Origin of the sequence: Enterobacter sp. 241F3, assembly GCF_034106785.1 — a bacterium.
In the GTDB taxonomy this organism is placed as follows: domain Bacteria; phylum Pseudomonadota; class Gammaproteobacteria; order Enterobacterales; family Enterobacteriaceae; genus Enterobacter; species Enterobacter vonholyi.
Genome location: NZ_JAWNDD010000008.1, coordinates 1 through 57671 on the forward strand (window position 1 = coordinate 1; position 57671 = coordinate 57671).

49 protein-coding genes (1 of these 49 running past the window's edge) are annotated in these 57671 nt (G+C 56.5%); 36 read left to right on the top strand and 13 right to left on the bottom strand.

Annotated features, from left to right (window positions below; all coding sequences use genetic code 11):
• Positions 1 to 282 precede the first annotated feature (282 nt).
• The 4 genes from metA (at position 283) to aceK (ending at position 6208) form a co-directional block, all read left to right on the top strand.
• A complete protein-coding gene (gene metA / locus UR504_RS18100) occupies positions 283 to 1212 on the top strand; it encodes a homoserine O-acetyltransferase MetA (RefSeq protein WP_320739994.1) in 930 nt (309 codons plus the stop codon).
• A gap of 270 nt (positions 1213 to 1482) precedes the next feature.
• Positions 1483 to 3084: a malate synthase A gene (aceB, locus tag UR504_RS18105; RefSeq protein ID WP_115876957.1), complete on the top strand. Its 1602-nt coding sequence runs from the start codon at positions 1483 to 1485 to the stop codon at positions 3082 to 3084.
• A 31-nt stretch (positions 3085 to 3115) separates the two neighbouring features.
• Positions 3116 to 4420, top strand: a complete 1305-nt coding sequence (gene aceA / locus UR504_RS18110; protein WP_024906665.1) for an isocitrate lyase — start codon at positions 3116 to 3118, stop codon at positions 4418 to 4420.
• 51 nt (positions 4421 to 4471) lie between these two features.
• The gene (gene aceK, locus UR504_RS18115) at positions 4472 to 6208 is read left to right on the top strand and encodes a bifunctional isocitrate dehydrogenase kinase/phosphatase (RefSeq protein WP_302238033.1); all 1737 of its coding nucleotides are present in this window, start codon (positions 4472 to 4474) and stop codon (positions 6206 to 6208) included.
• Between the two features lie 37 nt (positions 6209 to 6245).
• Here the strand turns inward: aceK and iclR are convergent, their stop codons facing one another.
• Positions 6246 to 7073 (bottom strand): glyoxylate bypass operon transcriptional repressor IclR, encoded by an 828-nt coding sequence (iclR, locus tag UR504_RS18120; RefSeq protein ID WP_127729219.1) that lies wholly within the window; start codon positions 7071 to 7073, stop codon positions 6246 to 6248.
• 193 nt (positions 7074 to 7266) lie between these two features.
• On the opposite strand from iclR, the gene metH reads away from it, so the two are divergent.
• The 4 genes from metH to rluF all read left to right on the top strand — a co-directional run bounded on the left by metH (position 7267) and on the right by rluF (position 13991).
• Positions 7267 to 10950 (top strand): methionine synthase, encoded by a 3684-nt coding sequence (metH, locus tag UR504_RS18125; protein ID WP_302238029.1) that lies wholly within the window; start codon positions 7267 to 7269, stop codon positions 10948 to 10950.
• Between the two features lie 116 nt (positions 10951 to 11066).
• On the top strand, positions 11067 to 12698 hold the full coding sequence (locus tag UR504_RS18130) for a Na/Pi cotransporter family protein (protein ID WP_111965810.1): 1632 nt from the start codon (positions 11067 to 11069) through the stop codon (positions 12696 to 12698).
• A gap of 49 nt (positions 12699 to 12747) precedes the next feature.
• On the top strand, positions 12748 to 12951 hold the full coding sequence (locus UR504_RS18135) for a type II toxin-antitoxin system CcdA family antitoxin (protein ID WP_127729223.1): 204 nt from the start codon (positions 12748 to 12750) through the stop codon (positions 12949 to 12951).
• 167 nt (positions 12952 to 13118) lie between these two features.
• Positions 13119 to 13991 carry a 23S rRNA pseudouridine(2604) synthase RluF gene (rluF, locus tag UR504_RS18145; protein ID WP_133293565.1) on the top strand — a complete coding sequence of 291 codons (873 nt, stop codon included), beginning with the start codon at positions 13119 to 13121 and terminating at the stop codon, positions 13989 to 13991.
• Here rluF and UR504_RS18150 read toward each other — a convergent pair whose 3' ends face one another.
• The 3 genes from UR504_RS18150 to rtcR all read right to left on the bottom strand — a co-directional run bounded on the left by UR504_RS18150 (position 13992) and on the right by rtcR (position 16939).
• Positions 13992 to 14264 carry a DUF3811 domain-containing protein gene (locus tag UR504_RS18150; protein WP_023309994.1) on the bottom strand — a complete coding sequence of 91 codons (273 nt, stop codon included), beginning with the start codon at positions 14262 to 14264 and terminating at the stop codon, positions 13992 to 13994.
• Positions 14265 to 14314: 50 nt separating this feature from the next.
• On the bottom strand, positions 14315 to 15259 hold the full coding sequence (panS, locus tag UR504_RS18155; protein WP_302238022.1) for a ketopantoate/pantoate/pantothenate transporter PanS: 945 nt from the start codon (positions 15257 to 15259) through the stop codon (positions 14315 to 14317).
• 105 nt (positions 15260 to 15364) lie between these two features.
• Complete coding sequence (gene rtcR, locus UR504_RS18160; protein ID WP_143344517.1) at positions 15365 to 16939, bottom strand: RNA repair transcriptional activator RtcR; 1575 nt, start codon at positions 16937 to 16939, stop codon at positions 15365 to 15367.
• Between the two features lie 440 nt (positions 16940 to 17379).
• On the opposite strand from rtcR, the gene UR504_RS18165 reads away from it, so the two are divergent.
• Genes UR504_RS18165 through UR504_RS18175 form a run of 3 tightly spaced genes read left to right on the top strand, consistent with a single transcriptional unit; the run spans position 17380 to position 20531 of the window.
• Positions 17380 to 18507: a slipin family protein gene (locus UR504_RS18165; RefSeq protein ID WP_023618733.1), complete on the top strand. Its 1128-nt coding sequence runs from the start codon at positions 17380 to 17382 to the stop codon at positions 18505 to 18507.
• 4 nt (positions 18508 to 18511) lie between these two features.
• Complete coding sequence (locus UR504_RS18170; protein WP_047073138.1) at positions 18512 to 19738, top strand: RtcB family protein; 1227 nt, start codon at positions 18512 to 18514, stop codon at positions 19736 to 19738.
• Between the two features lie 4 nt (positions 19739 to 19742).
• Positions 19743 to 20531, top strand: a complete 789-nt coding sequence (locus UR504_RS18175; protein ID WP_302238014.1) for a nucleotidyltransferase domain-containing protein — start codon at positions 19743 to 19745, stop codon at positions 20529 to 20531.
• A 41-nt stretch (positions 20532 to 20572) separates the two neighbouring features.
• Here the strand turns inward: UR504_RS18175 and lysC are convergent, their stop codons facing one another.
• Positions 20573 to 21922 carry a lysine-sensitive aspartokinase 3 gene (gene lysC, locus UR504_RS18180; protein ID WP_111965816.1) on the bottom strand — a complete coding sequence of 450 codons (1350 nt, stop codon included), beginning with the start codon at positions 21920 to 21922 and terminating at the stop codon, positions 20573 to 20575.
• A gap of 374 nt (positions 21923 to 22296) precedes the next feature.
• Here lysC and pgi point away from each other — a divergent pair, with 374 nt between their 5' ends.
• The 6 genes from pgi (at position 22297) to psiE (ending at position 28692) form a co-directional block, all read left to right on the top strand.
• Positions 22297 to 23946, top strand: a complete 1650-nt coding sequence (gene pgi / locus UR504_RS18185; RefSeq protein WP_302238011.1) for a glucose-6-phosphate isomerase — start codon at positions 22297 to 22299, stop codon at positions 23944 to 23946.
• Between the two features lie 367 nt (positions 23947 to 24313).
• The gene (gene yjbE, locus UR504_RS18190; protein ID WP_008503423.1) at positions 24314 to 24556 is read left to right on the top strand and encodes an exopolysaccharide production protein YjbE; all 243 of its coding nucleotides are present in this window, start codon (positions 24314 to 24316) and stop codon (positions 24554 to 24556) included.
• Positions 24557 to 24619: 63 nt separating this feature from the next.
• Positions 24620 to 25258: a YjbF family lipoprotein gene (locus tag UR504_RS18195; protein WP_115876948.1), complete on the top strand. Its 639-nt coding sequence runs from the start codon at positions 24620 to 24622 to the stop codon at positions 25256 to 25258.
• Positions 25255 to 25992, top strand: a complete 738-nt coding sequence (locus UR504_RS18200) for a capsule biosynthesis GfcC D2 domain-containing protein (protein ID WP_302238008.1) — start codon at positions 25255 to 25257, stop codon at positions 25990 to 25992. The genes UR504_RS18195 and UR504_RS18200 overlap by 4 nt, the downstream gene beginning before the upstream one ends.
• Positions 25992 to 28088, top strand: a complete 2097-nt coding sequence (locus UR504_RS18205) for a YjbH domain-containing protein (RefSeq protein ID WP_302238006.1) — start codon at positions 25992 to 25994, stop codon at positions 28086 to 28088. The genes UR504_RS18200 and UR504_RS18205 overlap by 1 nt, the downstream gene beginning before the upstream one ends.
• Before the next feature lie 193 nt (positions 28089 to 28281).
• Positions 28282 to 28692 carry a phosphate-starvation-inducible protein PsiE gene (psiE, locus tag UR504_RS18210; RefSeq protein ID WP_000202963.1) on the top strand — a complete coding sequence of 137 codons (411 nt, stop codon included), beginning with the start codon at positions 28282 to 28284 and terminating at the stop codon, positions 28690 to 28692.
• A gap of 97 nt (positions 28693 to 28789) precedes the next feature.
• Here psiE and malG read toward each other — a convergent pair whose 3' ends face one another.
• From malG to malE, 3 genes are all read right to left on the bottom strand, one after another.
• Positions 28790 to 29680 (bottom strand): maltose ABC transporter permease MalG, encoded by an 891-nt coding sequence (malG, locus tag UR504_RS18215; protein WP_023310002.1) that lies wholly within the window; start codon positions 29678 to 29680, stop codon positions 28790 to 28792.
• A gap of 14 nt (positions 29681 to 29694) precedes the next feature.
• Positions 29695 to 31239, bottom strand: a complete 1545-nt coding sequence (gene malF / locus UR504_RS18220) for a maltose ABC transporter permease MalF (RefSeq protein WP_136195996.1) — start codon at positions 31237 to 31239, stop codon at positions 29695 to 29697.
• 125 nt (positions 31240 to 31364) lie between these two features.
• Positions 31365 to 32555: a maltose/maltodextrin ABC transporter substrate-binding protein MalE gene (gene malE / locus UR504_RS18225; protein WP_045909150.1), complete on the bottom strand. Its 1191-nt coding sequence runs from the start codon at positions 32553 to 32555 to the stop codon at positions 31365 to 31367.
• Positions 32556 to 32925: 370 nt separating this feature from the next.
• Here malE and malK point away from each other — a divergent pair, with 370 nt between their 5' ends.
• The 5 genes from malK (at position 32926) to ubiA (ending at position 38063) form a co-directional block, all read left to right on the top strand.
• Positions 32926 to 34035, top strand: coding sequence for a maltose/maltodextrin ABC transporter ATP-binding protein MalK (malK, locus tag UR504_RS18230; protein ID WP_023310005.1), 1110 nt, complete (start codon positions 32926 to 32928; stop codon positions 34033 to 34035).
• Between the two features lie 71 nt (positions 34036 to 34106).
• Positions 34107 to 35432: a maltoporin gene (locus UR504_RS18235; RefSeq protein ID WP_047173657.1), complete on the top strand. Its 1326-nt coding sequence runs from the start codon at positions 34107 to 34109 to the stop codon at positions 35430 to 35432.
• A 111-nt stretch (positions 35433 to 35543) separates the two neighbouring features.
• Positions 35544 to 36503, top strand: coding sequence for a maltose operon protein MalM (malM, locus tag UR504_RS18240; protein WP_133295391.1), 960 nt, complete (start codon positions 35544 to 35546; stop codon positions 36501 to 36503).
• 180 nt (positions 36504 to 36683) lie between these two features.
• Positions 36684 to 37181: a chorismate lyase gene (gene ubiC / locus UR504_RS18245; protein WP_021242729.1), complete on the top strand. Its 498-nt coding sequence runs from the start codon at positions 36684 to 36686 to the stop codon at positions 37179 to 37181.
• A 12-nt stretch (positions 37182 to 37193) separates the two neighbouring features.
• Positions 37194 to 38063 carry a 4-hydroxybenzoate octaprenyltransferase gene (gene ubiA / locus UR504_RS18250; RefSeq protein WP_111965826.1) on the top strand — a complete coding sequence of 290 codons (870 nt, stop codon included), beginning with the start codon at positions 37194 to 37196 and terminating at the stop codon, positions 38061 to 38063.
• An 88-nt stretch (positions 38064 to 38151) separates the two neighbouring features.
• Here ubiA and zntA read toward each other — a convergent pair whose 3' ends face one another.
• Positions 38152 to 40323 (bottom strand): Zn(II)/Cd(II)/Pb(II) translocating P-type ATPase ZntA, encoded by a 2172-nt coding sequence (zntA, locus tag UR504_RS18255; RefSeq protein WP_302237998.1) that lies wholly within the window; start codon positions 40321 to 40323, stop codon positions 38152 to 38154.
• A gap of 76 nt (positions 40324 to 40399) precedes the next feature.
• Positions 40400 to 41026 carry a lysoplasmalogenase gene (locus UR504_RS18260; RefSeq protein WP_024906687.1) on the bottom strand — a complete coding sequence of 209 codons (627 nt, stop codon included), beginning with the start codon at positions 41024 to 41026 and terminating at the stop codon, positions 40400 to 40402.
• A gap of 129 nt (positions 41027 to 41155) precedes the next feature.
• On the opposite strand from UR504_RS18260, the gene UR504_RS18265 reads away from it, so the two are divergent.
• Positions 41156 to 41512, top strand: coding sequence for a DUF2500 domain-containing protein (locus UR504_RS18265; protein ID WP_115876941.1), 357 nt, complete (start codon positions 41156 to 41158; stop codon positions 41510 to 41512).
• Between the two features lie 60 nt (positions 41513 to 41572).
• On the opposite strand, the gene UR504_RS18270 is transcribed toward UR504_RS18265, so the two are convergent.
• Positions 41573 to 41854 (bottom strand): DUF1145 family protein, encoded by a 282-nt coding sequence (locus tag UR504_RS18270; protein ID WP_010436509.1) that lies wholly within the window; start codon positions 41852 to 41854, stop codon positions 41573 to 41575.
• Positions 41838 to 42440, bottom strand: coding sequence for a 16S rRNA (guanine(966)-N(2))-methyltransferase (gene rsmD, locus UR504_RS18275; protein WP_023310014.1), 603 nt, complete (start codon positions 42438 to 42440; stop codon positions 41838 to 41840). Before rsmD ends, UR504_RS18270 begins: the two co-directional genes overlap by 17 nt.
• A gap of 127 nt (positions 42441 to 42567) precedes the next feature.
• On the opposite strand from rsmD, the gene ftsY reads away from it, so the two are divergent.
• From ftsY to livJ, 6 genes are all read left to right on the top strand, one after another.
• On the top strand, positions 42568 to 44028 hold the full coding sequence (ftsY, locus tag UR504_RS18280) for a signal recognition particle-docking protein FtsY (protein WP_115876939.1): 1461 nt from the start codon (positions 42568 to 42570) through the stop codon (positions 44026 to 44028).
• A gap of 2 nt (positions 44029 to 44030) precedes the next feature.
• Positions 44031 to 44696, top strand: coding sequence for a cell division ATP-binding protein FtsE (gene ftsE / locus UR504_RS18285; protein ID WP_045402529.1), 666 nt, complete (start codon positions 44031 to 44033; stop codon positions 44694 to 44696).
• A complete protein-coding gene (gene ftsX / locus UR504_RS18290) occupies positions 44689 to 45744 on the top strand; it encodes a permease-like cell division protein FtsX (protein ID WP_111965831.1) in 1056 nt (351 codons plus the stop codon). The genes ftsE and ftsX overlap by 8 nt, the downstream gene beginning before the upstream one ends.
• 251 nt (positions 45745 to 45995) lie before the next feature.
• Positions 45996 to 46853, top strand: a complete 858-nt coding sequence (rpoH, locus tag UR504_RS18295) for an RNA polymerase sigma factor RpoH (RefSeq protein ID WP_028015143.1) — start codon at positions 45996 to 45998, stop codon at positions 46851 to 46853.
• Between the two features lie 136 nt (positions 46854 to 46989).
• A complete protein-coding gene (locus UR504_RS18300) occupies positions 46990 to 48255 on the top strand; it encodes a 4-aminobutyrate--2-oxoglutarate transaminase (RefSeq protein ID WP_302237989.1) in 1266 nt (421 codons plus the stop codon).
• A 197-nt stretch (positions 48256 to 48452) separates the two neighbouring features.
• Positions 48453 to 49553: a branched chain amino acid ABC transporter substrate-binding protein LivJ gene (gene livJ, locus UR504_RS18305; protein ID WP_143344528.1), complete on the top strand. Its 1101-nt coding sequence runs from the start codon at positions 48453 to 48455 to the stop codon at positions 49551 to 49553.
• 109 nt (positions 49554 to 49662) lie between these two features.
• Here livJ and panM read toward each other — a convergent pair whose 3' ends face one another.
• Positions 49663 to 50052: an aspartate 1-decarboxylase autocleavage activator PanM gene (gene panM, locus UR504_RS18310; RefSeq protein WP_024906695.1), complete on the bottom strand. Its 390-nt coding sequence runs from the start codon at positions 50050 to 50052 to the stop codon at positions 49663 to 49665.
• 424 nt (positions 50053 to 50476) lie between these two features.
• On the opposite strand from panM, the gene livK reads away from it, so the two are divergent.
• The 7 genes from livK to ugpA all read left to right on the top strand — a co-directional run.
• On the top strand, positions 50477 to 51586 hold the full coding sequence (gene livK / locus UR504_RS18315; RefSeq protein ID WP_047653117.1) for a high-affinity branched-chain amino acid ABC transporter substrate-binding protein LivK: 1110 nt from the start codon (positions 50477 to 50479) through the stop codon (positions 51584 to 51586).
• A gap of 46 nt (positions 51587 to 51632) precedes the next feature.
• Positions 51633 to 52559, top strand: coding sequence for a high-affinity branched-chain amino acid ABC transporter permease LivH (gene livH, locus UR504_RS18320; protein ID WP_013099131.1), 927 nt, complete (start codon positions 51633 to 51635; stop codon positions 52557 to 52559).
• Positions 52556 to 53833 carry a branched chain amino acid ABC transporter permease LivM gene (gene livM / locus UR504_RS18325; protein WP_048226437.1) on the top strand — a complete coding sequence of 426 codons (1278 nt, stop codon included), beginning with the start codon at positions 52556 to 52558 and terminating at the stop codon, positions 53831 to 53833. Before livH ends, livM begins: the two co-directional genes overlap by 4 nt.
• A complete protein-coding gene (gene livG / locus UR504_RS18330; protein WP_024906698.1) occupies positions 53830 to 54597 on the top strand; it encodes a high-affinity branched-chain amino acid ABC transporter ATP-binding protein LivG in 768 nt (255 codons plus the stop codon). The genes livM and livG overlap by 4 nt, the downstream gene beginning before the upstream one ends.
• 1 nt (position 54598) lies before the next feature.
• Positions 54599 to 55312: a high-affinity branched-chain amino acid ABC transporter ATP-binding protein LivF gene (gene livF, locus UR504_RS18335; protein ID WP_008500102.1), complete on the top strand. Its 714-nt coding sequence runs from the start codon at positions 54599 to 54601 to the stop codon at positions 55310 to 55312.
• A 245-nt stretch (positions 55313 to 55557) separates the two neighbouring features.
• Positions 55558 to 56874, top strand: coding sequence for a sn-glycerol-3-phosphate ABC transporter substrate-binding protein UgpB (gene ugpB / locus UR504_RS18340; RefSeq protein WP_023310025.1), 1317 nt, complete (start codon positions 55558 to 55560; stop codon positions 56872 to 56874).
• Between the two features lie 127 nt (positions 56875 to 57001).
• Positions 57002 to 57671: the 5' portion of a sn-glycerol-3-phosphate ABC transporter permease UgpA gene (gene ugpA / locus UR504_RS18345; protein WP_133293578.1), read on the top strand. The gene runs 218 nt beyond the window's last position; 670 of the gene's 888 nt are visible here — the first part of the coding sequence; the start codon lies at positions 57002 to 57004; its stop codon lies beyond the right edge, outside the window.

Sequence of the window (57671 nt, forward strand, 5' to 3'; positions counted from 1 at the left end):
CCGTAGCGCCGATGGTAGTGTGGGGTCTCCCCATGTGAGAGTAGGGAACTGCCAGGCATCAAAATAGAAGAACCCCGTACCGAAAGGTGCGGGGTTTTTTGCTTTTGTTTTTCACCCTCTCCCTGCGGGAGAGAGACGGGGCGAGGGGCATCAAACCGTACCATTCTCTCCTTGAAACTTTCTCACCTTCCGCTTGCAGACTCGACATTCAAACCGTTTCTGGGTATCGTTAGCTATCTGGATGTCTAAACGTTTATACGTATGCTGTGAGGATATAAAGCTATGCCGATTCGGGTGCAGGACGAGCTACCAGCCGTCAATTTCTTGCGTGAAGAAAATGTCTTTGTCATGACGACTTCACGTGCGACAGGTCAGGAAATTCGCCCGCTGAAGGTGCTTATTCTCAATCTGATGCCAAAAAAGATCGAAACAGAGAACCAGTTCCTGCGTCTTCTGTCGAACTCCCCGCTGCAGGTCGATATTCAGCTGCTGCGAATCGATGCCCGTGAGTCACGTAACACGCCTTCCGAGCATCTGAACAACTTCTACTGTAACTTCGATGACATTCAGGGTGAAAATTTCGACGGACTGATTGTGACCGGCGCGCCGCTGGGCCTGGTGGAATTTAACGATGTCGCTTACTGGCCGCAGATCAAACAGGTTCTGGAGTGGGCAAAAGATCACGTCACGTCCACGCTGTTTGTCTGTTGGGCGGTACAAGCCGCACTGAATATTCTTTATGGCATCCCCAAGCAAACCCGCACTGAAAAGCTCTCCGGCGTATACGAACACCACATTCTCCAACCACATGCGTTGCTGACGCGTGGTTTCGATGATTCTTTCCTGGCCCCGCATTCTCGCTACGCCGATTTCCCGGCCCAGCTGATTCGTGATTACACCGATCTGGAGATCCTGGCCGAAACGGAAGATGGGGACGCTTACCTGTTTGCCAGTAAAGATAAGCGCATTGCCTTTGTGACCGGACATCCTGAATACGATCCGCACACCCTTGCGTCAGAGTATTTCCGTGATGTCGAAGCGGGTCTTAACCCGGATGTCCCGTACAACTATTTCCCGAAAGACGATCCACAAAACAAACCGAGAGCGACCTGGCGCAGCCACGGGAATTTGCTTTTTACTAACTGGCTCAACTATTACGTCTACCAGATCACACCATACGATCTGCGTCACATGAATCCAACGCTGGAGTAATCGTCTGCACTAAACGATCCTAAAGCGTTTCAGCTATTCAAATCAGGCACCTTCGGGTGCCTTTTTTATTTCCGAAATATAACTCACCATTCTGTAAAACTTTAATCTTAATAAAATCAATAAATTAATTGCTATTTATAATTAAAATGGAAATTGTTTTTGATTTTAGAAAAAATGGAGATAGTCTTAATTCTGCTGAGCGAAAACTACCCAACGATCTTTCGTTCGCATCGGGAGCGTGATTTTGGATCTTTGATGAGGAGCAGAGTAATGACTCAACAGGCAACGACGGTCGATGAACTGGCCTTTACCCAGCCGTATGGTGAGCAAGAACAGCAGGTATTGACGGCAGAAGCGGTAGAATTTCTGACTGAACTGGTGACCCGCTTTACGCCGCAGCGTAATAAGCTGCTGGCGGCACGCATTCATCAGCAGCAGGAAATTGATAACGGCAAGTTGCCTGGTTTTATTTCGGAAACCGCTTCCATTCGCCGTGGCGAGTGGAAAATCCGCGGCATCCCTGAAGATTTACAGGATCGTCGCGTTGAGATCACCGGTCCGGTAGAGCGAAAAATGGTGATCAACGCCATGAACGCGAACGTTAAGGTCTTCATGGCCGATTTTGAAGATTCCCTGGCGCCGGACTGGCGTAAGGTCATCGAGGGGCAGATCAACCTGCGCGACGCCGTGAACGGCACCATCAGCTATACCAACGAAGCCGGTAAAATTTACCAGCTCAAACCGAACCCGGCGGTGCTGATCTGTCGCGTACGCGGCCTGCACCTGCCTGAAAAACATGTCACCTGGCGTGGGGAAGCCATTCCGGGCAGCCTGTTTGATTTCGCGCTTTATTTCTTCCACAACTACAAAGCCCTGCTGGCGAAGGGCAGCGGCCCGTATTTCTATCTGCCTAAAACGCAGGCCTGGCAGGAAGCAGCCTGGTGGAGCGAGGTCTTCAGCTACGCGGAAGATCGTTTCAACCTGCCGCGCGGCACCATCAAAGCCACGCTGCTGATTGAAACGCTGCCTGCCGTATTCCAGATGAATGAAATTCTGCACGCCCTGCGTGACCACATTGTCGGTCTGAACTGCGGACGCTGGGACTATATTTTCAGCTACATCAAAACCCTGAAAAACTATCCCGATCGCGTACTGCCGGATCGCCAGGTCGTGACCATGGATAAACCGTTCCTGAGCGCCTACTCGCGTCTGCTGATCAAAACCTGCCACAAGCGCGGCGCCTTTGCGATGGGCGGCATGGCGGCTTTTATCCCGAGCAAAGACGCAGAGCGCAACAATCAGGTGCTCAACAAGGTGAAAGCCGATAAAGAGCTTGAAGCCCGTAACGGTCACGACGGCACGTGGATTGCGCATCCCGGCCTGGCCGATACGGCAATGGAGGTCTTCAACCGCGTCCTCGGTGACAACAAAAACCAGCTGTTTGTCACGCGTGAAGACGATGCCCCAACGGCTGAAGAACAGCTGCTGGCCCCGTGCGCGGGCGAACGGACGGAAGAGGGGATGCGGGCCAATATTCGCGTTGCGGTGCAGTACATCGAAGCGTGGATCTCCGGCAACGGCTGCGTACCGATCTACGGCCTGATGGAAGATGCCGCGACGGCGGAGATCTCACGTACCTCTATCTGGCAGTGGATCCACCATCAAAAAACGCTCAGCAACGGCAAGCCGGTGACCAAATCACTGTTCCGCCAGATGCTGGCCGAAGAGATGCGGGTGATCCAGGACGAGCTGGGCGAACACCGCTTCAGCAGCGGACGCTTTGACGACGCCGCGCGCCTGATGGAGCAAATCACGACATCAGATGACTTAATCGACTTCCTGACCCTGCCGGGCTACCGCTTCCTGGCGTAATCCACCACATAACAATATGGAGCATCTGCACATGAAAACCCGTACCCAACAAATCGAAGAATTGAAGAAAGAGTGGACACAACCTCGCTGGGAAGGCATCCGCCGTCCTTACAGCGCTGAGGAAGTGGTGAAATTACGCGGCTCGGTCAATCCGGAATGCACGCTGGCGCAAAATGGCGCGGCGAAAATGTGGAAGCTGCTGCACGGTGGTTCCAAAAAAGGCTACATCAACAGCCTCGGTGCGCTGACCGGCGGTCAGGCTCTGCAGCAGGCGAAGGCGGGTATTGAGGCTATTTACCTCTCCGGCTGGCAGGTCGCGGCGGACGCCAACCTGGCCTCCAGCATGTATCCGGATCAGTCGCTCTATCCGGCTAACTCCGTGCCGTCGGTCGTGGATCGGATCAACAACACCTTCCGCCGTGCGGATCAGATCCAGTGGGCTGCCGGTATCGAACCTGGCGATCCGCGCTTTATTGATTACTTCCTGCCGATCGTTGCGGATGCGGAAGCGGGCTTCGGCGGCGTGCTGAACGCCTTCGAGCTGATGAAATCGATGATTGAGGCCGGTGCAGCGGCCGTTCACTTCGAAGACCAGCTGGCGTCAGTGAAGAAGTGCGGACATATGGGCGGTAAAGTGCTGGTTCCTACACAGGAAGCGGTTCAGAAGCTGGTTGCCGCACGTCTGGCTGCTGACGTGCTCGGCGTGCCGACGCTGGTCATTGCCCGTACCGATGCGGACGCGGCTGACCTGATCACCTCTGACTGCGATCCGTACGACAGCGAGTTCATCACCGGCGAGCGCACCAGTGAAGGTTTCTATCGTACCCACGCAGGTATCGAGCAGGCTATCAGCCGTGGTCTGGCGTACGCGCCTTACGCGGATCTGGTCTGGTGTGAAACGTCCACGCCGGATCTGGCGCTGGCAAAACGCTTCGCTGATGCTATTCATGCGAAGTACCCGGGCAAACTGCTGGCCTACAACTGCTCGCCGTCCTTCAACTGGCAGAAAAAGCTGGATGACAAAACCATCGCCAGCTTCCAGCAGCAGCTGTCCGACATGGGCTACAAATACCAGTTCATTACTCTGGCAGGCATCCACAGCATGTGGTTCAACATGTTCGACCTGGCGCACGCCTATGCGCAGGGTGAGGGCATGAAGCACTACGTTGAGAAGGTGCAGCAGCCGGAATTTGCGGCGGGCAAAGATGGTTATACCTTCGTCTCTCACCAGCAGGAAGTGGGAACCGGCTACTTTGATAATGTGACCACGATTATTCAGGGCGGCACCTCCTCCGTCACCGCCTTGACGGGTTCAACGGAAGAAGCACAGTTCTAATCTTTTCCCCCTCTCCCCCCTGGGGAGAGGGTTGGTGGTGAGGGGGAATATATGTCGCGTGGCCTGGAATTACTGATTGCCCAAACTATTTTGCAGGGCTTCGATGCCCAGTATGGTCGTTTTCTTGAAGTGACCTCCGGCGCGCAGCAGCGCTTCGAACATGCAGACTGGCATGCGGTTCAGCAGGCCATGAAGCAGCGTATCCATCTCTACGATCACCACGTGGGTCTGGTGGTGGAGCAGCTGCGCTGTATTACCGACGGTAAAAGTCCGGACGCGGAATTTTTACTGCGCGTGAAGGAGCACTACACCCATCTGTTACCCGACTACCCGCGCTTCGAGATTGCGGAGAGCTTTTTCAACTCCGTCTATTGCCGGTTATTTGACCACCGCTCATTATCTCCTGAGCGGTTATTTATCTTCAGCTCCCAGCCCGAGCGGCGCTTTCGTACCATTCCGCGTCCGCTGGCGAAAGATTTCTTTCCCGATCGCGGATGGGAAAAGCTCCTGCACCGCGTGCTAACGGATTTGCCGCTGCGCCTGCCCTGGGAGAATAAAACCCGAGATATTGGTTATATCCACGCGCATCTCAACGAAACCTTCAGCGCGGAGTTGCTCAGCCACAGCCATTTGCAGGTTGCCAACGAGCTTTTCTACCGCAATAAAGCCGCCTGGCTGGTGGGTAAACTGGTTACCCCTACGGCCATCGTGCCGTTTCTGTTACCGATCCACCGTACTGACGACGGGGAACTGTTTGTCGATACCTGCCTGACAACCGGCGCCGAGGCCAGCATCGTGTTTGGCTTCGCACGCTCCTATTTTATGGTGTACGCTCCGCTGCCCGCCGCGCTGGTGGAGTGGCTGCGCGAGATCCTGCCGGGCAAAACCACCGCCGAGCTGTATATGGCTATTGGCTGCCAGAAGCACGCTAAAACGGAAAGCTACCGGGAATACCTGCGTTATGTCACCACGGCCGATGAGCAGTTTATCGAAGCGCCCGGCATTCGCGGCATGGTGATGCTGGTGTTTACGCTTCCGGGTTTCGACCGGGTATTTAAGGTGATCAAAGACAGATTCGCGCCGCAGAAAGAGATGACCGCCGCGCACGTCCGCGCCTGCTACCAGCTGGTTAAGGAACACGATCGTGTCGGTCGCATGGCGGATACCCAGGAATTCGAAAACTTTGTGCTGGATAAGCAGCAGATCGACCCGGCGCTCATGGCGCTGTTAATGCAGGAAGCTCCCGCGAAAATCACCGATCTGGGTGATAAAATCGTGATTAGCCATCTCTATATTGAACGCCGCATGGTGCCGCTGAATATCTGGCTGGAGCAGTCCGAAGGTCAGGCTTTAAGAGATGCGATTGAAGAGTACGGCAACGCGATTCGCCAGCTTGCCGCCGCCAATATCTTCCCGGGCGATATGCTGTTCAAAAACTTCGGCGTTACCCGTCACGGGCGGGTGGTGTTCTACGATTACGACGAAATTTGCTACATGACTGAAGTGAATTTCCGCGATATCCCACCGCCCCGCTACCCGGAAGATGAGCTTTCCAGCGAGCCGTGGTACAGCGTCTCGCCGGGCGATGTTTTTCCCGAAGAGTTTCGCCACTGGCTGTGCGCCGACCCGCGCATCGGGCCGCTATTCGAAGAGATGCATGCCGATCTGTTTCGCGCCAGCTACTGGCGCGGACTGCAAACGCGGATCAAAAATGGGCATGTCGAAGATGTGTATGCATACCGCCGCAAGCAGCGGTTTTGCATCAGGTTTTCAGAGGGCATCATGTAGGCCGGGTATGGCGAAGCCGCCACCCGACAATGCATGCTTAACGAATCCCACCGTACGCCAGCGTCACCTCTTTCGCCGCCTTAATCACCAGCGCACCCAGTTCGGTCACGCGGTCATCGGTCATGCGCGAAATCGGTCCGGAGATGGAGATGGCGGCAAACGGCTCGCGGTGCTCGTCAAAAATACAAGCTGCGATACAGCGCAGGCCCAGAGCATGTTCTTCATCATCAAACGAATAGCCGCGCTTGCGGGTCAGAGCAAGATCTTCTTTTAAATGCACGGGCGAGACCAGGGTGGCGTGGGTATAGGCGTGTAGCCCTTTACGGTGCAGCAGGCCCGTCACCTGCTCTTCGCTCAGCTGCGAGAGAAATGCCTTTCCCGCGCCGGAGGCGTGCATCGGCAGCTTGCCGCCAATCGGCGCGGACATGCGCATCAGCTGCGTGCACTGCACCTGGTCGATGATAATCGCCTGATGGTCGCTCTGGTCCAGCACCGCCAGGTTTACGGTCTCGCCGGAGTCCTCCATCAGCTTGCGCAGAATCGGGTGAACAATCGCCAGCAGGTTGCGGCTCTGCAGGAAGCTGCTGCCAACGATAAATGCATGCGCGCCCACCGCCCAGTGCCCCAGCTCGCCCACCTGGCGGACAAAGCCCAGCTGCTGCATGGTGGTCAGAAGACGGTGCGTCGTGGAGTTCGGCAGGCCAGCCTGCTGGGCAAGCTCCGTCAGGGCCACGCTGCTGTGCGACTCGGCTATCCACTCCAGCAGCTTCAAACCGCGCGTGAGCGATTGAACCTGTCCGCCCTGTTGTGCGGTGGTGGCAGCAGCAGGTTTTCTGCCGCGTTTAGCGGGAACGGTCGCGACCATGACGATCTCCTTTTTCTGTATCGTGGAAATCATTTTCGTTTTATTTGGTGAATTTGCAACCGTTATCCTGACTGATCGGAGGAGTGATGGTGAACATGTCTCATGTTACCGCTGAGCGACTTTTCCGCCCTGCGAGATTGTGCCAGTATGGAACGCAGCCTTTTGGCCTTGTTGAGCGTTGTCGGGAGCAAGTGTGAGCAGCAAAGTAGAGCAACTGCGTGCGCAGTTAAATGAACGAATTCTGGTGCTGGACGGCGGCATGGGCACCATGATCCAGGGGTATCGTCTGAGTGAAGATGATTTCCGCGGCGAACGCTTTGCCGACTGGCCCTGCGACCTGAAAGGGAACAACGACCTGCTGGTGCTCAGCAAGCCGTCCGTGATTAAAGATATCCACAACGCCTACTTCGAAGCGGGTGCGGATATCGTTGAAACCAACACCTTTAACTCGACAACCATCGCCATGGCGGATTACCAGATGGAATCCCTGTCGGCGGAAATCAACTTTGAAGCCGCGAAGCTGGCGCGCGCCTGCGCCGACGAGTGGACGGCCCGCACGCCGGATAAACCGCGCTACGTTGCCGGGGTGCTTGGCCCAACCAACCGCACCGCGTCGATTTCACCGGACGTCAACGACCCGGCGTTTCGTAATATCACCTTTGACCAGCTGGTTGCTGCCTACCGTGAATCGACCAAAGCGCTGGTGGAAGGCGGTTCCGATCTGATCCTGATTGAAACGGTATTCGACACCCTCAACGCCAAGGCCGCGATTTACGCGGTGAAAGAGGAGTTCGAGGCGCTGGGCGTTGACCTGCCGATCATGATTTCCGGCACCATCACCGATGCCTCCGGCCGTACCCTGTCCGGCCAGACCACCGAAGCGTTTTATAACTCCCTGCGCCACGCCGACGCGCTCTCCTTCGGCCTGAACTGCGCGCTGGGTCCAGATGAACTGCGCCAGTACGTGCAGGAGCTGTCGCGCATCGCGGAATGCTACGTCACCGCGCACCCGAACGCCGGTCTGCCGAACGCCTTCGGCGAATACGATCTTGATGCCGATACCATGGCGGCGCAAATCCGCGAGTGGGCCGAGTCTGGATTTCTGAACATCGTCGGCGGCTGCTGCGGCACCACGCCTGAACATATCGCTGCTATGAGCAACGCCGTCGCCGGGCTGCCGCCACGCAGGCTGCCCGAGCTTCCGGTTGCCTGTCGTCTCTCCGGCCTTGAGCCGTTGACCATCGGCGAAGACAGCCTGTTTGTGAACGTGGGCGAGCGTACGAACGTTACCGGTTCCGCCAAGTTCAAACGTCTGATCAAAGAGGAGAAGTACAGCGAAGCGCTGGATGTTGCCCGTCAGCAGGTGGAAAGCGGCGCGCAGATTATCGATATCAACATGGATGAGGGGATGCTCGACGCCGAAGCGGCGATGGTGCGTTTCCTCAACCTGATTGCCGGTGAGCCGGACATCGCCCGCGTGCCGATCATGATCGACTCCTCCAAATGGGACGTGATCGAGAAGGGGCTGAAGTGCATTCAGGGTAAAGGCATCGTCAACTCCATCTCCATGAAAGAGGGCGTTGATACCTTTATTCATCACGCGAAGAGGGTGCGCCGCTACGGTGCCGCCGTGGTGGTGATGGCCTTTGACGAAGTGGGCCAGGCCGATACCCGCGCGCGTAAAATTGAGATTTGCCGCCGCGCGTACAAAATACTGACCGAAGAGGTGGGCTTCCCGCCGGAAGACATCATCTTTGACCCGAACATCTTCGCCGTGGCGACCGGTATCGAAGAGCACAATAACTACGCCCAGGACTTTATCGGCGCGTGCGAGGACATTAAGCGCGAGCTGCCGCATGCGCTGATCTCCGGCGGCGTGTCGAACGTGTCGTTCTCGTTCCGCGGTAACGACCCGGTGCGCGAAGCGATCCACGCCGTGTTCCTCTACTACGCCATCCGCAACGGGATGGACATGGGGATCGTCAACGCCGGCCAGCTGGCGATTTACGACGACCTGCCCGCAGAGCTGCGCGACGCGGTAGAAGACGTGATCCTTAACCGTCGCGACGACGCCACCGAGCGCATGCTGGACCTGGCGGAAAAATACCGCGGCAGCAAATCGGATGAATCTGCCAACGTTCAGCAGGCCGAGTGGCGCGCCTGGGACGTGAAAAAGCGTCTGGAATATTCGCTGGTAAAAGGCATCACCGAGTTTATCGAGCAGGATACCGAAGAGGCGCGTCAGCAGTCAGCCCGCCCGATCGAGGTGATCGAAGGGCCGCTGATGGACGGCATGAACGTGGTAGGCGATCTGTTCGGTGAGGGCAAAATGTTCCTGCCGCAGGTGGTGAAATCCGCCCGCGTGATGAAGCAGGCCGTGGCGTACCTGGAGCCGTTTATCGAGGCCAGCAAAGAGAAAGGCTCCAGCAACGGCAAAATGGTCATTGCCACCGTCAAGGGCGACGTGCACGACATCGGCAAGAATATCGTCGGTGTGGTGCTGCAGTGCAATAACTACGAGATTATCGACCTTGGCGTCATGGTCCCGGCGGATAAAATCCTCAAGACCGCGCGCGAAGTGAACGCCGATCTGATTGGCCTCTCCGGGCTGATCACCCCGTCGCTGGACGAAATGGTTAACGTGGCGAAGGAGATGGAGCGCCAGGGCTTCACCATTCCTCTGCTGATTGGCGGCGCGACCACCTCCAAAGCGCACACGGCGGTCAAAATCGAGCAGAACTACAGCGGGCCGACGGTCTACGTTCAGAACGCCTCGCGCACGGTAGGCGTGGTCTCCGCGCTGCTCTCTGACACCCAGCGCAACGAGTTTGTTGAGCGCACCCGCAAAGAGTACGAAACCGTTCGCATCCAGCACGGGCGCAAGAAACCGCGCACCCCGCCAGTTTCACTCCAGGCGGCGCGCGATAACGATCTGGCGTTTGACTGGTCGAGCTATACGCCGCCGGTCGCGCATCGACTGGGCGTTCAGGAGGTCAGCGCCAGCATAGAAACGCTGCGCAACTACATCGACTGGACGCCGTTCTTTATGACCTGGTCGCTGGCGGGCAAATATCCGCGCATCCTGGAAGATGAGGTCGTAGGTGAAGAAGCGAAACGCCTGTTTAAAGATGCCAACGATATGCTCGACACGCTGAGTGCTGAGAAAACCCTCAATCCGCGCGGCGTGGTGGGGCTATTCCCGGCCAACCGCGTGGGAGACGACATCGAAATTTATCGCGATGAAACCCGCACCCACGTGCTGGCGGTCAGCCGCCATCTGCGTCAGCAAACCGAGAAAGTGGGCTTTGCCAACTACTGCCTGGCCGATTTTGTCGCGCCGAAGCTGAGCGGAAAAGCCGACTATATCGGCGCCTTTGCGGTAACCGGCGGTCTGGAAGAAGATGCGCTGGCGGACGCGTACGAAGCGCAGCACGACGATTACAATAAAATCATGGTGAAAGCGATAGCCGATCGCCTGGCGGAAGCCTTCGCCGAGTACCTGCACGAGCGCGTGCGCAAGGTGCACTGGGGCTACGCGGCGAATGAAAACCTCAGCAACGAGGAACTGATCCGCGAAAACTACCAGGGTATTCGTCCGGCACCGGGATATCCGGCCTGTCCGGAACACACCGAAAAGGGCACTATCTGGCAACTGCTGGACGTCGAAGCCCATACCGGAATGAAGCTCACCGAGTCGTTCGCCATGTGGCCGGGTGCGTCCGTCTCCGGCTGGTACTTCAGCCACCCGGACAGCAAGTACTTTGCCGTGGCGCAGCTGCAGCGCGATCAGATTGAAGATTACGCCCTGCGCAAAGGCATGAGCGTATCAGAAGTCGAGCGCTGGCTGGCACCGAATTTAGGCTACGACGCAGACTAACGTCACTTTTCCTTACAACAAACAGGGCACCTCAAGGGTGCCTTGTCTCTTTCTTACGCTTAAACCCTTATACTGAACCTATGGAAAACGAATAACGATAAGGAGGAAAACCTTTCGTGCTGACCTTGTTACACCTGCTTTCTGCAGTCGCACTGCTCGTATGGGGCACCCATATCGTTCGTACCGGCGTGATGCGCGTCTTTGGCGCGCGCTTGCGTACCGTTCTCAGCAGCAGCGTTGAGAAGAAGCCGCTCGCCTTCTGCGCGGGTATTGGCGTAACGGCACTGGTGCAGAGCAGTAACGCCACAACCCTGCTTGTCACCTCCTTTGTGGCGCAGGATCTGGTGGCGCTGGCTCCGGCGCTGGTCATTGTGCTGGGGGCCGACGTGGGGACCGCGCTGATGGCGCGTATCCTGACCTTCGATCTCTCCTGGCTGTCGCCGCTGCTGATTTTTGTCGGCGTCATCTTCTTCCTCGGCCGCAAACAGACGCGCGCCGGCCAGCTTGGACGCGTGGGCATTGGCCTGGGGCTGATTCTGCTGGCGCTGGAGCTGATTGTGCAGGCGGTCACCCCTATTACCGAGGCCAACGGCGTTCAGGTCATCTTCGCTTCCCTGACCGGGGACATCATGCTCGACGCGCTGATTGGCGCGGTGTTTGCCATCGTCAGCTACTCCAGCCTGGCCGCCGTGCTGCTGACGGCCACGCTTACTGCCGCCGGGGCGATCTCCTTCCCGGTGGCGCTGTGTCTGGTGATAGGTGCCAACCTCGGCTCTGGCCTGCTGGCGATGCTCAATAACAGCGCGGCCAACGCTGCCGCCCGCCGCGTGGCGCTCGGTAGCCTGCTGTTTAAGCTGGTGGGCAGCCTGATTATCCTGCCCTTTATCCATCCGCTGGCGAACCTGATGGACAACCTCCCGCTGCCGAAGGCGGAGCTGGTGATCTACTTCCACGTGTTCTACAACCTGGTGCGCTGCCTGGCGATGGTGCCTTTTGCCGGGCCGATGGCCCGCTTCTGCGAACGTCTCATTCAGGACGAACCGGAGCTGGATGCGCGCCTGAAGCCGAAGCACCTGGATACGTCCGCGCTGGATACCCCGGCACTGGCGCTGGCGAATGCCGCGCGCGAGACGCTGCGCATGGGCGACGCGATGGAAACCATGCTCGAAGGCCTGCAAAAGGTGATGCACGGCGAGCCGCGAGAGGAGAAAGAGCTGCGCAGACTGGCGGACGATATCAACGTGCTCTATACCGCCATTAAGCTTTACCTGGCGCGCATGCCGCAGGACGAACTGGCGGAAGAGGAGTCCCGCCGCTGGGCGGAAATCATTGAGATGTCGCTTAACCTTGAGCAGGCCTCCGATATTGTTGAGCGCATGGGCAGCGAGATAGCCGATAAATCGCTGGCCGCACGCCGGGCGTTCTCCGTTGAAGGCTTAAAAGAGCTTGAAGCGCTGCACGAACAGCTGGTCAGCAACCTCAAGCTGGCGATGCTGGTCTTCTTTTCCAGCGACGTGCCGAGCGCGCGCCGCCTGCGCCGCAACAAGCATCGTTTCCGTATCCTGAACCGCCGCTATTCGCACGCCCACGTTGAGCGTCTTCACCAGCAGAACGTGCAGAGCATCGAAACCAGCTCGCTTCATCTGGGGCTGCTGGGGGATATGAAGCGTCTCAACTCGTTGTTCTGCGCGGTGGCCTACAGCGTGATGGAACAGCCGGATGAAGATGACGAGCGGGATGAGTATTAATCTCTGAAAGCGCCTCGCAAAACTTTTTTGCGAGGCGTGACACCTTATCATGCGCCATTTACACACTACACTTCGCCAATTCATGCGCATTCCGATGGGGGGCTCATGCGCACTACTCATGGCTGCACTGCAGGAGCAGTTTCGTGCGCATCAGCGCGCAGAGTGGTTAGCAGAAAATAAAGTTTCTATCGAGGCCATTAACCAGTGGGTTGATGAAAACGGCTCCTTTAGTGACTTTCAGAGGTCATTCTGATGGATCAATAGGCAGGCATATCGCCAAAAGAGTTAGGCGAGCGTGTCGCCGATCTTACGCAAAACAGTGCTTCATTGCGGGATGCACTCGATTTTTTGATCAACGGTTACTAACACTTTTTTGTCAGCCGCAAGGTAAGGTATATTTCGCCCTTCACAGGAGAAACTATGCTGCCAACTCAATCAACCCGATTAAACAAATACATCAGCGAGAGCGGAATCTGCTCACGTCGCGAGGCTGACCGTTACATTGAACAAGGTAACGTGTTTCTTAACGGCAAACGCGCCACCATCGGCGATCAGGTGGTCCCTGGCGATGTGGTTAAAGTGAATGGTCAGGTCATCGAACCGCGTGATGCTGAAGACCTGGTGTTTATCGCGTTGAACAAACCGGTTGGGATTGTCAGCACCACGGAAGACGGCGAGCGGGACAACATCGTTGATTTCGTGAACCACAGCAGCCGTATCTTCCCGATCGGCCGTCTGGATAAAGACTCTCAGGGGCTGATTTTCCTCACCAACCACGGCGATCTGGTCAACAAAATTCTGCGTGCCGGTAACGACCACGAGAAAGAGTATATCGTGACGGTGAATAAGCCGATCACGGACGACTTTATTCGCGGCATGGGCGCCGGTGTGCCGATCCTCGGTACCGTTACGAAAAAGTGTAAGGTGAAAAAAGAAGCGCCGTTCGCGTTCCGTATTACCCTGGTGCAGGGCTTAAACCGCCAGATCCGCCGCATGTGCGAGTATTTCGGTTATGAAGTGACGAAGCTTGAGCGCACGCGCATCATGAACGTTAGCCTGTCCGGCATCCCGCTGGGTGAGTGGCGCGACTTAACGGACGACGAGCTGATCGAGCTGTTCAAGCTTATCGAGAACTCCTCGTCCGAAGCGAAGCCGAAGGCCAAAGCAAAACCGAAAGCTCAGGCGATTAAGCGCCCGGTCGTGAAGGCGCCGCAGGCGGAAGAGAAAGGGCGAGGCAAGCCGGGCAACGGAAAACGCTTTACCCAGCCGGGGCGTAAAAAGAAAGGGCGCTGATTAGCGCCTTCCACGGGTTGATGTGGTGGCGGACCAGGAAAAGGTCGCTTCTGCATCAGGTTTATAAGCCTGCTCTTTTTTCAGCTTGCGGGCCTTTTTCGCCGCGGCGTCACGTTGCGCCATCAGCTTATCGATGTACTCTTTTTTCACCTGATTGGTTTCGGCGTTCGTCAGCGTGCGGCCATGTGCGATACGAGCGCGGTCGAGAAGCGTTTTCAGCTCGCGCTGCTCGGCTTCCGTCATGTCTTTCTGGGTCAAACGTGGTGTAGCCATTGCTGAAGCCTCCTGATGTGGAGGCTTCAGTGTAAAGCAAGCAGCGTAAATTAACCCTGCTTCACCGCATCTTTTTTCGTTTGTTCATCAATCGGTTTGCCGGACCAGTAGCCCGCCAGCAGAGAGCCGGAGAGATTGTGCCAGACGGAGAACAGCGCACCCGGCAGGGCCGCCAGCGGCGAGAAGTAGATTTTACCGAGCGCCGCCGCCAGGCCGGAGTTCTGCATCCCTACCTCGATTGCCAGCGTGCGGCAGGTCGATTCGTCGAAGCCAAACAGTTTCCCGCCCCAGTAGCCGCCCAGCAGGCCGATGGTGTTATGCAGCACAACCGCGACGATCACCACAAAGCCTACGGAAGCAATGTGCGAGGCGGAGCCCGCCACCACGGCGCTGATGATGGCCAGAATGCAGATCATCGAAAACGCGGGCAGATACGGCTCAACGGCCTTCACCACGCGAGGGAACAGGTGGTGAATGACCAGCCCAAGCGCAATCGGGATCACCACGATTTGCAGAATGCTCAGCAGCATCCCCATCACGTCCACCTGAATATGCGCATCCACGTACAGGCGGGTTAACAGCGGCGTGGCAATCACGCCCACCAGCGTGGAGACGGACGAGATAGTGACGGAGAGCGCCACGTCGCCTTTCGCCAGATAGATCATGACGTTGGACGCCGTGCCGCTGGCCACGCTGCCCACCAGCACCATTCCGGCGGAGAGGTCGGGCGGCATCTTAAAGACCATCGCCAGCAGCCACGCTGCAAGCGGCATCACCAGGTAGTGGAGGAATATTCCTGCCGCGACGGGCGCAGGGCGAGACAGCACGCGCTTAAAATCGTCTACTTTCAGATGCACACCCATACCGAACATGATCAGCATCAGCAGCGTGGTGACCCACGGACCAATACCGGTGAACGTGGTGGGAGTGTAATACGCGAGTAGGGAGAGCAGCAGCGCCCATAACGGGAACAGCCGCGTAATAGCGGATAACATAATGATTTCCTTGCGATGAATGTTGCGTGTGTTTGTTATAAAAAGCCGGGATCGAGCCCGGCTATAGTTATTGTTTATCGCGTAAGGAAGTAATATTCAAATGAATTATGACCGGATGCTTTCCCAGCTCAGACTAAAGCGAGCCAGATATTTGCGCAGTCGGTCGGCGTCGTTAGGATTGGCTTTTTTGAGCCGTGAAACGGCAAACAGCTCACGTCCGGCTTCAGACAACGATGCGCTGCGGCGACATACCTCCAGCACCGTTTCCAGTTGCCGCTGGTCAAAGAGGTCAATCTCCATGTCAGTTGCAGGCTGCGTCACGTCAGTTTGCCAGTCGGTCTGAAGACGTGAGATCTCCTCCAGCACCAGATCCTGAGTAATACGCCCTCGTTCCGCCAGCGTCGCCATGCGTGCGACGCTGGCGCTCAGTTCGCGAAAGTTGCCCCGCCACAGCGCTCTGCTGGAACAGGCAAAGGCCAGATAGCCTTCGCGTGCCTCTTTATCGAAGCGGATTTGCGTCTGGCTTGCGCGAGAGAAACGTTGAAGTTCGTAGTCAACATTCGGCGTGATGTCTTCTTTCCGTTGGGCAAGGCCGGGTAATGCAAAGCTCCACATATTAATACGGGCATAGAGATCTTCACGAAAACGTCCTTCTGCCACCCACTGGCGCATATCACGGTGGGTTCCGGCGATAAGTTGAAAATCGCTGTGAACTTCTTTATCGGAGCCAAACGGGAAAAAAGTTTTCTCTTCAATGGCTTTGAGCAGCATCGCCTGTTCATCCAGGCCTAGTTCGGCAATCTCGTCGAGGAAAAGGACACCGCCATCGGCTTCACGCAGCAGGCCGCTGCGCGCCGACAGTGCGCCGGTAAAGGCCCCTTTCACATGGCCGAACAGCGTGGACATGGCGTTATCACCGCGCAGGGTCGCGCAGTTGACGGAAACCAGTTTGCCGGAAACCTGATGGCGTGACTGCTTAAGCTGATAAATGCGGTTCGCGAGGAACGACTTGCCCGCGCCGGTGGGGCCGGTCAGCAGGATCGGGGCTGTTGAACGTAGCGCCACGCGTTCAATCTTGTCGATCAGACTGTTAAAGGTGGCATTTCGCGTCTCAATACCCGCTTTCAGAAATGAGATTGACTGCTGCTGCTCGCGCTGAAAACGGTTGGTAAGGGTCGTGTAGCGGCTTAAATCCAGGTCGATAATTGAGTAAGTTCCGGCTGCAGTCTCCTCAGCAGAGGCTTCTTTTCTGGCAGGGCCAGTCTGCAAAAGGCTGGCGGGAAGATAGCGGGCTTCCGTCAGCAGGAACCAGCAGATCTGCGCCACATGCGTGCCGGTGGTGATGTGGACGAAATACTCTTCGCGATCGGTATCAAAAGTGTACTGGGTGGCGAAATCGAGAAACGCGGCATAAACCTCTTCGAAATCCCACGGGTCTTCAATGATTACCGTGCTGGGACGCACCTCGGTGTGGGGGGAAACCAGCACAATATCTTCCGCCAGTTGCTGAGCCATGCCGAGATCTCGCGGTTGATGTAGCAGCTCCAGCCTGTCGACCGGGAAATCCGGCTGTTGGCACAGCCCGACGGTCGGTCGCCATTTGCGAAAGCGATTAGCCCGCTTTCCCCGTTTATCCATCACGGTGCCAAGCACCCCGATCACCACCTTCCGCTTCTTCATGTTTATCCAGAAAGATAATTGTCGATATAGCAGGATAAGAAATGTTGAGCCGAACGGCAATGCATGAAAAGCGCGATAAATAAAAATCATTAATTATCAATAAAATAAAAAATAAAACAGCGATTTTTGTTTTTGGCACGCTTCTGGCAATACAGATAACGTCACGACGTTGAGCACACTGGGGGTTAAGGCCCCGTCGGCGCACCAGGAACGGCAAGGCTGTTTTCCGGGGGCGTTCCGTCAACCAATGACAGATAGAAGGGTTCGATTCCCGATTCATTCTCCCAATGAAAACTGGTTGTAAACATCAAAGTAAAAACGGGTATTGCGCAGTCAGCAATCCCAATGAAGGTCGCCGGTAATGGCGCCGGATCGCAGGCGAAAAGGCATTCCCCTGTGATTTCGTGCCTGCACCCGCGCCTGACTTTAAGGAATATAAAATGGCTAAAAAAATCACGATAAAAAAAGGTCAGTTAGGACTGGTAGCAAAAGCTGGCGATTATTACCGGGTACTGGAGGCGGGTGAACACCGTCTGGGTTGGTTCAATACTGACGACGTGCTGGTGGTGAGCCAGGATGGCAGCGAGGTGCCGGGTGCGCTGGCGGATTATCTGCGCCGCTTTCAGCCTGACTGGGTGGTACGTTACTGCCTGGCGGTTGACCTTACTGCAGATGAAATCGGGGTGTTATCGAACAACGGCGTATTGCAGGAAATTGTGCCGCCTTCGACTCGTCGTCTGTACTGGCAGCAGGATGCGGCGTTGACCCTGCAAAGAATCGATACCCGCGACGTGCGGGTGCCAGTGGACGTGATGAATGCTGCTCTGCAACCGCGTCGTAATGGCGCGCTAAAGGGGCGCGACGCGATGCTGGTCGTACAGGTACCTGCCTGGCACGTCGGGGTGGTGAAAATCGACGGAGAAATTCAGGCACTGTTACCGCCGGGACTGACGGCTTACTGGAAAATTAACCATCTGGTTGAGGCAGAGGTAGTGGATACGCGCCTTCAGGTGGTGGAAGTGAGCGGGCAGGAGATCCTGACGAAGGACAAAGTTAACCTGCGCCTGAACCTGGCGGCTAACTGGCGCTACAGCGACGTGCTGCAGGCCTGCGGACAGCTTACGAAACCGCTGGAACATTTGTACCGCGAACTCCAGTTCGCACTGCGTGAGGCGGTCGGCACCCGCACGCTCGATGAGTTACTGGAAGATAAGCAGATCATTGATGAGGTGGTCAGCAAACAGGTGCAAGGCCGCCTGTCATCCTTTGGAATGGAAATTGCGTCGCTTGGGGTAAAAGATATTGTTTTACCTGGTGATATGAAAACAATTTTATCCCGTCTGGTAGAGGCCGAAAAATCGGCCCAGGCGAATGTTATTCGCCGACGTGAAGAAACGGCGGCGACACGATCGCTGTTAAACACCGCAAAGGTGATGGAGAACAACCCGGTGGCGCTGCGTTTAAAAGAGCTGGAAACCCTGGAAAGGGTCGCGGAGCGTATCGACAAAATTTCAGTATTTGGTGGCCTGGACCAGGTATTACACGGCCTTGTTAACCTGAAAGGATAACGCAATGCAACAGAATGATTTTGAATTACTGACGGCGTCAAACGGCGCCCCGATCAAAATGTGGACTCACGGCGTTCCCGTGGAGCCAGAGGCACAGGCGCAGTTACTGAATACTGCAAAGATGCCGTTTATTTTCAAACACCTTGCGGTGATGCCCGACGTTCATCTCGGTAAAGGCTCAACCATCGGCAGCGTGATTCCGACCAAAGGGGCAATTATTCCTGCGGCGGTTGGCGTGGATATTGGCTGCGGGATGATTGCCGTTCGCACGTCGCTGGTGGCCGGTGATTTGCCGGATAATCTCAGCGGTTTACGTAGCGCCATTGAACAGGCAGTACCGCATGGGAGAACCAATACGCGTTCTCGACGGGATAAAGGCGCGTGGGAAACGCCACCGAAAGAAGTGGACGATCGCTGGTTGGTGTTGGCCCCACGTTTTAAACAACTCACGGATAAATACCCGCAGTTGCGGAAAACCAACAACTACCAGCATCTGGGCACGCTGGGTACCGGAAACCACTTTATTGAAATTTGCCTCGATGAGCAGCAGCGCGTCTGGGTGATGTTGCACAGCGGCTCGCGCGGCGTAGGAAACGCCATCGGTAATGTGTTTATCGCCCTGGCACAGCAGGATATGCAGCATCACCTGGGACATCTGCCGGATAAAAATCTGGCCTATTTTCAGGAGGGGAGTCGTCACTATGAGGACTACATTGAGGCGGTGGAGTGGGCGCAGGATTTTGCCCGCCACAATCGGGAAGTGATGATGTCGCGCGTGCTGGCGGCGCTCTCTCGCGAAGTGACAAAGCCCTTTATTACGCAGCAGGAGGCGGTTAACTGCCATCACAACTATGTGCAGAAAGAGCATCACTTTGGGGAAGAGGTACTGATCACGCGCAAAGGTGCGGTGTCGGCGCAGAAAGGGCAGATGGGGATTATTCCGGGCTCAATGGGCGCAAAGAGCTTCATCGTGCGTGGCCTCGGCAACGAGCAAAGCTTCTGTTCCTGCAGCCACGGCGCCGGGCGAGTGATGAGCCGAACGGCGGCAAAAAAACGCTATACCCTTAGCGACCATATTCAGGCGACCTCTCACGTAGAGTGTCGCAAAGACAATGAGGTGATCGATGAAACGCCGATGGCCTATAAAGACATTGACGCCGTGATGGCCGCGCAATCGTCGCTGGTGGAGATCGTTCACACCCTGCGTCAGGTAGTGTGTGTAAAAGGATAAAAAAATGAGCAACAACGATGTTGATAGCGCGATGCGCGCACGTGTCTGCGCGCAACTTCGCGATATAGAGCAGCGCTATAACGTGCGCGTGCTCTACGCCTGTGAATCGGGCAGCCGGGGATGGGGATTTGCCTCACCGGATAGCGATTATGATGTGCGGTTTTTGTACGTTCACCACCCAGAATGGTATCTGCGCGTCGAATCCCAGCGGGATGTGATCGAGCTGCCGATAGATGATGAACTGGACGTTTGTGGCTGGGAATGGCGCAAGGCACTGGGCCTGCTGAAGGGGGCAAACCCGACGCTTATCGAGTGGCTGGATTCCCCTGTTGTTTATCAGGAGGATGAGACGGTAGTGGCCGAGTTGCGTGCGCTGATACCTGCGTGGTTTTCGCCATTGCGCGCCCGCTGGCATTATTACTCAATGGCCCGAAAAAACTTCCGTGGATATTTACAGGGGGAAACGGTTCGGCTGAAAAAGTACTTTTATGTTCTGCGACCTTTGCTGGCGGCGCGGTGGGTAGAAGCGGGGAAAGGCGTTCCACCGATGCGTTTTGCCGAACTGCTTGCCGGGAGCGAACTGTGTGCGCCGTTACGTGCGGAAATCGATGCATTGCTGGAAATAAAACAGCGCGTAGGTGAAGCGGAATATGATCCTAAACGGCCCTTACTCCACGCTTTTTTGCAAAGTGAGCTGGTGAGAGGAGAAGTGCCGCCGGTACTACCCGACAGCAGAGAAGGAAATTTAAAAGATCTGGATTCGCTGCTGATGAGAACAGTAATGAAAAGCTAAAGAATGGCCCGGTAGTGAAAACGCCCGGGCCACTCTTGCGCTTATTCAAACAAATTCTGATGAAGTTTCTGCACGACCTGCTCGGCCTGATCGGCTGGCACCAGGAAGCAGAGGTTATAGCTGGACGCACCGTAGCAAATCATGCGGATGTTGAACGGGTCGAGCACGCCAAATACCTCTTTGCCCACGCCGCAGGCGCGCGACAGCTTGTTGCCGATGATGGCAACCAGCGCCAGGTCTTCTTCCACTTCCACGCGGCACAGCTCAGACAGCTCAATCAGCAGCGACTGCGTCAGCAGGGTGTCACCCGTTGAGGTTGAACCGGTGGTGTCCAGCGTTAGCGCAATGCTCACTTCCGAGGTGGTGATCAGATCCACGGAGATGTTGTGGCGTGCCAGAATGCCAAACACTTCCGCCAGGAAACCGCGGGAGTGCAGCATATTGTGACTGTGGAGCGTCACCAGCGTCTGGCGACGGCGCAGGGCCAGGGCGCGGAACAGCGGTGGGTTTTCCGTTTTCTTGCAGACCAGCGTCCCGCCCGCTTTTGGATCTTTACTGGAGCCGACGAAGACCGGGATATCGCTGCGTACGGCAGGCAGCAGCGTGGCCGGGTGAAGCACTTTCGCGCCGAAGGTGGCCATTTCCGCCGCTTCTTCAAAGGCGATCACATCAATACGTTTCGCCGCGGAAACGACGCGCGGGTCGGTGGTGTAAATGCCCGGAACGTCAGTCCAGATATCCACGCGCGTGGCATGCAGGGCCTCGCCCAGTAGCGCTGCGGTGTAGTCGCTGCCGCCACGGCCAAGCGTGGTGGTGCGGCCCTTCGCTTCGCTGCCGATAAAGCCCTGTGTGACCACGATGCCGTCTGCCAGACGCGGGGCCAGCTGCTGATTGGTCAGTTCCGCCAGCGCCTCAACGTCCGGCTCGGCGCGGCCAAAGCGGTCGCTGGTACGCATGATTTTGCGCACGTCAAACCACTGCGCCTGAACGTTACGCTCGCGCATGATTTCAACAAACAGCAGGGTGGACATCAGCTCACCGTGGCTGACCAGCTCGTCGGTCAGGGCGGTGGAGGTTGCCAGAGAAGCCGCTTCTGCCAGGGTAGTGATATTTTCCAGCAAACGTTCCACTTCCTCGCGGATGACGTTAGGGTTCTGCAGACGTTCAAGAATGTCGAACTGAATTTTGCGCAGTGCATCCAGCTTCACGAAACGTTCTGTCGCTTCCAGTCCTTCAGACAGAGAAACCAGCAGGTTCGTCACGCCGGCGGAGGCAGACAGCACCACCAGGCGGGTATTCGGATCGGCCAGCACCACATCGGCGCTGCGGTTCATGGCATCGTAATCGGCCACACTGGTGCCGCCAAATTTGGCGACCACAAAACTCGTCATAACAACCTCGTGTCAGGGAATGAATAAGCGACCTTGGCACAAGAGTGAAACGAAAACAGGTGCAGGCGCAAAATACGGCCCTATAAATAAAATGCGGGGGAGGTCCTGTCAATGCTGGGATTATGCGGATTTTTTATGGGGGGGTACCCCTGAGAAACAGGACTTATAACAGGGCCAGATTTTATGCTCCGTTTTAGGGCGTTTTGACCGACATTTATCCGCTCCGGGAGGGCGCTTCAGCAACTATACTTTTCGGGTCTTTTCACCTGTGTTTGATGCAGGCCAGGGCAATGGCATAAAAACCATCACAATTTTTATTTGCAGGCGCTACAATCGACCGCAGTCACAATTCTCAAATCAGAAGAGTATTGCTAATGAAAAACATCAACCCAACGCAGACCGCTGCCTGGCAGGCACTCCAGAAACATTATGATGAAATGAAAGACGTCACCATCGCGGATCTTTTCGCGAAAGATGCCGATCGTTTCAACAAGTTCTCCGCGACCTTCGACGACCTGATGCTGGTGGATTTTTCTAAAAACCGCATTACCGAAGAGACGCTGGCAAAACTGCAGGATCTGGCGAAAGAGACTGAGCTTGCAGACGCCATCAAATCCATGTTCTCCGGCGAGAAGATCAACCGCACCGAAGATCGTGCCGTGCTGCACGTGGCCCTGCGTAACCGTAGCAATACGCCAATCATCGTTGACGGCAAAGACGTCATGCCGGAAGTGAACGCGGTGCTGGAAAAGATGAAAGCGTTCTCCGAAGCGATTATCTCCGGTAGCTGGAAAGGCTACACCGGCAAACCGATCACCGACGTGGTTAACATCGGTATCGGCGGTTCTGACCTCGGCCCGTTCATGGTGACCGAAGCGCTGCGTCCGTATAAAAACCACCTCAACATGCACTTTGTGTCTAACGTCGATGGTACCCACATCGCCGAAGTGCTGAAGAACGTGAACCCGGAAACCACCCTGTTCCTGGTTGCGTCTAAAACCTTTACCACTCAGGAAACCATGACCAACGCCCACAGCGCGCGCGACTGGTTCCTGAAAACCGCTGGCGACAACAAGCACGTGGCGAAACACTTCGCGGCGCTTTCTACCAACGGTAAAGCCGTCAGCGAGTTCGGTATCGACACCGCGAACATGTTCGAGTTCTGGGACTGGGTTGGCGGCCGCTACTCCCTGTGGTCTGCGATTGGCCTGTCCATCATCCTGTCCGTGGGCTTCGACAACTTCGTTGAGCTGCTCTCCGGCGCGCACGCGATGGACAAACACTTCTCCACCACCGCGCCTGAGAAAAACCTGCCGGTACTGCTGGCGCTGATCGGGATCTGGTACAACAACTTCTTCGGCGCTGAAACCGAAGCGATCCTGCCGTACGACCAGTACATGCACCGCTTTGCGGCGTACTTCCAGCAGGGCAACATGGAATCCAACGGTAAATACGTTGACCGTAACGGCAACGCGGCGGACTACCAGACTGGTCCAATTATCTGGGGCGAGCCGGGCACTAACGGTCAGCATGCTTTCTACCAGCTCATTCACCAGGGCACCAAAATGGTACCGTGCGATTTCATCGCTCCGGCTATCACCCATAACCCGCTGTCCGACCACCATCCGAAGCTGCTGTCCAACTTCTTCGCCCAGACCGAAGCGCTGGCGTTCGGTAAATCCCGCGAGGTGGTTGAGCAGGAATACCGTGACCAGGGTAAAGATCCTGCTACGCTGGAACACGTGGTACCGTTCAAAGTGTTTGAAGGCAACCGTCCAACCAACTCCATCCTGCTGCGCGAAATCACGCCGTTCAGCCTGGGCGCGCTGATTGCCCTGTACGAGCACAAAATCTTCACGCAGGGCGCGATCCTGAACATCTTCACCTTTGACCAGTGGGGCGTTGAGCTGGGCAAACAGCTGGCAAACCGTATTCTGCCAGAGCTGGGTGACGATAAAGCGATTACCAGCCATGACAGCTCGACAAATGGTTTGATCAACCGTTATAAAGCATGGCGTGCGTAATTAAAACGACATGAAAACGTGCCGGCTTAATGCCGGCATTTTTTTATCGGATAATTCCTGATGTCTGTTAGTTAACTCAAATTCTGGATCTGAGTTTAATCCGAAAAAGACGCTTAACCCGTTAATTGCTGCGGTTTATTTTAAGAAAATACGCAGAAATCAGATAATGTAAATATATTATAAGTATTTGTTTTGTATTTCTTTTGTATTTTTTGGATTTGTCCTTCATTTCCATTTTAACCATTATTCCGAAAACCCGCTCCCTATTTCCCCTTACGGCAAACCCACGGCATGAGTTGTGTATACTCGATTCCGCCTGAAATTCTTTTCGGGCAAATCTCCATTCATTCATTGAAGGGAAATTGTTATGAAGAAAGTACTGTATGGCATTTTTGCCATATCTGCGCTTGCGGCGACATCTGTTTATGCAGCTCCGGTTCAGGTCGGGGAAGCGGCGGGGTCGGCTGCGACGTCTGCGTCTGCGGGAAGTTCTACCGCAGCCAGCGCCAGCACCGTAAGTTCAGCCGTGGGTGTCGCGCTGGCGGCAACCGGTGGCGGTGATGGCTCCAACACCGGAACCACGACCACCACGACAACCAGCACCCAGTAATAGCGGGTGTTTTAATCATAACCACACTTCGGTGTGGTTATTTCGCCCCTTCGGAGAAGAGTCGTGAAGCGACCTGCAATCATTCTGATTTGCCTGCTGCTGCAGGCGTGCTCGGCCACCACTAAAGGGCTGGGTAATTCACTGTGGGAAAGCATGTTCGGCACGCCGGGCGTGCATCTGACCGATGACGAACTTCAGAACATGCCTTATGCCAGTCAGTACATGCAGCTTAACGATGGCCCGCAGCTTTTTGTGGTGCTCGCTTTCGATGAAAACGGGCAGCAGAAATGGGTGACGCAGGATCAGGCCACCATCGTGACGCAGCATGGCCGTATCGTGAAAACCCTGCTGGGCGGCGACAATCTGCTGGAGGTGAATAATCTCGCCGACGACCCGCTGATCAAGCCGAACCAGATCGTCGACGGCGCAGGCTGGACGCGCACGATGGGCTGGACTGAACACAAGCAGGTGCGTTACGCCACGGCACGCTCGACCTTCCGCTGGGACGGCACGGACAGCGTGAAGGTCGGCAGCGACGAAACGCAGGTTCGCGTGCTGGATGAAGAGGTCACTACCGATCGGGCCACCTGGCACAACCGCTTCTGGATTGACGAGGAAGGGCAGATCCGCCAGTCATTACAGTATCTTGGTGCCGGATTCTTTCCGGTCAAAACCACCCTGATCAAGGCGGCGAAATCATGAAAATGCTCATCCACGCTGCGCTTATCGCCAGTTTTGCCGCGCCGCTGGCATGGTCCGCCGGGACTGTGAAGGTCTACACGCCGGACAGTGAAAAACCCAAAACCTTAACCCACGCCGAACATCTGCTCGATCTCGTCGGACAGCCAAGGCTTGCCAACAGCTGGTGGCCAGGCGCGGTCATCGCTGAACGGCAGAAGACCGTTGAAGCGGAACAGCAGCACAAGGCGCTTCTTGCCAGACTAACGGGACTCGCGGAACAGGAAGACGGCGACGACGCGGCGGCCATTAATAGCGTTCGCCAGCAGCTGCAGGCGCTGAAGGTGACGGGCCGACAGAACGTCAATCTTGACCCGGATGACGTGCGCGTCACGGAAAACGGCAACCCGGCGCTGGAAGGGGACTACACGCTCTGGCTTCCGGCGAAGCCGACGACGGTGACCGTGATGGGGCTTATCAGCAGCCCGGGTAACAAGCCCTTTACCCCCGGTCGTGACGTGGCGAGTTATCTCGACGAGCAGAGTCGGCTGAGCGGCGCGGATAACAGCTACGCCTGGGTGATTTACCCCGACGGCCACACGCAAAAAGCCCCCGTTGCTTACTGGAATAAACGTCATATCGAACCCATGCCGGGCAGCATTATTTTTGTCGGTTTTGCCGACCATTTCTGGACGAAGGCGTATGACGGGCTTAACGCCGATATCCTTCACTCCCTGATTCAGCGGATACCGGAATAATGAAAAGAACCTATCTCTACAGCATGCTGGCGCTCTGCGTGAATGCCGCCTGCCATGCAGAAACGTATCCGGCACCCATTGGCCCGTCTCAGTCAGACTTCGGCGGCGTCGGTTTACTGCAAACGCCCACCGCGCGTATGGCGCGCGAAGGGGAAATTAGCCTTAACTACCGTGATAACGACCAGTATCGCTACTACTCGGGGTCAGTGCAGCTGTTCCCGTGGCTTGAAACCACGCTGCGCTATACCGACGTGCGGACGAAACAATACAGCAGCGTCGAGGCGTTCTCAGGCGATCAGACCTACAAAGATAAAGCCTTCGACGTCAAGCTGCGCCTGTGGGAAGAGAGCTACTGGATGCCGCAGGTCTCCGTGGGCGCCAAAGATATCGGCGGTACCGGCCTGTTTGATGCGGAATACATCGTGGCCAGCAAGGCCTGGGGGCCGTTCGACTTCTCGCTTGGCCTGGGATGGGGCTATCTCGGCACCAGCGGAAACGTGAAAAACCCGTTTTGCTCCTACAGCGATAAATACTGCTACCGCGATAACAGCTATAAGAAAGCGGGCTCCATCAACGGGGATCAGATGTTCCACGGTCCGGCATCGCTGTTTGGCGGTGTGGAGTATCAAACCCCATGGCAGCCGTTACGCCTGAAGCTGGAGTACGAGGGGAATGATTACTCGCAGGACTTCGCCGGGAAGATTGAGCAGAAGAGCAAGTTTAACGTCGGCGCAATTTATCGCGTCACCGACTGGGCCGACGTTAACCTCAGCTACGAGCGCGGCAATACGGTGATGTTCGGCTTCACGCTGCGCACCAACTTTAACGACATGCGGCCGCACTACAATGACAACGCGCGGCCTGCATACCAGCCGGAACCGCAGGATGCGATTCTGCAGCACTCCGTGGTGGCAAACCAGCTGACGCTGCTGAAATACAATGCTGGCCTGGCGGATCCGAAAATTCAGGTGAAAGGCGATACGCTTTACGTCACCGGCGAGCAGGTGAAATACCGCGACTCGCGGGAAGGGATCGAGCGCGCCAACCGGATCATCATGAACGATCTGCCAGAGGGGATCCGCACGATCCGCGTGACGGAGAACCGTCTCAACCTGCCGCAGGTGACGACGGAAACGGATGTTGCCAGCCTTAAGCGCCACCTCGAAGGCGAGCCGCTGGGACATGAAACCGAGCTGGTGCAAAAACGCGTTGAGCCGATCGTCCCAGAAACCACAGAGCAGGGCTGGTATATCGACAAGTCGCGCTTCGATTTCCATATCGATCCGGTGCTGAACCAGTCCGTCGGTGGGCCGGAAAACTTCTACATGTATCAGCTGGGCGTCATGGCGACGGCGGATCTGTGGCTGACCGACCATCTGCTGACCACCGGCAGCCTGTTCGGCAACATCGCCAACAACTACGACAAGTTCAACTACACCAACCCGCCAAAAGACTCGTCGCTGCCGCGCGTGCGTACCCGCGTGCGTGAGTACGTGCAGAACGATGCTTACGTGAACAACCTGCAGGCCAACTACTTCCAGTACTTCGGCAACGGCTTCTACGGCCAGGTGTACGGCGGGTATCTGGAAACCATGTACGGCGGCGCGGGGGCGGAAGTGCTTTATCGTCCTGTCGACAGCAACTGGGCGTTCGGGATTGATGCTAACTATGTTAAACAGCGTGACTGGCGCAGCGCGCAGGACATGATGAAGTTCACCGACTACAGCGTCAAAACCGGTCACCTGACCGCCTACTGGACGCCGTCGTTCGCGCCTGACGTGCTGGTGAAAGCCAGCGTAGGCCAGTATCTGGCGGGCGATAAGGGCGGTACGCTGGACATCTCCAAACACTTCGATAGCGGCGTCGTGGTGGGCGGCTACGCCACCATTACCAACGTCTCGCCGGACGAATACGGGGAAGGGGACTTCACCAAGGGAGTCTATGTGTCGATTCCGCTGGATCTGTTCTCGTCAGGCCCAACCCGCAGCCGTGCAGCGGTTGGCTGGACGCCGCTGACGCGCGACGGCGGCCAGCAGCTTGGACGTAAGTTCCAGCTGTACGACATGACCAGCGATAAGAACATTAACTTCCGCTGATGCCCCTCACCCTAACCCTCTCCCCAAAGGGGAGAGGGGATCGCTCGGTGCTGTCTTTTCCCCCTCGCCCCTTTGGGGAGAGGGCCGGGGTGAGGGGAATCCTCTCCGGTGCGCTAAACATAAACAAAAAATATAGATCTCCGTCACATTTTTGCGTTATACAGAAACCTCGCCCTGGAGAATGAGGTGCTGTATGACATCCCTGACTCGCCCGCGCGTTGAGTTTATCTCAACTATCCTCCAGACCGTGCTGAACCTCGGTCTGTTGAGCCTTGGCCTGATACTGGTCGTCTTTTTGGGTAAAGAGACGGTGCATCTGGCGGATGTGCTGTTTGCCCCTGAACAAACCAGCAAATATGCGCTGGTGGAAGGCCTGGTGGTCTACTTTCTCTACTTTGAATTTATCGCCCTGATTGTGAAGTATTTTCAGTCCGGCTTTCACTTCCCACTACGTTATTTTGTCTACATTGGGATCACCGCCATTGTGCGGCTGATCATCGTCGATCATAAATCCCCGCTCGACGTGCTGATCTACTCGGCGGCGATCCTGCTGCTGGTGATCACCCTCTGGCTGTGCAATTCGAAGCGGCTGAAACGGGAATAAAAAAATGGCGCTCCGAAGAGCGCCTAACAACAGTCACAAGTTGGGTCAATACAATACGTCTAAAGTTGAGGGTTGCAGTGGCATAACAAAATGAAACTTAACCTTTCACACCGCCCGCCGTCAGGCCGTTCACCAGCCAGCGCTGCGCCAGCAGGAACACCACGGTAATCGGGATGGCGGAAAGTACGGCCGCCGCGGCAAAGTCGCCCCACAGGTAGTTTTGCGGGTTGAGGTATTGCTGCATACCCACGGCCAGGGTGTAGCTGTTCACATCACGCAGTAACAGTGAGGCAACCGGTACTTCGGTGATCGCAGCGATAAACGACAGGATAAACACCACCGCCAGAATCGGCACCGACAGCGGCAGCAGCACCAGGCGGAACGCCTGCCACGGGGTAGCCCCATCCAGCGCGGCGGCTTCTTCCAGCGAGCCGTCGATAGTTTCGAAATAGCCTTTAATGGTCCACACATGCAGTGCGATACCGCCAAGGTAGGCGAAGATCACGCCGCCGTGGGTGTTCAGGCCGATAAACGGGACGTACTGGCCCAGGCGGTCAAACAGGGCATACAGCGCCACCAGCGACAGCACCGCCGGGAACATCTGGAAAATCAGCATCCCTTTCAGCAGCGTCGCTTTGCCCGGGAAACGCATACGGGCAAAGGCGTAGGCGCAGGTGGTGGACAGCGCCACGATACCAATGGCGGTAATACCTGCGATTTTCACCGAGTTCCACAGCCACAGCAGCACCGGGAACGGCGGCGGCGTGACGCGGCCATCCGCGTGTTCCACGCTAAAGCCCAGCGCGAGCTTCCAGTGCTCCCAGGAGATTTCGTCCGGGATCAGGCTTCCTGTCGCGAAGTTACCCGAACGCAGGGAGATGGCGATAACCATCAGCAGCGGGAACATGATCGCCGCGATGAAAATCAGCAGGCCTAAGTGCGTCGCCAGGAGGCGCAGTTTCTGAGATTTGGGTTGTACCATTGCCATGATCGATGCCCTCCTTAGTCGAATTTCATACGTGTGGCTTTCAGGTTCACAATCGCCAGTGCGCCTACCAGCAGGAAGATCAGGGTGGCAATCGCTGCCGCCAGACCGAAGTCCTGGCCGCCGCCGCCTTCGAAGGCGATACGGTAGGTGTAGCTCACGAGCAGGTCGGTATAGCCTGCCGGCGTCGTAGTGCCGAGGCGGTCCGGGCCGCCGTTGGTCAACAGCTGAATCAGCACGAAGTTGTTAAAGTTAAAGGCGAAGCTGGCAATCATCAGCGGGGTGAGCGGCTTGATGAGCAGCGGCAGCGTAATCTTAAAGAAGTTCTGGAACGGGCCCGCGCCGTCCATCGCCGAAGCTTCGTACAGGTCATCCGGGATGGCCTTCAGCAGCCCCATGCACAGGATCATCATGTACGGATAGCCCAGCCAGGTGTTCACGATGATGATCATCGAGCGGGCGGTGGTCGGGTCGCTGAACCAGGCCGGTTTGATGCCAAACAGCGCGCTCAGCATCATGTTGATTTCACCGAAGCTCTGGTTAAACAGCCCTTTGAAAATCAGAATCGAGATAAACGACGGCACGGCATACGGCAGAATCAGCAGCACGCGGTAGATCGCTTTGCCCTTCAGGGATTCCCACTGGACCAGACAGGCCAGAACCATGCCCACGGCAACGGTCAGTATCACCGTCAGCACCGAGAAGACCACTGTCCATACAAAGATGGCAAAGAAGGGTTTCTGAATGCCTTCGTCGGTAAATACGCGGGTAAAGTTGTCCCAGCCGATGGTGACTGTGTAGCCCGGGCTGAGCTTGTCATCACCCCATTTGCCGTCGGCAGTAATGGACTGATAGAAACCAATGTCGTTATTCGGACGGTACTTCACGCCGCTCTGGTTGTTGGTCAGCGTGCCGTCATCCGCCAGGGTATAGAGCGGTTGGGTGCCTGAGAACTGGCGCAGCGAGCTCATGGTCACTTTGCTTTCATCTGGCAGCACGGCGGTGAGCTGGGTCAGCGCCTGGCGGTTCTGGGTAATGACGCGCAGGTTGGCACGTTCACCTTCCGGCAGGGCCTCGGCCTCTTTTAAGGCCAGCTTCTGCTCGCCGCCAAATTTGAACGCGTCGGAAACGTAGTATTTGCCGCTTGCTTCGTCAGTAAGCGCTAACTTCCACTCGTTCCCCGCAGGATAGAGGCCGAAGTTAAAGGTCTTACCTGCCTGATATGAGCGATCCAGCAGGACCTGCTGGGCGCGTTCCTGCGCAAGCTGGTTGGTGCTGCTGTAGTTGGTAAACGCAATGGCGATGGTACAAATCAGCGGGAACAGGACAAACAGCCCCATCCCGGCCACGCCCGGGTAGACATAGCGCCAGGCATAGGCTTTACGGTTGGCGAAAATATACAGGCCAGCAGAGCTTAAAATCAGCGTCATGATGGCGAACAGATATTCCCCTTGTACGTACATTAAAACAACAAGGTAACCCACCAGCAGACACAGCAGACCTATCGCTGACCACTTCAGCGCGTCGCTTTGCCACCAGCGTTTCTTTTTAATGACATCCATGGGGTTTTTCCTCTACAACGTTTGATCTTTTCTCCCTCTCCTGGGGGAGAGGGCCGGGGTGAGGGCGTGCGAATAGCGACGACCCTCACCCTAACCCTCTCCCAAAGGGAGAGGGGACTACGTCATTACTTAGTAATACGACCCTGAGCATCTTTCAGCGCGGCATCAACGGTCTGGCGACCGCTTGCAGCGTTGATGACCGCGGTACGGGTGGCGTACCAGAACGCAGCCATCTGTGGGATGTTCGGCATGATTTCGCCTTTCTGGGCGTTATCCATGGTAGCCGCGATACGTGGGTCTTTCGCCAGCTGATCCTGGAAGGATTTCAGCGCAACGGCGCCCAGCGGTTTGTCCTTGTTCACTTCATCCAGACCCTGATCGGTCAGCAGGTAGTTTTCCAGGAACTCTTTCGCCAGCTCTTTGTTCGGGCTGGCGGCGTTGATACCCGCGCTCAGCACGCCAACGAACGGTTTAGACGGCTTGCCTTTGAAGGTTGGCAGCAGCGTCACGCCGTAGTTGATTTTGCTCTTGTCGATGTTGGTCCAGGCCCACGGACCGTTGATGGTCATCGCGGTTTCGCCTTTGTTGAACGCCGCTTCCGCGATGGAGTAATCGGTATCCGCGTTCATGTGTTTGTTCTTGATCAGGTCAACCAGGAAGGTCAGGCCCGCTTTCGCACCTGCGCTGTCGACGCCCACGTCTTTTACGTCGTATTTGCCGTTTTCAAACTTGAACGCGTAACCGCCGTCGGCAGCAATCAGCGGCCAGGTGAAGTACGGCTCTTGCAGGTTGAACATCAGGGCAGATTTACCTTTCGCCTTCAGCTCTTTATCCAGTTTCGGGATCTCTTCCCAGGTTTTCGGCGGGTTAGGGACCAGGTCTTTGTTATAAATCAGAGACAGGGCTTCAACCGCGACAGGATAAGCGATCAGCTTGCCGTTATAGCGAACAGCGTCCCAGGTGAACGGGAACAGTTTGTCCTGGAAAGCTTTGTCCGGGGTGACTTCAGCCAGCAGGCCAGACTGCGCGTAACCACCGAAACGGTCATGCGCCCAGAAGATGATGTCCGGGCCGTCGCCGGTTGCCGCAACCTGCGGGAATTTCTCTTCCAGTTTGTCCGGGTGTTCTACGGTAACTTTGATGCCGGTGTCTTTCTCGAATTTTTTGCCCACTTCGGCCAGGCCGTTATAGCCTTTGTCGCCGTTAATCCAGATAACCAGTTTGCCTTCTTCAATTTTGGCGAGCGCCGGTGCGGAAATCATCATTGCTGCGAGGGCGGACAATGCGAAAACGCGTGCGCCAGTCTTGATATTCATAGCTGCCATCCTTTTTGGTGATGTCTCATGGTATGACTTCAGTGGTTCAACGTGTCTCAGTCTCCTTATTTGACATCCTCTTTCCATCCTCCCAACCCCTACGCCCCGCCCCCCGTTTGTGTGATCTCCGTTGCATAAATTTAAGTTATGAGTGCTGGCGCACATAAAAACCCACCGAATTTTGCAGGCGGCTTCACGAATTTTGCCTCAGCCCTCCCACGGCGGTCGCAGAGCCTGCTCTCTCATCCTCCCGCCTCCTCCCCCATAAAAAAGGCGGGGGGTGGAGGATTCGGGAAAGTAATGGATACCCCATAGTGAACTTATCTTGAATGTTTCTGTCGGTGACAGGTTGTAACGAAGGGAGAAGGGCATGGCGAGCGTACAGCTGCGTAATGTAACGAAAGCCTGGGGTGACGTTGTGGTGTCCAAAGACATCAATCTGGACATCAACGAAGGCGAATTCGTGGTGTTTGTTGGCCCATCAGGCTGTGGTAAATCTACTCTGCTGCGTATGATTGCCGGTCTTGAAACCATCACCAGCGGCGACCTGCTGATTGGTGATACCCGAATGAATGACATCCCGCCTGCCGAACGTGGCGTAGGCATGGTGTTCCAGTCTTATGCACTCTATCCCCATCTTTCCGTTGCCGAGAACATGTCCTTTGGCCTGAAGCTGGCCGGCGCGAAGAAAGAGGTCATTAACCAGCGCGTGACGCAGGTAGCTGAAGTATTACAGCTGGCGCACCTGTTGGAGCGTAAGCCGAAAGCGCTTTCCGGCGGTCAGCGTCAGCGCGTGGCGATTGGCCGTACCCTGGTCGCCGAGCCGCGCGTCTTCCTGCTCGACGAACCGCTTTCCAACCTGGATGCCGCCCTGCGCGTCCAGATGCGTATCGAAATCTCCCGTCTGCACAAGCGTCTTGGCCGCACGATGATTTACGTCACCCACGATCAGGTCGAAGCGATGACCCTCGCCGACAAAATCGTGGTGCTGGATGCCGGTCGCGTGGCGCAGGTGGGTAAACCGCTGGAGCTGTATCACTACCCGGCAGACCGCTTTGTTGCGGGCTTCATTGGCTCGCCAAAGATGAACTTCCTGCCCGTCAAAGTGACCGCGACAGCCATTGAACAGGTACAGGTGGAGCTGCCAAACCGCCAGCAGGTCTGGCTGCCGGTCGACAGCGCCAACGTACAGGTCGGGGCAAACATGTCCCTCGGTATTCGTCCTGAGCATCTGCTGCCGAGCCACATCGCTGATGTGACCCTGGAAGGTGACGTTCAGGTCGTCGAACAGCTTGGTCACGAAACACAGATTCATATCCAGATCCCCGCCATCCGTCAGAACCTGGTCTACCGCCAGAATGACGTGGTGTTGGTAGAAGAGGGTGCCACATTCGCTATCGGCTTGCCGCCAGAGCGTTGCCATCTGTTCCGTGAGGATGGCACTGCATGTCGTCGGTTGCATAAAGAGCCAGGCGTTTAAGCAATCCCAAAAGAAAACACGAAACCGACAGGTGAAGTGTTCAAAGAAAAGCAATGATCTCAGGAGATAGAATGATGATTACTCTGCGCAAACAAGTCCCTCTGGCAATCGCCATTGCGGCAGGCATCCTGTCTGCCCAGGCGGGTGCTGTAGATTTTAAAGGTTATGCTCGTTCTGGCATCGGCTGGACCGGGAGTGGTGGTGAACAACAATGTTTCCAGACCACCGGTGCGGATTCTAAATATCGTCTTGGTAACGAGTGTGAAACCTATGCGGAAGTTAAATTAGGCCAGGAAGTGTGGAAAGAAGCGGACAAGAGCTTCTATTTCGATTCCAACATCGCCTATAAAACTGCTCAGCTTAACGACTGGGAAGACAGTAACACGCCAGCAGTGCGTGAGTTTAACGTCGTAGGTAAAAACCTGATTGATTCACTGCCAGGGGCAAATATTTGGGCAGGTAAGCGTTTCTATCAACGTCATGACGTTCACATGATCGACTTCTACTACTGGGATATTTCTGGTCCTGGTGCAGGTCTGGAAAACGTTGATGTCGGTATAGGTAAACTCTCTCTCGCAGCAACTCGTTCTTCTGAATCCGGCGGCTCCTCGGCTTTTGGCGATCGCGATCCGAATACCGGTCTGCGTACCTATAACAACAAAGTGCCAAACGACGTGTTTGATGCGCGTTTAGCCGGTATGGAAATTAACCCGGGCGGTACTCTGGAACTGGGTGTTGACTACGGCCATACCAACATTCCTGACGATTACTACCTGCAGCCTGGTGCATCGAAAGATGGCTGGATGTTCACTGCAGAACACACCCAGAGCATGATGAAAGGCTTCAACAAGTTTGTGGTGCAGTACGCCACCGACTCCATGATTTCTCAGGGTAAAGGTCAGGCGCGTGGGGGTGCTGTTGATAATGACGGCAGCCTGATCCGTATCCTCGACCACGGTGCGATCACGCTGGCGGATAAATGGGACCTGATGTACGTCGGTATGTATCAGGATATCGATCGTGACAACAATCAAGGTACCACCTGGTACACCGTGGGCGTGCGTCCAATGTACAAATGGACGCCTATCATGAGCACCTTGCTGGAAGTGGGATATGACAACGTCAAATCTCAGCAAACCGGCGATCGTAACGACCAATACAAAATCACTCTGGCACAACAGTGGCAGGCGGGTGACAGCATCTGGTCCCGTCCAGCGATTCGCGTGTTTGCTACCTACGCCAAGTGGGATGAGAAATGGGGTTACGTGAAGACCGACTCTGAGGGTAACTTCTCTTCCACTGCTGCAAGCAACAGCACCGTAACTCCGTTCGGTACGACCAGCCGTGGTGACAGCGACGAGTGGACCTTCGGTGCTCAGATGGAAATCTGGTGGTAATTTTAGACGTTAATGTATTTAAAAGAGGGGCTTAGGCCCCTCTAACTCATAACGCATTTCTCGGAAAGTATGCGCTATTGCCTGGCTACCATGCTTTCGAATAATGAGGTCATAACGATGAAAAAAAGTCTCTTAGCACTCTGTCTGACGGCGGGCATGTTTGCTGCATTACCAGCAGTGAGCTTGGCTGATGTCAATATCGTTCCGCAGAACACGACTGCTGCGCCTGCGATCCCCTCTGCCACACTGCAAAGTCTGAACTGGGTGCCCGTGAATGTGGCACAAACCCAGACCATCGAGTTGGGGAATACAGGACAGACCCTGAATGTACCGGGAATTTCAGGACCGGTTGCTGCATGGAGTGTCCCTGCAAATGTGGGTGAGTTAACGTTAACGCTTGTCAGTGAAGCCGACAAAACACCCTCTGTATTTGCACCAAACGTGTTAGTGCTTGATCAAAACATGTCGCCTTCAGCTTTTTTCCCAAGCAGTTATTTTACCTATCAGAAACCCGGCGTCATGTCGGCTGACCGCCTTGAGGGCATCCTGAAACTGACACCCGCTTTAGGCCAGCAAAAGATTTATATCCTCGCGTTTACTACGCCCGAAGATCTGCAGCGCACCACCAAAATGATTGATCCGGCAAAATCCTATGCTCAGGGGGCGGGTAACGCTATTCCTGATATTCCTGATCCAGTCGCACGCCACGTGACGAACGGTACGCTAAAACTCAAAGTTCAAACAAACACCAGCTCCAGTATTCTGGTCGGTCCGTTATTCGGATCCTCTGGCCCTGCTGCTGTCACCGTTGGCAACACTGCGGCACCAGCACCTGCCTATACCGCACCCGCTGCCACGGCAGCCGCACCGGTAGCGACTGCAGCGCCTGCCCCGGCGAAGAAAGCCGAGCCGGTACTGAACGACACCGAAGAGTACTTCAACAACGCCATTAAGCAGGCGGTGAAGCGCGGCGATGTCGATAAAGCGCTGAAGCTGCTTGATGAAGCCGAACGTTTAGGTTCAACCACTGCCCGTTCCACCTTTATCAGCAGTGTAAAAGGCAAGGGGTAACCGTTTCCCCACAGTGCTGATTTGTTAGTAGTTTGGTGCGCCTGAGTGGGCGCACTTTTTTTCGTATCGGCCAGGCTGTTGCGCCCATGTTGCGATCGTGATCGTTAAATAACGTTTGGCCCCCCTCAATCCGTGTTTCTGCGATACAATGCCATTACGTTATGTATCGGAGAGTCTGGCATGTCACACCCTGCGCTAACGCAACTGCGTGCGCTGCGCTATTTCGACCAAATACCTGCGCTTGATCCGCAGCAGCTGGACTGGTTGCTGCTGGAAGATTCCATGACGAAACGTTTTGAGCAGCAGGGTAAAACGGTCACGGTGACCCTGATTCAGGAAGGGTTTGTCTCTGGCGATGAGATCGCCAACGAGCTGCCGCTGCTGCCGCACGAGCCACGTTACTGGCTGCGCGAAATTTTGCTCTGTGCCGATGGCGAACCGTGGCTTGCCGGACGGACGGTAGTGCCCGAGTCCACCCTTTCCGGGCCAGAGCTGGCGCTGCAACGTCTGGGGAAAACGCCTCTGGGGCGTTACCTTTTCACCTCGTCTGAGCTTACCCGTGATTTTATTGAGATTGGTCGTGATGCTGAACTGTGGGGGCGTCGTTCCCGCCTTCGCCTGAGCGGTAAACCGTTAATACTGACGGAGCTTTTTTTACCGGCATCACCGTTGTACTAAGAGGAAGAAAAAATGGAGTGGAGCCTGACGCAGAATAAGCTGTTGGCGTATCACCGCTTAATGCGTACCGATAAACCCATTGGCGCGTTGCTGCTGCTGTGGCCGACCCTCTGGGCGCTGTGGCTTGCCACGCCGGGCGTGCCGCCGCTGTGGATCCTGGGCGTGTTCGTTGCCGGCGTCTGGCTGATGCGCGCGGCGGGCTGCGTGGTGAATGACTATGCCGATCGTAAATTCGACGGTCATGTTAAGCGTACTGCCGGTCGTCCGTTACCCAGCGGGCAGGTCACCGGGAAAGAAGCCCGCGTGCTGTTTATTGTTCTGGTGCTGCTCTCTTTCCTGCTGGTGTTAACCCTGAACACCATGACCATTTTGCTTTCCGTTGCGGCGCTGGCCCTGGCCTGGGTTTATCCGTTTATGAAGCGCTATACCCACCTGCCTCAGGTGGTGCTGGGCGCGGCGTTTGGCTGGTCGATTCCGATGGCGTTTGCGGCGGTTAGTGAGTCCTTACCGCTCAGCTGCTGGCTGATGTTCCTGGCGAACATTCTCTGGGCGGTGGCTTACGACACGCAATATGCAATGGTAGACCGCGACGATGACCTGAAAATCGGCATCAAATCCACCGCCATCCTCTTTGGTCGTCACGACAAGCTGATAATCGGTATCCTGCAGGTCGCGGTATTGGCGCTGATGGTGGCGATTGGCCGCCTGAACGGGCTGAACTGGGAGTTTTACTGGTCAGTGCTGGTGGCGGGGCTGCTGTTTGCTTATCAGCAGAAGCTGATTGCGAAGCGTGAACGTGACGCCTGCTTCAAGGCGTTTATGAACAATAACTACGTCGGTCTGGTGCTGTTTTTAGGCCTGGCGATGAGCTATTTCTTATAAAAAAGTCGGGTGGCGGCTTCGTCTTACCCGATCCACGATCTGGCAGGACATATAGGCCCGGTAAGCGTTAGCGCCACCGGGCGTTTTTTTACCGGCGACGCAGCAGCCGAAGCGCGTTCGCCGTCACCAGCACCGTTGCCCCGGTATCCGCCAGCACCGCCAGCCACAGTCCGGTCATGCCGAGCAGGGTCGTCACCAGGAAAATCCCCTTCAGCCCGAGCGCGATGCCGATGTTCTGACGAATATTGGCCCGCGTCGCGCGCGCAAGATCGATCATCTGGGCCAGCCCGGTCAGGCGGTTGTGGGTCAGCGCCGCGTCGGCGGTCTCCAGCGCCACGTCAGTACCGCTACCCATCGCAATACCAATGGTGGACGCTTTCATCGCCGGGGCATCGTTAATCCCGTCACCGACCATCGCCAGCGGAGCCTGAGCGTTCAGTTCCGTCACCGCGCTGACCTTATCCGCAGGCAGCAATCCGGCTTTAAACGCCAGCCCCAGCTCACCGGCAATCGCTGCCGCCGCGCGAGGGTTATCACCGGTGAGAATCACGCCCTTCACGCCCAGCTGACGCAGCGCCGCCACGGCCTCTTTTGCGTCATCGCGCAGGGTGTCGCGTAGCGCCAGCATCCCTTTTGCGGTGCCGTCCTGCATGACGGTCACGACAGTCTGTCCGGTCTGTTCTAACGTCTCCACCTCTGGAGTAGAAGACTTACCCGCCGCGACAATCAGCACCTTTTTACCGTCAACGGTGGCCTCAATCCCTGACCCTACCAGCGCCCGCTGGGCGGTTGCCGGAGGTATGTTTAGTCCGCGCGACTGCGCTTCACGCACAATCGCCTGCGCCAGCGGATGGGTGGAGCCCTGTTCAACGGCGGCGGCCAGGGTCAGCAGTTCATCCTCACTGATATCCTGCGGATACACGCCGGTCACCTGCGGCTTGCCCACGGTCAGCGTACCGGTTTTATCAAAGGCGATATGCTGGACCTGGCTGAGCTGCTCCAGCGCCGCGCCGCCCTTAATCAGCGCCCCGCGACGCGCCGCAGCCGCCAGCCCGGACGTAATCGCCGCCGGGGTGGAAATCACCAGCGCGCACGGGCAGCCGATCAGAAGCAGCGTCAGCCCTTTATAAATCCAGCCCTCCCACGGCGCGCCAAAGAACAGCGGTGGGACGACGGTAACCAGCAGGGCCACCAGCATAATGGCGGGCGTGTAGATCCGGCTGAAGCGGTCGATAAAGCGTTCGACCGGCGCGCGGCGCTCCTCAGCCTCTTCAATCAGCTTCAGGATACGGTCGATGGCGCTGTCGCCTGGCTCGGAAAGCACGGTGAGCTGTGCCAGACGGTCGACGCTGGTGGCGCCTGCAGGCACTTTTTCACCCGCCTCACGTTCAACCGGAATGGACTCGCCGGTCAGGGCGCTTTCATCAAAGCTTGCGGTGGCGGTAAGCAGCGCGCCGTCTGCAGGCAGGCGTCCGCCTGCCGCGACTTCTATCACGTCGCCCGGACGCAGCGTAGTGATGGCGACCGTTTCACGCGTACCGTTTACCACGCGAATGGCGGTTTCCGGCTTCAGCGCCATCAGCGCGCTGACCCCTTTACGCGCCCGGCTCGCCGCCCAGCCCTCAAGACGTTCGCCGATTAAGAACAGCAGCAGCACCATCGCCGCTTCTGCCGTCGCGCCAATGAACAGCGCGCCGATGGCCGCCACGCTCATCAGCGTTTCGATGGCAAACCAGCTGCCGCTTTTCATCAGGCGCAGCGCCTGACGGGCAATCGGGAACAGACCGACCAGGGTGGTGGCGATAAACGCCAGATTGCCGAACGGGTGGTTAATCTGCTCCAGACCCCAGCTCAGGGACATCATGATGATGAGGGTAATGAGCGGCAGGTTTTCTTTCAGGGAGGAGACTTTTTCAACGGGCGCCGTTTCGCTGCGCAGGGTATAACCCGCCTTGCTGACGGCGGCTTCAACCTGCTTGCTGACGTCGTTATCGGCGCTAACCAGCAGCTTTTCGGTGGCGAACAGCACCTGAACGTGACTCACGCCCGGCACCTGTTTGACGGCGTTTTCCACTTTGCGCGCGCAGGCGGCGCAGTCCATGCCGTTGACGACCCAGCTGTAGCGGTTGCCGCTTTCAGGAAGGGGTTGAGTTTGCGTTTCGCAGGCGCCTTCGCAGCAGCAGTCGTCTTTCGACGGAACCGGGCTGAGCTTAAGTGCCGAGAATTGAGGAACTTTTTTAGGTATTTCTGGAGTCGACATGGCAGTCTCCGGCAATGATAATTTTCTCATTAACCGCAGCATACACTCTGGAGTCGACTCCAGAGTCAAGCGCTATTTAGATATACAGCGAACGCACAATAAGGAAATGCCCGGCAAAGTAACAGGCGGCGGCAATCGCGTTATCCGCCCGGAAGCGGCGGCGATAGTGGCTGCCCAGCCAGACGACGTTCCCGATCAGCAGCAGTGCGGCGCCGAAGAACGCTGACATCGCCGGAGCGGTCGGACGAAAGAACCACAGTTCACCTGCCAGCCATACCATTACCAGCGTCATGGCGATAAACGTACAAACCGGCAAACGCATCTCTTCCAGACGCGACCAGATCACCGCGATTAGCAGGGCGCCAATCACCAGCAGGACCAGCGGCAGCGGCCAGAAGAAAGAGAGCGTCATCTGGCTGGCGAAGTAGATGGTATACAGCAGATGCGACAGGAAAAATGCCCCTACGGCATAAAGCAGGCGCTGGCGCGGCAGCAGGGTCAGGGCATCGCCAATCAGAGAGGCGCACAGCCCGGCGAGCACCAGATAGCTGACGGCGTTAAACATTGGCGCTTGCCAGGCCAGCAGCAGCAGGAGCAACAGCGTGACCGGTTTAAACAACCAGCGCTGCCAGGTGGGACCACGGTACGACGCATCGACATAAAGCCATGCGGAAAAACAGACAGCGATAAATGACCAAAGCATATTAACTCCCTGTATCTGTTAAGCCTGAATAATCAGTTTCTGATCCAGTGTAGTGACGCGGGCGGGCGTTTGGCAATGGTGGGGAAGGCAAGGTATCCTGAATTCCGCATAATCTGATGGGATTTTTCAATGAGCAAGATGCCGCTTTTTTTCATTATCGTGGTGGCGATTATCGTCATTGCCGCCTCGTTTCGTTTCGTGCAGCAGCGCCGCGAGAAGGCGGATAACGATGCCGCACCGCTGATGCAAAAGCGCGTGGTGGTGACGAACAAACGCGAAAAACCGCTCAATGACCGCCGCTCGCGCCAGCAGCAGGTGACGCCTGCAGGAACCAGCATGCGCTATGAAGCGAGCTTTAAGCCGGAAACGGGCGGCCTTGAGATGACCTTCCGCCTGGAGGCGCAACAGTACCACCAGCTGACGGTGGGAGAGAAAGGAACGCTGAGTTACAAAGGGTCGAGGTTTGAAGATTTTAGGGCTGAGTAATGCGCGATCGTTTCCCTCTCCCTGTGGGAGAGGGTTAGGGTGAGGGCATCAGGCCGCACCTTACTTCTTCACCTGCGCCTTAAACTTCTTCATCCACACCAGCAGCTCAAACACGCCGAAAATAAAGACGCGCAGCTGCTGCCAGCCCGTCATCTGCGGGCCGTCTTTCGGCAGGCCGTTTTTCAGCATCACCATCTGAAGGGCGTGCATAAACGACGTGAAAATCAGCGCCACGTTAACGAAAATGTTCATCGGGCGCGGGAACGGGTGCACCAGATTCAGAATCAAGAACGCCCAGACGCCCAGCATCAGCAAGCGTCCCAGGTTAATCAGTACCGGCATCGGATCCTCCTTGTGCCTGACGGTGATAAAGACGATAAGCAACCTGACCTGCCACTTTTTCACGGTGCAGATCCCAGTGGGCGGGAACCGGCGGTAAACCGTTTTCCACTTCGCTTTCAACATAAATTAGCGCGTCATCCGCCAGCCAGCCGTTTTGCTCCAGCAGGGATAACGTCTCTTCAAGCAGCCCCTTGCGGAACGGCGGGTCGACAAACACCACGTTATGCGGCGTGCCCTTTTGCGCGAGGAAGCTCAGCGTGTTGGTGTTCACCACTTTGGCGTTGCTCGCCTTCAGCGTCGCCAGATTTTGCTGCAGCGTCTGCGCAACGCCGCGCTCCATCTCCAGCAGCGTGGCGCTGGCGGCATAGCGCGACAGCGCTTCCAGCCCGAGGGCGCCGCTTCCGGCGAAGCAGTCCAGGCAGTGGGCGTCTACCATAGACGGAGCCAGCCAGTTAAACAGCGTCTCGCGCACGCGGTCGGTAGTTGGGCGTAAACCGGGGCTGTCCGGCACCGGTAATTTCCGGCCTCGCCACTGACCGCCGATAATACGAATTTGACCGGCCGGGGCGCGGTTGGGTTTCTTCATCTCAGGAAAGCTCTGTTAACAATTGGCCTGCGATTGCGGGCGGTGATGTCAATTAAGTAAAGTGTTAGACTATTTCATCATTTTTTTAGCTTCCATGTATATAGCGCCGCGAGGAGTGTAGTCGCAGATGGCAAAACAAAAAAAACGTGGCTTCTTTTCCTGGCTGGGCTTCGGTGAAAAAGAGCAAGAAACAGAACAGAAAACCGAAGAGCAACAAGCCGTTGAAGAGCAGTCACAGCCTGAAACGCCTGTAGAAACCGCCGCGGTTGTCGAAGCGGAAGAAACGGCGCACAGCAAAGAAGAGATTGAAACCTTTGCTGAAGAGGTGGTTGAGATCACTGAACAGGTTCAGGAGAGCGAGAAGCCAGAACCGGTTGTCGTCGAAGCCGTTACCGAAGCGCCACAGGCCGCTATCGAACACGAAGAGCTTCCGCTGCCGGAAGAGGTCAAAGACGAAGCGGTGTCTGCCGAAGAGTGGCAGGCCGAAGCGGAAACCGTTGAAATCGTTGAGGCGGTGGAAGAAGAAGCGACGCTTGAGCCAGAGCTGACCGACGAAGAGCTGGAAGCCCAGGCGCTGGCGGCGGAGGCAGCTGAAGAAGCGGTCATCGTTGTGCCGGTAGAAGAGCAGGCCGAAGACGAGATCGTTCAGGAGCAGGAAAAACCGACCAAAGAAGGTTTCTTCGCGCGCCTGAAGCGCAGCCTGCTTAAAACTAAAGAAAACTTAGGTTCCGGATTTATCAGTCTGTTCCGCGGCAAAAAGATCGACGACGATCTGTTTGAAGAGCTGGAAGAACAGCTGCTGATTGCTGACGTTGGGGTAGAAACTACCCGTAAGATCATCGCCAATCTGACCGAAGGGGCGAGCCGCAAACAGCTGCGCGACGCCGAAGCGCTGTACGGTCTGCTGAAAGACGAGATGGGTGAAATTCTCGCAAAAGTTGACGAACCGCTTAATATTGAAGGCAAAACGCCATTTGTTATTCTGATGGTCGGCGTGAACGGCGTGGGTAAAACCACCACCATCGGCAAGCTGGCGCGCCAGTTCGAGCAGCAGGGCAAATCGGTGATGCTGGCGGCGGGCGATACCTTCCGTGCAGCGGCGGTTGAGCAGCTGCAGGTGTGGGGCCAGCGCAACAACATTCCGGTGATTGCCCAGCATACCGGCGCGGATTCCGCGTCCGTGATCTTTGACGCCATCCAGGCGGCGAAGGCGCGCAACGTGGACGTGCTGATTGCCGATACCGCAGGGCGTTTGCAGAACAAATCGCACCTGATGGAAGAATTGAAGAAAATCGTTCGCGTCATGAAGAAGCTGGACGAAGACGCACCGCATGAAATTATGCTGACCATTGATGCCAGCACCGGACAGAACGCCATCAGCCAGGCAAAACTGTTCCATGAAGCGGTAGGACTGACGGGGATCACGCTGACCAAACTGGACGGCACCGCGAAAGGCGGGGTGATTTTCTCCGTGGCTGACCAGTTCGGCATTCCTATCCGTTATATCGGTGTGGGCGAGCGTATTGAGGATTTACGTCCGTTTAAGGCGGACGACTTTATTGAGGCATTATTTGCCCGAGAGGACTAACAATGATTCGCTTTGAACACGTCAGCAAGGCCTATCTCGGTGGGAGACAAGCGCTGCAGGGGGTCACATTCCACCTGCAGCCGGGCGAGATGGCATTCCTGACCGGCCATTCCGGCGCGGGGAAAAGTACCCTGCTCAAGCTTATCTGTGGGATCGAGCGGCCAAGCGCCGGGAAGATCTTTTTCAGCGGCCATGAGATCAGCCGCCTGAAAAACCGTGAGGTGCCGTTCCTGCGTCGCCAGATCGGTATGATTTTCCAGGATCACCACCTGCTGATGGATCGCACCGTTTTCGATAACGTGGCCATTCCGCTGATTATTGCCGGCGCCAGCTATGACGATATCCGCCGCCGCGTCTCTGCGGCGCTGGATAAGGTCGGGCTACTGGACAAAGCGAAGAACTTCCCGATCCAGCTCTCCGGCGGTGAACAGCAGCGTGTGGGTATCGCCCGCGCGGTGGTGAACAAGCCTGCGGTGCTGCTGGCGGATGAACCGACCGGTAACCTGGACGATGCTCTGTCAGAAGGGATTTTGCGTCTGTTTGAGGAATTTAACCGCGTAGGGGTCACCGTATTGATGGCGACGCACGACATCGGGCTGATTTCCCGTCGTTCGTACCGCATGCTGACCCTGAGCGACGGTCATTTGCACGGAGGCCACGGTGAATAAGCGTGATGCAATAAACCAGATTCGGCAGTTCGGGAACCGGTTTGACCGTTTCCGTAAGCCGCAGGGCGGGGGTGACGGCAATCGTAATGCGCCGAAGCGCCAGAAGGCCGCGCCAAAACCGGCCTCCCGTAAAACCAACGTGTTTAACGAGCAGGTGCGCTACGCGTTCCACGGCGCGCTGCAGGACCTGAAAAGCAAACCGCTGGCGACGTTCCTGACGGTGATGGTGATTGCCATTTCTCTGACGCTTCCAAGCGTCTGCTATATGGTCTATAAAAACGTCAACCAGGCGGCCTCACAGTATTATCCGTCCCCGCAGATCACGGTCTATCTGGATAAAGCGCTCGACGATAACGCGGCGGCCCAGGTGGTTGGGCAAATTCAGGCCGAGCAGGGCGTGGAGAAGGTCAACTATCTCTCACGTGAAGACGCGCTGGGCGAGTTCCGTAACTGGTCTGGCTTTGGCGGCGCGCTGGATATGCTTGAAGAGAACCCGCTGCCCGCCGTGGCGGTGGTGATCCCGAAGCTGGATTTCCAGGGGACCGAGTCGCTTAACACCCTGCGCGATCGCATCACGCGCATTAAGGGCATTGATGAAGTGCGCATGGATGACAGCTGGTTTGCGCGCCTTTCTGCTCTCACCGGGCTGGTAGGCCGCGTCGCGGCGATGATTGGCGTGCTGATGGTGGCGGCGGTCTTCCTCGTCATCGGCAACAGCGTGCGCCTGAGCATCTTTGCCCGTCGCGATACCATCAACGTGCAGAAACTGATTGGTGCGACGGATGGCTTCATCCTCCGACCGTTCCTTTACGGTGGCGCACTGCTCGGTTTTTCCGGCGCATTTCTTTCACTGATATTGTCAGAAATTTTGGTGATGCGGCTTTCCTCTGCCGTGACTGAAGTGGCGCAGGTTTTCGGAACGAAGTTTGATATCAGTGGCTTAGGGTTCGATGAGTGCCTGTTACTGCTGCTGGTGTGTTCGATGATTGGGTGGGTGGCAGCGTGGCTGGCAACCGTTCAACATTTACGTCACTTTACTCCCGACTAATAAAAGCGTGATATAATCTTTCCCTGCACCGAGATGTTCGCTCTGCAGGGAAAGCGTCCCTGTTGTCTCTTCCCCTGTTATCATCTCCATGTCACATTTTGTGCGTAATTTATTCACCGTTGCACTTGGAACTTGTGGATAAAATCACTGTCTGATAAAAGAGTGAATGCTAATCTCGTTGCTCAAACGCTTTGGCATGGTTGTTGCCTGACGGGGACAGCCTGGACCAGAAGAAATACTGAGAGGAATGAATGACCAAAGAAATGCAAACTTTAGCTTTAGCCCCTGTTGGTAACCTGGAATCTTATATCCGGGCTGCGAACACCTGGCCGATGTTAACGGCCGAGGAAGAAAAGGAGCTTGCTGAAAAGCTGCATTACCAGGGCGATCTGGAAGCAGCGAAAAAGCTGATCCTGTCTCACCTGCGCTTTGTTGTTCACATTGCTCGTAATTATGCGGGCTATGGCCTGCCGCAGGCGGACTTGATTCAGGAAGGTAACATCGGCCTGATGAAGGCTGTGCGTCGCTTTAACCCGGAAGTGGGTGTGCGACTCGTCTCCTTCGCCGTACACTGGATCAAGGCAGAAATTCATGAATACGTGCTGCGCAACTGGCGTATCGTGAAAGTCGCCACGACAAAAGCGCAACGTAAACTGTTCTTCAACCTGCGTAAAACCAAGCAGCGTCTGGGCTGGTTCAATCAGGACGAAGTGGAAATGGTGGCGCGCGAGCTGGGCGTATCCAGCAAAGACGTGCGTGAGATGGAATCCCGTATGGCCGCGCAGGACATGACCTTTGATATGTCCTCCGACGATGACGCCTCCGACAGCCAGCCAATGGCGCCGGTTCTGTATCTGCAGGATAAAACCTCTAATTTTGCTGACGGCATCGAAGAGGACAACTGGGAAGATCAGGCCGCGAACAAGCTGACCCATGCGATGGAAGGCCTCGACGAACGTAGCCAGGATATTATCCGCGCCCGCTGGCTGGACGAAGACAACAAGTCCACGCTGCAGGAGCTGGCCGACCGCTACGGCGTCTCTGCAGAACGTGTGCGTCAGCTTGAAAAGAACGCCATGAAAAAACTTCGCGCCGCTATCGAAGCGTAATTTTCGCGAAGTACACCGAGAACCCTCGAATGCAAATTCGGGGGTTTTGTTTTTTTAGCGCCCGCTCTGGCTAATTTCCTCCCCCTGGCAAACACTTACTGATGCGCTAAGCAGGCGACTTTCTCAGGGGGACAGGGTGAAAAATAACGAACTGAACGACCGGCGTTTACAGGCGACGCCGCGCGGCATCGGCGTGATGTGTAACTTCTATGCCGATAAAGCCGAAAACGCCACGGTGTGGGACGTGGAAGGAAATGAGTATATCGACTTCGCCGCTGGGATCGCGGTGCTGAATACCGGCCATCGCCATCCCAAAGTCATTTCCGCCATCGAAAAACAACTCCACGCGTTTACCCACACGGCCTACCAGATTGTGCCGTACGAAGGCTACGTGGCGCTTGCCGAGCGTATCAACGCACGCGTGCCCGTAGAAGGTCCTGCCAAAACGGCGTTCTTCTCGACGGGGGCTGAGGCGGTCGAAAACGCGGTCAAAATTGCGCGCGCCTATACCAAACGTCCTGGCCTTATCACCTTCGGCGGCGCGTTCCACGGCCGCACCTTTATGACCATGGCGCTGACCGGCAAAGTTGCGCCGTACAAGCTCGGCTTCGGACCCTTCCCCGGCTCGGTTTATCACGCGCAGTATCCGAATGAACTGCACGGCGTCAGCACCGCTGAGGCGTTGAAAAGCCTGGAACGTATCTTTAAAGCGGATATTGCTCCTGACCAGGTCGCGGCGATTATTCTCGAACCGGTTCAGGGGGAGGGAGGCTTCAACATTGCGCCTGCTGATTTTATGCAGGCTCTTCGCGCCCTGTGCGATACCCACGGTATTTTGCTGATTGCCGACGAGGTGCAAAGCGGCTTCGCCCGCACCGGCAAGCTTTTCTCGATGGAACACCACTGCGTGAAGCCGGACCTGATCACCATGGCAAAAAGCCTGGCGGGCGGGATGCCGCTCTCGGCGGTATCGGGCCGTGCCGACGTGATGGACGCGCCTGCGCCGGGCGGGCTGGGCGGCACCTACGCGGGTAATCCGCTGGCGATTGCCGCAGCGCACGCGGTGCTGGACGTGATTGACGAGGAAGATCTCTGCACGCGCTCGGCGCATCTCGGCCATCACCTGGTGGAAGTGCTCAACAAAGCCAAGGAACACTGCCCGTATATCGCTGACATTCGCGGGCAGGGCTCGATGGTGGCGGTAGAGTTTAACGACCCGCAAACGGGCCAGCCTTCGCCGGAATTTACCCGCCAGGTGCAGGAACGTGCGTTGAACCAAGGGCTGCTTCTGCTGAGCTGCGGCGTCTACGGCAACGTCATTCGTTTCCTCTATCCGCTGACTATCCCTGAAGCGCAGTTCCGTAAAGCGCTGGACATTATCTCCGCGTCGCTGACACGTTAAAGCCACATGCCCGGCGGTAAATCCTGCCGGGCTTATCATATATTCATTTCAAATTAGCTATTCCAAAATCATAAAAATCGGGTATGTTTTAGCAGAGTATGCTGAAAAAGCGCGGACAGCACACCTATAACTGACATAAAGCGCTGCACAACAACATCACAACAATCGTAATAACCATAATAATGGGGAATCTCAGGATGAACATGAAGGGTAAAGCGTTACTGGCAGGATGTATCGCGTTGGCATTCAGCACCATGGCACAGGCAGACATCAAGGTGGCTGTGGTTGGCGCGATGTCCGGTCCGGTAGCACAGTACGGCGACCAGGAATTTACCGGCGCTGAACAGGCGGTTGCAGACATTAATGCTAAGGGCGGTATCAAAGGCGAAAAACTGCAGATCGTAAAATATGATGATGCCTGTGACCCGAAACAAGCGGTCGCGGTCGCGAACAAAGTGGTGAACGACGGGATCAAATACGTTATCGGTCACCTGTGCTCTTCCTCTACTCAGCCCGCGTCTGACATCTACGAAGACGAAGGTATTCTGATGATCACCCCGGCAGCGACCGCACCGGAGCTGACTGCGCGTGGCTACAAGCTGACCCTGCGCACCACCGGCCTGGACTCAGACCAGGGCCCAACCGCGGCGAAATACATCGTTGAAAAAGTGAAGCCGAAGCGCATTGCTATCGTTCATGACAAGCAGCAGTACGGTGAAGGTCTGGCGCGTTCAGTGCAGGACAACCTCAAGAAAGCCAATGCCGACGTGGTGTTCTTCGACGGGATCACCGCCGGTGAGAAAGACTTCTCCACCCTGGTTGCGCGTCTGAAGAAAGAGAATATCGACTTTGTTTACTACGGCGGCTACCACCCGGAAATGGGCCAGATCCTGCGTCAGGCGCGCGCTGCGGGCCTGAAAACCCAGTTTATGGGCCCGGAAGGCGTGGCGAACGTTTCTCTGTCTAACATTGCGGGTGAATCAGCCGAAGGTCTGCTGGTGACCAAACCGAAGAACTACGACCAGGTCCCTGCGAACAAACCTATCGTAGATGCCATCAAGGCGAAGAAACAGGATCCAAGCGGCGCGTTCGTCTGGACCACCTACGCGGCGCTGCAGTCTCTGCAGGCAGGTCTGAACCAGTCAGCCGATCCGGCTGAAATTGCCACCTGGCTGAAAGCGAATACGGTTCAGACCGTTATGGGGCCACTCTCCTGGGACGAGAAGGGCGACCTGAAGGGCTTCGAGTTCGGCGTGTTTGACTGGCATGCTAACGGGACTGCTACTGACGCCAAATAAACGCAAATGGCAACCGTAAGGTTGCCATTTTAGTGTTTGCACCCTCTCCCCGTGGGAGAGGGCCTGGGTGAGGGCTTCAGGCCGCACCGCACGCATCACCCCGCACAATTCACCCCAAACGCTTCTCCCAACCGCTCTCCTGCGCCGTAAAGCCTAACGCCTGCATAAACGCCGCCATCACGCCACGGTCTTCCACGCCGACGTCAGCCATCCACCATGAGGTCACGCTTGGGTTTTCGCGGATCACTTCTTCAATTAAATACTGTCCCACGCCGCGACGACGGGTGACGTCACGAACGCGCAGTGAGTCCAGCGCTCCTTCTGTACCGCTCAGGGTGACGCGAACCGCAGCCAGCAGGCGCTCGTTAAAACGCGCGGCATAAATGCGGTGGGTCTCATCAACGCGCAGCGACGAAGGGGAATATTCCGGCCAGATCTTGCCCAGGTCGATATGATCCTGGTCGCTAAAGGTCACCAGACGCACGATAGTCAGTTTCATTAGCTACTTGTCCAAATCAAATTGAGTAGAGGCAGTGTACTCAATTTATTCACTCAGCGGCTTCCTCTTTTTATTCTCATTAACCAGGTGATTAGTTTTTTGGCAACGCGATGGGCAGTTTGAAAACACATGGATCGAAAAATAAGCAGAATTTTAACCTGAATGGTAGTGATTTATTCGGCGCTTTGTACCGTTATTTTATGCTGCAAACTGCACTTTTATTTGTTTATCTCTGCCTGATTTCAGAATATTATCTTTGCTTAATCGCCTGAAAAATAGAGATTTTAGTCTGGTTTTTGACAAAAACCTGCGCTAAACCATTAAAGGCACTGGTAAAAATAGCGTTGTTCATTAAAAGTACAGAATGCTTTTTAACCATAATAAAACAAAATATAAACACGACATCACGAATGGGGATTCAGAGATGAAAAGGAACGCGAAGACGTTAATCGCGGGGATGGTCGCACTGTCGATCTCGCATGCCGCCATGGCGGAGGACATTAAAGTTGCGGTAGTGGGCGCGATGTCCGGCCCTGTTGCCCAGTGGGGTGATATGGAGTTCAACGGTGCGCGCCAGGCCATCAAAGACATCAACGCTAAGGGCGGCATCAAAGGCGACAAGCTGGTGGGCGTAGAATATGACGACGCCTGCGATCCGAAACAGGCCGTCGCGGTCGCCAACAAAATCGTTAACGACGGCATCCAGTATGTGATCGGCCACCTGTGCTCGTCGTCCACCCAGCCCGCTTCTGATATCTACGAAGACGAAGGCATTCTGATGATCACCCCTGGCGCCACTAACCCTGAGCTGACCCAGCGCGGATACCAGCACATCATGCGTACCGCGGGGCTGGACTCCTCTCAGGGGCCAACCGCCGCCAAATACATCCTTGAAACCGTCAAGCCGCAGCGTATCGCCATTATTCATGACAAGCAGCAGTACGGCGAAGGCCTGGCGCGCTCCGTTCAGGACGGCCTGAAAAAAGGCGGCGCAAACATCGTCTTTTTCGACGGGATTACCGCCGGTGAGAAAGACTTTTCCGCGCTGATCGCCCGCCTGCAAAAAGAGAATATCGACTTTGTTTACTACGGCGGCTACTACCCGGAGATGGGCCAGATGCTGCGTCAGGCGCGCGCCACCGGTCTGAAGACCCAGTTTATGGGGCCAGAGGGCGTGGGCAATGCCTCTCTGTCAAACATCGCCGGGGATTCTGCTGAAGGCATGCTGGTGACGATGCCAAAACGCTATGACCAGGATCCGGCCAACAAGGCTATCGTGGATGCGCTCAAGGCGCAGAAGAAAGATCCGAGTGGTCCGTACGTCTGGATCACCTACGCCGCCGTACAGTCTCTGGCCACCGCGCTGGAACGCTCCGGCAGCAAAGAACCGCTGGATCTGGTGAAAGATTTAAAAGCACACGGGGCGAACACCGTGATTGGGCCGCTGAACTGGGATGAGAAAGGCGATCTGAAGGGATTTGAGTTTGGTGTCTTTAAGTGGCACGCCGACGGTTCATCTTCGGCCGCCAAATAATTATCCCACCGCCCGGACTGACGGGCGGGTATAAAAAGGTTTGCATATGTCCGAGCAGTTTCTCTATTTCCTGCAGCAGATGTTTAACGGCGTTACGCTGGGAAGCACCTACGCGCTGATCGCCATCGGCTATACGATGGTTTACGGCATTATCGGCATGATCAACTTCGCCCACGGCGAGGTCTACATGATCGGTAGCTATGTCTCCTTTATGATTATTGCTGCCCTTATGATGATGGGCATCGACAGCAGCTGGCTGCTGGTCGCCGCCGGGTTTGTTGGCGCGATTGTGATTGCCAGCGCCTACGGCTGGAGCATCGAGCGCGTGGCCTACCGGCCGGTGCGCAGCTCCAAGCGTCTGATTGCGTTGATTTCCGCGATCGGGATGTCGATCTTCCTGCAAAACTACGTCAGCCTGACCGAAGGCTCGCGCGACGTGGCGCTGCCAAGCCTGTTTAACGGCCAGTGGATTGTGGGGGCCAGTGAAAACTTCTCGGCCTCTATCACCACCATGCAGCTGGTTATCTGGGTCGTGACCTTTATTGCGATGCTGGCCCTGACGCTGTTCATCCGCTACTCGCGGATGGGACGCGCCTGCCGCGCCTGCGCAGAAGACCTGAAGATGGCGAGCCTGCTCGGCATCAACACCGACCGCGTGATTGCCCTGACCTTCGTGATTGGCGCCGCGATGGCGGCCGTCGCAGGCGTGCTGCTCGGCCAGTTCTACGGCGTGATCAACCCGTACATCGGCTTTATGGCCGGGATGAAAGCGTTTACCGCGGCGGTTCTGGGCGGTATCGGCAGTATTCCGGGGGCGATGATCGGCGGCCTGATCCTGGGTGTGGCGGAAGCGCTCTCCTCGGCGTATCTGAGCACTGAGTATAAAGATGTGGTGTCGTTTGCCCTGCTGATTCTGGTTCTGCTGGTGATGCCTACCGGTATTCTGGGCCGTCCGGAGGTAGAGAAAGTATGAAACCGATGCATTTTGCAATGGCGCTGCTCTCTGCCGCCATGTTCTTCGTGCTGGCGGGCGTCTTTATGGGCGTCCAGTTAGGTCTGGACGGGACGAAGCTGGTGGTAGACGCCGCCCCCGACATCCGCTGGCAGTGGGTATTTATCGGCACTGCCGTGGTGTTCCTGTTCCAGCTGCTGCGTCCGCTGTTCCAGAAGTCGCTGAAAAACGTCTCCGGGCCGAAATTCGTTCTGCCGGCCATCGACGGGTCAACCGTTAAGCAGAAGCTGTTCCTCGTGGCGCTGCTGGTGGCCGCCGTGGCGTGGCCGTTTGTGGTCTCTCGTGGAACCGTAGATATCGCTACCCTGACCATGATCTACGTGATTCTTGGTCTTGGTCTGAATGTGGTGGTGGGGCTATCTGGCCTGCTGGTGCTTGGCTACGGCGGCTTCTACGCCATCGGCGCCTACACCTTCGCGCTGCTGAACCACTATTACGGCCTCGGCTTCTGGACCTGTCTGCCGCTGGCGGGGCTGGTCTCCGCCGCAGCCGGTTTCCTGCTTGGCTTCCCGGTGCTGCGCCTGCGCGGTGACTACCTGGCGATCGTGACCTTAGGCTTCGGTGAAATCGTCCGTATCCTGCTGCTGAACAACACCGAAGTGACCGGCGGCCCGAACGGCATCAGCCAGATCCCGAAACCGACCTTCTTCGGTCTGGAGTTCAGCCGTACCGCCCGCGAAGGCGGCTGGGATACCTTCAGTAACTTCTTCGGCGTGAAGTATGACCCGTCCGACCGCGTGATCTGGCTCTATCTGGTAGCGCTGCTGCTGGTGGTGATCACCCTGTTCGTGATTAACCGCCTGCTGCGCATGCCGCTGGGCCGCGCGTGGGAAGCACTGCGCGAGGATGAGATCGCCTGCCGTTCCCTGGGCCTGAACCCGACACGCATCAAGCTGACCGCGTTCACCATCAGCGCCGCGTTTGCCGGTTTCGCCGGGACGCTGTTTGCCGCGCGTCAGGGCTTCGTCAGCCCGGAATCGTTCACCTTTGCCGAATCCGCTTTTGTGCTGGCGATTGTGGTGCTCGGCGGGATGGGCTCGCAGTTCGCCGTTATCCTCGCGGCCATCCTGCTGGTGGTTTCGCGCGAGCTGATGCGTGACTTTAACGAATACAGCATGTTAATGCTGGGTGGTTTGATGGTGCTGATGATGATCTGGCGTCCGCAGGGCTTGCTGCCGATGACCCGTCCACAGCTGAAGCTGAAGAACGGGCAAGCGAAAGGAGAGCAGGCATGAGTCAGCCATTATTATCCGTTAACGGTCTGATGATGCGTTTTGGCGGCCTGCTGGCGGTCAACAATGTGTCACTGGATCTGCACAAGAAAGAGATTGTCTCCCTGATTGGCCCGAACGGCGCGGGGAAAACCACCGTCTTTAACTGCCTGACCGGCTTCTACAAGCCGACGGGCGGCACCATCATGCTGCGCGACAAGCACCTTGAAGGGCTGCCGGGCCAGCAGATTGCCCGCATGGGCGTGGTGCGTACCTTCCAGCACGTGCGTCTGTTCCGCGAGATGACGGTGATTGAGAACCTGCTGGTTGCGCAGCATCAGCAGCTGAAAACCGGGCTGTTCTCCGGTCTGCTGAAAACCCCGGCCTTCCGCCGCGCCCAGGATGAAGCGCTCGATCGCGCCGCCACCTGGCTCGACCGAATTGGCCTGCTGCAGCACGCCAACCGTCAGGCGAGCAACCTGGCCTACGGCGACCAGCGTCGTCTGGAGATTGTGCGCTGCATGGTCACCCAGCCGGAAATCCTGATGCTCGACGAACCGGCGGCGGGCCTCAACCCGAAAGAGACCAAAGAGCTGGACGAGCTGATTGCCGAGCTGCGCGATCACCACGACACCACCATTCTGCTGATTGAGCACGACATGAAGCTGGTAATGGGCATTTCCGACCGTATCTACGTGGTTAACCAGGGTACGCCGCTGGCAAACGGCACGCCGGAAGAGATCCGCAACAACCCGGACGTGATCCGCGCATACCTGGGTGAGGCATAAGATGGAAAAAGCGATGTTAACGTTCGACAAGGTCAACGCGCACTACGGCAAGATCCAGGCGCTGCACGACGTCAGCCTGCATATCAATCAAGGTGAAATCGTGACCCTGATTGGCGCCAACGGCGCGGGCAAAACCACGCTGCTCGGCACCCTGTGCGGCGACCCGCGCGCCACCAGCGGGCGGATTGTGTTTGATGGCAAAGACATTACCGACTGGCAGACCGCCAGAATCATGCGCGAGGCGGTGGCGATTGTTCCGGAAGGGCGCCGCGTGTTCTCGCGTATGACGGTGGAAGAGAACCTGGCGATGGGTGGGTTCTTCGCCCACCGCGATGAATACCAGACCCGCATCAAGTGGGTGTACGAACTCTTCCCGCGCCTGTGGGAGCGCCGCATTCAGCGTGCGGGCACCATGTCCGGCGGTGAACAGCAGATGCTGGCGATCGGCCGCGCGCTGATGAGCCAGCCGCGCCTGCTGCTGCTGGACGAGCCGTCGCTCGGCCTGGCGCCAATCATCATCCAGCAGATATTCGACACCATCGAGCAGCTGCGTAAAGAGGGGATGACCATCTTCCTCGTCGAGCAAAACGCCAACCAGGCGCTGAAGCTCGCCGACCGTGGCTACGTGCTGGAGAACGGCCGCGTGGTGCTGGAGGACACCGGCGACGCGCTGCTGGCGAACGAAGCGGTGCGGAGCGCGTATCTGGGCGGCTGAGCCGTCTGTATCGCCCGGTGGCGCTTACGCTTACCGGGCCTACGGTATCAACCAGGCCGGGTAAGGCGAAGCCGCCACCCGGCTTTTTCACATAAACCCCCTTCACACAACCATCATCCCCCTGACCCTTTACTGTCACTTATCTGTAAACAAACAGTTATTTTTCTGTCATTCGAGCATGTCATGTTACCTCGCGAGCATAAAACGCGTGATATCGCGCATCCGGCACAATAAGAGAGATGACAATGACATCGTTACGACACACAGCTTTGGGTCTGGCACTGGGTCTGGCTTTTGCGACGAACGCAATGGCTGTGACGACCATTCCGTTCTGGCATTCCATGGAAGGGGAGTTGGGTAAAGAAGTTGACTCCCTGGCGCAGCGTTTCAACGACACCCACCCGGATTACAAAATTGTGCCGGTGTACAAAGGCAACTACGAGCAGAGCCTGAGCGCGGGCATCGCCGCCTTCCGTACAGGCAACGCGCCTGCACTGTTACAGGTTTATGAAGTGGGCACTGCCACCATGATGGCCTCCAAAGCCATCAAGCCGGTCTATGAAGTATTCAAAGAAGCGGGTATCAACTTCGATGAATCCCAGTTTGTACCGACCGTAGCGGGTTACTACACCGATTCCAAAACCGGCCATCTGCTGTCTCAGCCGTTTAACAGCTCCACGCCGGTGCTGTACTACAACAAAGACGCCTTCAAGAAAGCCGGTTTAGATCCGGAGCAGCCGCCAAAAACCTGGCAGGACCTGGCCGAATACACCGCGAAGCTGAAAGCGGCGGGGATGAAGTGCGGCTACGCCAGCGGCTGGCAGGGCTGGATCCAGATCGAAAACTTCAGCGCCTGGCACGGCCTGCCGGTTGCGACCAAAAACAACGGCTTCGACGGCACCGATGCGGTACTGGAGTTCAACAAGCCGGAGCAGGTGAAGCACATTGCGTTGCTTGCCGATCTGAACAAGAAGGGCGACTTCAGCTACTTCGGGCGTAAAGACGAATCCACCGAGAAGTTCTACAACGGCGACTGTGCCATTACCACCGCCTCGTCCGGCTCTCTGGCGGACATCCGCCACTACGCCAAATTCAACTACGGCGTGGGCATGATGCCGTACGATGCTGACGTGAAGGGCGCGCCGCAGAACGCCATCATCGGCGGGGCGAGCCTGTGGGTGATGCAGGGTAAAGACAAGGGCACCTATAAAGGCGTAGCCGAGTTCCTCGACTTCCTGGCGAAGCCGGAAAACGCCGCCGAATGGCACCAGAAGACCGGCTACCTGCCGATCACCAAAGCCGCGTACGACCTGACCCGCGAGCAGGGCTTCTACAGCAAGAACCCAGGGGCGGACATCGCGACGCGTCAGATGCTGAACAAGCCGCCGTTGCCGTTCACCAAAGGCCTGCGCCTGGGCAACATGCCGCAGATCCGCACCATTGTGGATGAAGAGCTGGAAAGCGTCTGGACCGGGAAGAAAACGCCACAGCAGGCGCTGGATTCCGCGGTAGAGCGCGGGAATCAGCTGCTGCGCCGCTTTGAGCAGTCGACGAAATCGTAATTCAAACCTGCCCCTCACCCCGGCCCTCTCCCCAAAGGGGCGAGGGAGAAAAGACGGCTCCGTGCAGTCCCCTCTCCCTTCTGGGGAGAGGGCTAGGGTGAGGGGTGAATACCTACAGAGCTAACCTATGTCATCATCCCGTCCGGTGTTCCGTTCCCGCTGGCTGCCGTACCTGTTGGTCGCGCCTCAGCTGGTCATCACCGTTATCTTCTTTATCTGGCCTGCGGGCGAAGCGCTGTGGTACTCGGTACAAAGCGTCGATCCGTTTGGGCTTTCCAGCCAGTTTGTCGGGCTGGACAACTTTACCGCGCTGTTCAATGACAGCTACTACCTGGAGTCCTTCTGGACGACGATGAAATTCAGCGCGCTGGTCACCGTCAGCGGCCTTGTTGCCTCGCTATTTTTCGCCGCGCTGGTGGACTACGTGGTGCGCGGAAGTCGTATTTATCAGACCCTGATGCTGCTGCCATACGCCGTGGCGCCCGCCGTCGCTGCCGTACTGTGGATTTTCCTGTTTAACCCCGGTCGCGGGCTGATTACCCACTTCCTGGCAGAGTTCGGCTACGACTGGAACCACGCCCAGAACAGCGGTCAGGCCATGTTCCTGGTGGTGTTCGCCTCGGTGTGGAAGCAGATCAGCTATAACTTCCTGTTCTTCTTTGCCGCGCTGCAGTCCATTCCCCGCTCGCTGGTGGAAGCCGCCGCGATTGACGGCGCAGGGCCGATTCGTCGCTTCTTCAGGCTGTCGCTGCCGCTGATCGCCCCGGTAAGCTTCTTCCTGCTGGTGGTTAACCTCG

What these genes read in the sequence shown, in the direction of transcription:
- metA (WP_320739994.1), top strand. Translation starts at nt 283, where the DNA reads ATGCCGATTCGGGTGCAGGACGAGCTACCAGCCGTCAATTTCTTGCGT.
- aceB (WP_115876957.1), top strand. Translation starts at nt 1,483, where the DNA reads ATGACTCAACAGGCAACGACGGTCGATGAACTGGCCTTTACCCAGCCG.
- aceA (WP_024906665.1), top strand. Translation starts at nt 3,116, where the DNA reads ATGAAAACCCGTACCCAACAAATCGAAGAATTGAAGAAAGAGTGGACA.
- aceK (WP_302238033.1), top strand. Translation starts at nt 4,472, where the DNA reads ATGTCGCGTGGCCTGGAATTACTGATTGCCCAAACTATTTTGCAGGGC.
- iclR (WP_127729219.1), bottom strand. Translation starts at nt 7,073, where the DNA reads ATGGTCGCGACCGTTCCCGCTAAACGCGGCAGAAAACCTGCTGCTGCC.
- UR504_RS18135 (WP_127729223.1), top strand. Translation starts at nt 12,748, where the DNA reads ATGCGCCATTTACACACTACACTTCGCCAATTCATGCGCATTCCGATG.
- rluF (WP_133293565.1), top strand. Translation starts at nt 13,119, where the DNA reads ATGCTGCCAACTCAATCAACCCGATTAAACAAATACATCAGCGAGAGC.
- UR504_RS18150 (WP_023309994.1), bottom strand. Translation starts at nt 14,264, where the DNA reads ATGGCTACACCACGTTTGACCCAGAAAGACATGACGGAAGCCGAGCAG.
- panS (WP_302238022.1), bottom strand. Translation starts at nt 15,259, where the DNA reads ATGTTATCCGCTATTACGCGGCTGTTCCCGTTATGGGCGCTGCTGCTC.
- rtcR (WP_143344517.1), bottom strand. Translation starts at nt 16,939, where the DNA reads ATGAAGAAGCGGAAGGTGGTGATCGGGGTGCTTGGCACCGTGATGGAT.
- UR504_RS18165 (WP_023618733.1), top strand. Translation starts at nt 17,380, where the DNA reads ATGGCTAAAAAAATCACGATAAAAAAAGGTCAGTTAGGACTGGTAGCA.
- UR504_RS18170 (WP_047073138.1), top strand. Translation starts at nt 18,512, where the DNA reads ATGCAACAGAATGATTTTGAATTACTGACGGCGTCAAACGGCGCCCCG.
- UR504_RS18175 (WP_302238014.1), top strand. Translation starts at nt 19,743, where the DNA reads ATGAGCAACAACGATGTTGATAGCGCGATGCGCGCACGTGTCTGCGCG.
- lysC (WP_111965816.1), bottom strand. Translation starts at nt 21,922, where the DNA reads ATGACGAGTTTTGTGGTCGCCAAATTTGGCGGCACCAGTGTGGCCGAT.
- pgi (WP_302238011.1), top strand. Translation starts at nt 22,297, where the DNA reads ATGAAAAACATCAACCCAACGCAGACCGCTGCCTGGCAGGCACTCCAG.
- yjbE (WP_008503423.1), top strand. Translation starts at nt 24,314, where the DNA reads ATGAAGAAAGTACTGTATGGCATTTTTGCCATATCTGCGCTTGCGGCG.
- UR504_RS18200 (WP_302238008.1), top strand. Translation starts at nt 25,255, where the DNA reads ATGAAAATGCTCATCCACGCTGCGCTTATCGCCAGTTTTGCCGCGCCG.
- UR504_RS18205 (WP_302238006.1), top strand. Translation starts at nt 25,992, where the DNA reads ATGAAAAGAACCTATCTCTACAGCATGCTGGCGCTCTGCGTGAATGCC.
- psiE (WP_000202963.1), top strand. Translation starts at nt 28,282, where the DNA reads ATGACATCCCTGACTCGCCCGCGCGTTGAGTTTATCTCAACTATCCTC.
- malG (WP_023310002.1), bottom strand. Translation starts at nt 29,680, where the DNA reads ATGGCAATGGTACAACCCAAATCTCAGAAACTGCGCCTCCTGGCGACG.
- malF (WP_136195996.1), bottom strand. Translation starts at nt 31,239, where the DNA reads ATGGATGTCATTAAAAAGAAACGCTGGTGGCAAAGCGACGCGCTGAAG.
- malE (WP_045909150.1), bottom strand. Translation starts at nt 32,555, where the DNA reads ATGAATATCAAGACTGGCGCACGCGTTTTCGCATTGTCCGCCCTCGCA.
- malK (WP_023310005.1), top strand. Translation starts at nt 32,926, where the DNA reads ATGGCGAGCGTACAGCTGCGTAATGTAACGAAAGCCTGGGGTGACGTT.
- UR504_RS18235 (WP_047173657.1), top strand. Translation starts at nt 34,107, where the DNA reads ATGATGATTACTCTGCGCAAACAAGTCCCTCTGGCAATCGCCATTGCG.
- ubiC (WP_021242729.1), top strand. Translation starts at nt 36,684, where the DNA reads ATGTCACACCCTGCGCTAACGCAACTGCGTGCGCTGCGCTATTTCGAC.
- ubiA (WP_111965826.1), top strand. Translation starts at nt 37,194, where the DNA reads ATGGAGTGGAGCCTGACGCAGAATAAGCTGTTGGCGTATCACCGCTTA.
- zntA (WP_302237998.1), bottom strand. Translation starts at nt 40,323, where the DNA reads ATGTCGACTCCAGAAATACCTAAAAAAGTTCCTCAATTCTCGGCACTT.
- UR504_RS18260 (WP_024906687.1), bottom strand. Translation starts at nt 41,026, where the DNA reads ATGCTTTGGTCATTTATCGCTGTCTGTTTTTCCGCATGGCTTTATGTC.
- UR504_RS18265 (WP_115876941.1), top strand. Translation starts at nt 41,156, where the DNA reads ATGAGCAAGATGCCGCTTTTTTTCATTATCGTGGTGGCGATTATCGTC.
- UR504_RS18270 (WP_010436509.1), bottom strand. Translation starts at nt 41,854, where the DNA reads ATGCCGGTACTGATTAACCTGGGACGCTTGCTGATGCTGGGCGTCTGG.
- rsmD (WP_023310014.1), bottom strand. Translation starts at nt 42,440, where the DNA reads ATGAAGAAACCCAACCGCGCCCCGGCCGGTCAAATTCGTATTATCGGC.
- ftsY (WP_115876939.1), top strand. Translation starts at nt 42,568, where the DNA reads ATGGCAAAACAAAAAAAACGTGGCTTCTTTTCCTGGCTGGGCTTCGGT.
- ftsE (WP_045402529.1), top strand. Translation starts at nt 44,031, where the DNA reads ATGATTCGCTTTGAACACGTCAGCAAGGCCTATCTCGGTGGGAGACAA.
- rpoH (WP_028015143.1), top strand. Translation starts at nt 45,996, where the DNA reads ATGACCAAAGAAATGCAAACTTTAGCTTTAGCCCCTGTTGGTAACCTG.
- livJ (WP_143344528.1), top strand. Translation starts at nt 48,453, where the DNA reads ATGAACATGAAGGGTAAAGCGTTACTGGCAGGATGTATCGCGTTGGCA.
- panM (WP_024906695.1), bottom strand. Translation starts at nt 50,052, where the DNA reads ATGAAACTGACTATCGTGCGTCTGGTGACCTTTAGCGACCAGGATCAT.
- livK (WP_047653117.1), top strand. Translation starts at nt 50,477, where the DNA reads ATGAAAAGGAACGCGAAGACGTTAATCGCGGGGATGGTCGCACTGTCG.
- livH (WP_013099131.1), top strand. Translation starts at nt 51,633, where the DNA reads ATGTCCGAGCAGTTTCTCTATTTCCTGCAGCAGATGTTTAACGGCGTT.
- livM (WP_048226437.1), top strand. Translation starts at nt 52,556, where the DNA reads ATGAAACCGATGCATTTTGCAATGGCGCTGCTCTCTGCCGCCATGTTC.
- livG (WP_024906698.1), top strand. Translation starts at nt 53,830, where the DNA reads ATGAGTCAGCCATTATTATCCGTTAACGGTCTGATGATGCGTTTTGGC.
- livF (WP_008500102.1), top strand. Translation starts at nt 54,599, where the DNA reads ATGGAAAAAGCGATGTTAACGTTCGACAAGGTCAACGCGCACTACGGC.
- ugpB (WP_023310025.1), top strand. Translation starts at nt 55,558, where the DNA reads ATGACATCGTTACGACACACAGCTTTGGGTCTGGCACTGGGTCTGGCT.